The organism is Streptomyces sp. NPDC101234 (assembly GCF_044767525.1).
Classification (GTDB): Bacteria; Actinomycetota; Actinomycetes; order Streptomycetales; family Streptomycetaceae; genus Streptomyces; species Streptomyces sasae.
Genome location: NZ_JBIWOA010000061.1, coordinates 1 through 41,464 on the forward strand (window position 1 = coordinate 1; position 41,464 = coordinate 41,464).

General features: G+C 71.0%; 35 protein-coding genes. 14 read left to right on the forward strand and 21 right to left on the reverse strand.

Annotated features, from left to right (window positions below; genetic code table 11):
* On the forward strand, nt 1–322 hold a 322-nt coding region (locus ACIRR9_RS52350), incomplete at its 5' end, for a hypothetical protein (RefSeq protein ID WP_403768021.1).
* Nucleotides 323–444: 122 nt separating this feature from the next.
* Here the strand turns inward: ACIRR9_RS52350 and ACIRR9_RS52355 are convergent.
* Nucleotides 445–1,452, reverse strand: coding sequence for a stage II sporulation protein M (locus ACIRR9_RS52355; protein ID WP_123976525.1), 1,008 nt, complete (start codon nt 1,450–1,452; stop codon nt 445–447).
* A 142-nt stretch (nt 1,453–1,594) separates the two neighbouring features.
* On the opposite strand from ACIRR9_RS52355, the gene ACIRR9_RS52360 reads away from it, so the two are divergent.
* Nucleotides 1,595–2,644 carry an RDD family protein gene (locus ACIRR9_RS52360; protein WP_403768024.1) on the forward strand — a complete coding sequence of 350 codons (1,050 nt, stop codon included), beginning with the start codon at nt 1,595–1,597 and terminating at the stop codon, nt 2,642–2,644.
* Between the two features lie 16 nt (nt 2,645–2,660).
* Here the strand turns inward: ACIRR9_RS52360 and ACIRR9_RS52365 are convergent, their stop codons facing one another.
* From ACIRR9_RS52365 to ACIRR9_RS52405, 9 genes are all read right to left on the reverse strand, one after another.
* Nucleotides 2,661–3,278, reverse strand: coding sequence for a hypothetical protein (locus ACIRR9_RS52365; RefSeq protein WP_403768027.1), 618 nt, complete (start codon nt 3,276–3,278; stop codon nt 2,661–2,663).
* 182 nt (nt 3,279–3,460) lie between these two features.
* Nucleotides 3,461–4,918 carry an adenosylhomocysteinase gene (ahcY, locus tag ACIRR9_RS52370; RefSeq protein WP_403768030.1) on the reverse strand — a complete coding sequence of 486 codons (1,458 nt, stop codon included), beginning with the start codon at nt 4,916–4,918 and terminating at the stop codon, nt 3,461–3,463.
* A gap of 482 nt (nt 4,919–5,400) precedes the next feature.
* The gene (locus ACIRR9_RS52375) at nt 5,401–6,381 is read right to left on the reverse strand and encodes a cation diffusion facilitator family transporter (protein ID WP_403768033.1); all 981 of its coding nucleotides are present in this window, start codon (nt 6,379–6,381) and stop codon (nt 5,401–5,403) included.
* Between the two features lie 181 nt (nt 6,382–6,562).
* The gene (manA, locus tag ACIRR9_RS52380) at nt 6,563–7,714 is read right to left on the reverse strand and encodes a mannose-6-phosphate isomerase, class I (protein WP_403768036.1); all 1,152 of its coding nucleotides are present in this window, start codon (nt 7,712–7,714) and stop codon (nt 6,563–6,565) included.
* Nucleotides 7,715–7,876: 162 nt separating this feature from the next.
* Nucleotides 7,877–9,004, reverse strand: a complete 1,128-nt coding sequence (locus tag ACIRR9_RS52385) for an SIS domain-containing protein (protein WP_403768039.1) — start codon at nt 9,002–9,004, stop codon at nt 7,877–7,879.
* Between the two features lie 77 nt (nt 9,005–9,081).
* Complete coding sequence (locus ACIRR9_RS52390) at nt 9,082–9,252, reverse strand: Trm112 family protein (RefSeq protein WP_020940431.1); 171 nt, start codon at nt 9,250–9,252, stop codon at nt 9,082–9,084.
* A 115-nt stretch (nt 9,253–9,367) separates the two neighbouring features.
* On the reverse strand, nt 9,368–10,735 hold the full coding sequence (locus ACIRR9_RS52395; protein WP_403768043.1) for a phosphomannomutase/phosphoglucomutase: 1,368 nt from the start codon (nt 10,733–10,735) through the stop codon (nt 9,368–9,370).
* Nucleotides 10,736–10,944: 209 nt separating this feature from the next.
* Entirely contained in the window at nt 10,945–11,988 is a 1,044-nt protein-coding gene (locus ACIRR9_RS52400) for an L-lactate permease (RefSeq protein WP_403768095.1), read from the reverse strand.
* Between the two features lie 237 nt (nt 11,989–12,225).
* A complete protein-coding gene (locus ACIRR9_RS52405) occupies nt 12,226–12,600 on the reverse strand; it encodes a DUF3499 domain-containing protein (protein WP_185149296.1) in 375 nt (124 codons plus the stop codon).
* 329 nt (nt 12,601–12,929) lie between these two features.
* Between ACIRR9_RS52405 and ACIRR9_RS52410 the strand changes: the two genes are divergently transcribed.
* A complete protein-coding gene (locus tag ACIRR9_RS52410) occupies nt 12,930–13,382 on the forward strand; it encodes a metallopeptidase family protein (protein ID WP_123981910.1) in 453 nt (150 codons plus the stop codon).
* A gap of 26 nt (nt 13,383–13,408) precedes the next feature.
* Here the strand turns inward: ACIRR9_RS52410 and ACIRR9_RS52415 are convergent, their stop codons facing one another.
* The 3 genes from ACIRR9_RS52415 to ACIRR9_RS52425 form a co-directional block, all read right to left on the reverse strand.
* A complete protein-coding gene (locus ACIRR9_RS52415; protein WP_403768047.1) occupies nt 13,409–14,899 on the reverse strand; it encodes a DUF5719 family protein in 1,491 nt (496 codons plus the stop codon).
* A complete protein-coding gene (locus ACIRR9_RS52420) occupies nt 14,896–18,600 on the reverse strand; it encodes a glycosyltransferase (protein ID WP_403768050.1) in 3,705 nt (1,234 codons plus the stop codon). Before ACIRR9_RS52420 ends, ACIRR9_RS52415 begins: the two co-directional genes overlap by 4 nt.
* Before the next feature lie 213 nt (nt 18,601–18,813).
* Nucleotides 18,814–19,077, reverse strand: coding sequence for a WhiB family transcriptional regulator (locus tag ACIRR9_RS52425; RefSeq protein ID WP_003975777.1), 264 nt, complete (start codon nt 19,075–19,077; stop codon nt 18,814–18,816).
* A 618-nt stretch (nt 19,078–19,695) separates the two neighbouring features.
* Here ACIRR9_RS52425 and ACIRR9_RS52430 point away from each other — a divergent pair.
* The 4 genes from ACIRR9_RS52430 (at nt 19,696) to ACIRR9_RS52445 (ending at nt 23,733) form a co-directional block, all read left to right on the forward strand.
* The gene (locus ACIRR9_RS52430; protein ID WP_365340994.1) at nt 19,696–20,196 is read left to right on the forward strand and encodes a cysteine dioxygenase family protein; all 501 of its coding nucleotides are present in this window, start codon (nt 19,696–19,698) and stop codon (nt 20,194–20,196) included.
* A gap of 55 nt (nt 20,197–20,251) precedes the next feature.
* Nucleotides 20,252–21,211, forward strand: a complete 960-nt coding sequence (cofD, locus tag ACIRR9_RS52435) for a 2-phospho-L-lactate transferase (RefSeq protein ID WP_365340996.1) — start codon at nt 20,252–20,254, stop codon at nt 21,209–21,211.
* Nucleotides 21,208–22,542, forward strand: coding sequence for a coenzyme F420-0:L-glutamate ligase (locus ACIRR9_RS52440; protein WP_403768054.1), 1,335 nt, complete (start codon nt 21,208–21,210; stop codon nt 22,540–22,542). Before cofD ends, ACIRR9_RS52440 begins: the two co-directional genes overlap by 4 nt.
* 177 nt (nt 22,543–22,719) lie before the next feature.
* Nucleotides 22,720–23,733 (forward strand): DNA-3-methyladenine glycosylase family protein, encoded by a 1,014-nt coding sequence (locus tag ACIRR9_RS52445; RefSeq protein WP_403768057.1) that lies wholly within the window; start codon nt 22,720–22,722, stop codon nt 23,731–23,733.
* Between the two features lie 250 nt (nt 23,734–23,983).
* On the opposite strand, the gene ACIRR9_RS52450 is transcribed toward ACIRR9_RS52445, so the two are convergent.
* Together ACIRR9_RS52450 and ACIRR9_RS52455 are read right to left on the reverse strand one after the other, a co-directional pair.
* Complete coding sequence (locus ACIRR9_RS52450) at nt 23,984–25,066, reverse strand: sugar phosphate nucleotidyltransferase (RefSeq protein ID WP_384575037.1); 1,083 nt, start codon at nt 25,064–25,066, stop codon at nt 23,984–23,986.
* A 162-nt stretch (nt 25,067–25,228) separates the two neighbouring features.
* Nucleotides 25,229–26,815, reverse strand: coding sequence for a peptidoglycan recognition protein (locus ACIRR9_RS52455; protein ID WP_403768060.1), 1,587 nt, complete (start codon nt 26,813–26,815; stop codon nt 25,229–25,231).
* Nucleotides 26,816–26,926: 111 nt separating this feature from the next.
* Here ACIRR9_RS52455 and ACIRR9_RS52460 point away from each other — a divergent pair, with 111 nt between their 5' ends.
* The 5 genes from ACIRR9_RS52460 (at nt 26,927) to ACIRR9_RS52480 (ending at nt 34,601) form a co-directional block, all read left to right on the forward strand.
* On the forward strand, nt 26,927–27,682 hold the full coding sequence (locus ACIRR9_RS52460; protein ID WP_403768063.1) for a TIGR03089 family protein: 756 nt from the start codon (nt 26,927–26,929) through the stop codon (nt 27,680–27,682).
* A gap of 164 nt (nt 27,683–27,846) precedes the next feature.
* Nucleotides 27,847–28,968, forward strand: a complete 1,122-nt coding sequence (locus ACIRR9_RS52465; RefSeq protein WP_403768066.1) for an LCP family protein — start codon at nt 27,847–27,849, stop codon at nt 28,966–28,968.
* A gap of 242 nt (nt 28,969–29,210) precedes the next feature.
* On the forward strand, nt 29,211–30,938 hold the full coding sequence (locus ACIRR9_RS52470; protein WP_403768069.1) for an LCP family protein: 1,728 nt from the start codon (nt 29,211–29,213) through the stop codon (nt 30,936–30,938).
* 241 nt (nt 30,939–31,179) lie between these two features.
* Nucleotides 31,180–32,811 carry an LCP family protein gene (locus tag ACIRR9_RS52475; RefSeq protein ID WP_403768072.1) on the forward strand — a complete coding sequence of 544 codons (1,632 nt, stop codon included), beginning with the start codon at nt 31,180–31,182 and terminating at the stop codon, nt 32,809–32,811.
* Between the two features lie 230 nt (nt 32,812–33,041).
* Complete coding sequence (locus ACIRR9_RS52480) at nt 33,042–34,601, forward strand: LCP family protein (protein ID WP_403768099.1); 1,560 nt, start codon at nt 33,042–33,044, stop codon at nt 34,599–34,601.
* Nucleotides 34,602–34,619: 18 nt separating this feature from the next.
* Here ACIRR9_RS52480 and ACIRR9_RS52485 read toward each other — a convergent pair whose 3' ends face one another.
* Nucleotides 34,620–35,654 carry a glycosyltransferase family 2 protein gene (locus tag ACIRR9_RS52485; RefSeq protein WP_403768075.1) on the reverse strand — a complete coding sequence of 345 codons (1,035 nt, stop codon included), beginning with the start codon at nt 35,652–35,654 and terminating at the stop codon, nt 34,620–34,622.
* A gap of 249 nt (nt 35,655–35,903) precedes the next feature.
* Between ACIRR9_RS52485 and ACIRR9_RS52490 the strand changes: the two genes are divergently transcribed.
* Nucleotides 35,904–37,361: an LCP family protein gene (locus ACIRR9_RS52490; RefSeq protein ID WP_403768077.1), complete on the forward strand. Its 1,458-nt coding sequence runs from the start codon at nt 35,904–35,906 to the stop codon at nt 37,359–37,361.
* 278 nt (nt 37,362–37,639) lie between these two features.
* On the opposite strand, the gene ACIRR9_RS52495 is transcribed toward ACIRR9_RS52490, so the two are convergent.
* Nucleotides 37,640–38,188 carry an acyl-CoA thioesterase gene (locus ACIRR9_RS52495; protein WP_384575068.1) on the reverse strand — a complete coding sequence of 183 codons (549 nt, stop codon included), beginning with the start codon at nt 38,186–38,188 and terminating at the stop codon, nt 37,640–37,642.
* A 119-nt stretch (nt 38,189–38,307) separates the two neighbouring features.
* On the opposite strand from ACIRR9_RS52495, the gene ACIRR9_RS52500 reads away from it, so the two are divergent.
* Nucleotides 38,308–39,615: an LCP family protein gene (locus tag ACIRR9_RS52500; protein WP_403768080.1), complete on the forward strand. Its 1,308-nt coding sequence runs from the start codon at nt 38,308–38,310 to the stop codon at nt 39,613–39,615.
* A 67-nt stretch (nt 39,616–39,682) separates the two neighbouring features.
* On the opposite strand, the gene ACIRR9_RS52505 is transcribed toward ACIRR9_RS52500, so the two are convergent.
* The 4 genes from ACIRR9_RS52505 to ACIRR9_RS52520 form a co-directional block, all read right to left on the reverse strand.
* Nucleotides 39,683–39,955 carry a hypothetical protein gene (locus tag ACIRR9_RS52505; protein ID WP_403768083.1) on the reverse strand — a complete coding sequence of 91 codons (273 nt, stop codon included), beginning with the start codon at nt 39,953–39,955 and terminating at the stop codon, nt 39,683–39,685.
* On the reverse strand, nt 39,952–40,305 hold the full coding sequence (locus ACIRR9_RS52510; RefSeq protein WP_403768086.1) for a DUF6247 family protein: 354 nt from the start codon (nt 40,303–40,305) through the stop codon (nt 39,952–39,954). Before ACIRR9_RS52510 ends, ACIRR9_RS52505 begins: the two co-directional genes overlap by 4 nt.
* Nucleotides 40,306–40,480: 175 nt before the next feature.
* Nucleotides 40,481–40,846, reverse strand: coding sequence for a four-helix bundle copper-binding protein (locus ACIRR9_RS52515; protein ID WP_403768089.1), 366 nt, complete (start codon nt 40,844–40,846; stop codon nt 40,481–40,483).
* 141 nt (nt 40,847–40,987) lie between these two features.
* Nucleotides 40,988–41,464: acyl-CoA dehydrogenase family protein (locus ACIRR9_RS52520; protein WP_403768092.1), on the reverse strand; the 477-nt coding region annotated here is incomplete at its 5' end.

A 41,464-nucleotide genomic window follows, 5' to 3' on the forward strand; every position in this document is an offset into this window, starting at 1 on the left:
TCCGACGGACGGGGTATCAACATATCTGGCGTTGATTTTTGGCACGCTGTTGAGTTCTCAAGGAACGGTCGCTTCCTTTGTACTCACCCTCTCGGGCTTTCCTCCGGGCTTCCCTTCGGTGTTTCCGACTCTATCAGATCTTTTTTCCGATCCGATTTCCTCGGTGCTTTCCAGGTTCTCGCTTTCGCGTTTCCCTTTCCGGCGGTTCCGACTTTATCAGAAGTTCTTGGCCGGTCTGACCGGCCACTCATTTCTGAGTAAATCGGGGGGCGGCTTCGATGTACCGGAGAGAAGTCTCCGTTATGAAGCAGATCGATTCTAACGATCGGCCCTGAACTTGTCCAGTTCTAGGCAACTGTTTGAATCTACCTCCCCACCCGACCCGTGTCAACGGGTCTTCCGGGGCGAAGAGGAGACTAGCAGCTCACGAGGGGTCTCCGCACATCAGGCGGCCGTGGGGACGAACGCGCTGCGCTCGGCCTCCTCGAGGTCGCCCGTCTCACCGGCTCGCGCGGCGCGGCCGCCGAGAACGAAGACATAGGCAAGGAATGCCAGCTCAGCCACCACTCCGATGCTTATGCGGGCCCAGGTCGGCAGGCCGGACGGGGTGACGAAGCCTTCGATGGCGCCGGAGACGAACAGGACCAGAGCCAGGCCTATCGCCATACCCACAGCGGCGCGCCCTTCTTCCGCAAGGGCCGTACGGCGGCTCCGCGGGCCCGGGTCGATGAGTGTCCAGCCAAGGCGGAGCCCGGTACCCGCGGCCACGAAGACAGCGGTGAGTTCGAGAAGCCCATGCGGGAGGACCAGGCCCAGGAAGGTGTCGAGACGGCCGGCCGAGGACATCAGTCCGAAGCCGACGCCCAGGTTGAGCATGTTCTCGAACAGGATCAGGAGAACCGGCAGGCCGAGGAATACGCCCAGGACCAGGCACATCGCGGCGGCCCTGGCGTTGTTCGTCCACACCTGGGCCGCGAAGGAGGCCGCGGGATGGCTGGAGTAGTAGGTCTCGTACTCGCCGCCGGGGCGGGTCAGCTCGCGGAGCTGGCTGGGGGCCGCGATGCTCGACTGCACGTCCGGGTGTGTGCCGATCCACCAGCCGAGGAGGATCGCGAGAGCGGTGGATATCAGCGCGGTGGGCACCCACCAGTGGCGGGAACGGTAGACAGCGGCCGGGAAGCCCTGCCCCAGGAAACGGGCGACGTCGCGCCAGGAGGCCCGGCGGGTTCCCGTCACGGCGCTGCGCGCGCGTGCCACCAGTTGGCTGAGGCGTCCGACGAGTTGGGGATCGGGGGCGCTGGACTGGATCAGCGAGAGGTGTGTGGCGGTGCGCTGGTAGAGGGTGACGAGTTCGTCGGCTTCGGCTCCGTTGAGGCGCCGTTGGCGACGGAGGAGCACGTCAAGGCGGTCCCACTCGGCTCGGTGTGCGGAGACGAAGACGTCGAGGTCCATCGGGTCTGCCTGCTCCTCGGCTGGTCGTCGACTGCCTTTCGTAGCAATCTGCGCAGCTGTCAGCTTGTCGTACTGGGGCGCGATGCGCCCTCAGCTTGGCAGACTTGCGCTGTACAGGGCAGACCAGGGGAAGGCGGCGGGCGTGAGTGAGCTGGTGACGGGTGAGGCGGTGGCGCTCGAGCTGCGTCCCGCGAAGCTGCCCAGCAGGGCACTGGCGGTGCTGCTCGACCTGATCGTGGCCATCACCGTGTACATCGGTGTGTCGTTTGCCCTGGTCGCGGCCACGGCCTCGCTCGACGAGGCTGCGCAGGTCGCGCTGTCGATCGCCACGTTCCTGTTGTTGCTGGTGGGCGGGCCCATCGCGGTGGAGACGCTGAGCCATGGCCGCTCGCTGGGCAAGATGGCCTGCGGGTTGCGCGTCGTACGCGACGACGGCGGGCCCATCCGGTTCCGGCACGCGCTGGTGCGTGGTGCCCTCGGCGTGGTCGAGATCCTGATGACGTTCGGCGTCGTCGCCTGTATCGCCTCGCTGATCTCGGCGCGTGGCCGGCGGTTGGGGGACGTGTTCGCGGGGACCCTGGTGGTTCGGGAGCGGGTGCCCGTCGGGCAGGCCCGTTTCATGCCGCCGCCTCCGCCCTGGCTGTCGGGACGTTTCGCCGAGCTGGACCTGTCCGCCGTTCCGGACGGGCTGTGGCTGGCTGTCCGGCAGTACCTGACGCGGATGCAGCAGCTCGATCCGCAGGTCTCCTGGGCGATGGCCGAGCGGCTCGCGGCAGACATCGCGAGCCGGACGGGGACCCCGGCGCCGCAGGGCGTTCCGCCGACCGCCTATCTCGCGGCGGTGGTGCAGGAGCGGCAGGCACGTGAGGCCCGGCGGGCCTTCGCAGGCGGGACTTCTTCGGTACCCGGTGCGCCCAGTGCGTACCCCCCGCCGGCGCCGCCGGCTGCTCCGTACGGGTACGGCCCCTCGTACGGCCCCTCGGTCCCTGGTGCGCCCGGTGCGCCCCTTGGCTACGCCCCTCCGGTGCCCCAGGCGCCCGTGCCGCCGCCGTCGCCTGGTCAGTCCGGGCCGACCGTGCCGACCGTGACGTATCCCGCGCCGGGCGACCGGGCGGCTCCGGCTCCGGCGCCCGGCGCCTCTCCCGCACCGGCGGCCGAGCGGCCCGCCACCGGGTTCGCGCCGCCCGCCTGAGCACGATCCTTTCCGGTCAGTCGTTGAAGACGGACGGTGGCGACTGCAGGTCCTCCAGCTCGATTCCGGGCGCCGCGAGGACCACGTCGCCGGCGAGGTGCACGGTGTGCTGTTCGCCCGTGTCCAGGGCTGTGACCTGGTATTCGTCCACGGTCAGGGGGCCGTTGTCAGTGGCGTGTGTTTCTCTTCTCAGCAAGGCCCAGGACTGGTCCACGGTGCGCGGTGCGAGGACCGGGTCCGTGAACGCCACGAGGCGTACGCGGGTCGCGGCGGCGGAAGGGGGGAGGCGCAGGAGACGGGCGGTGGCGATCAGGAACGCGGGGGACATACCGGTGAAGGCGTGGGCGCGCACATTGCCTTCGGTGGCATGGGTGCCGGTGGGGTCCGTGCGGACCCAGGTGACGCCGTCCAGAGCGGCGCCGCGCACCTGCCAGCCACCTGCGTGGAGTTCCAGACGGATGGGGCGGCCGAGGTCGTCGAGGGCGAGATCGACGGAGCCGCTGTGGTCACCGGAGGGGGTGGTCACTTGGGAGACATAACGCCAGCCGGAGGGGCCGGGGGCGCACTGGAAGTGTTCTTCGCCGAGGGGGGTGCGATCGTGCGGATCGTGAAGCGAATAACGGCCGCGGGGCATGGGGGTCCTGGGGCTTGACGGGGTGAGAGTCCGGCGCCCACCGGCCGGGTGGGCGGACGGCGGACCAAAGGGGCAGGCCCCCGGCACGGGGGTGCGGGGGCCTGCCTCGATGGACCGGAGGACCTGCCTCCGGGAGAGCGCGTCAGTGCACTGGCGTGCTCCCCGGTGGCGGGGTCGCGGACTCAGTAGCGGTAGTGGTCCGACTTGTACGGGCCGTCGACCTCCACGCCGATGTACGCGGCCTGCTCGGGGCGCAGCGTCGTCAGCTTCACGCCGAGCGCGTCCAGGTGCAGGCGGGCGACCTTCTCGTCGAGGTGCTTGGGCAGCGTGTAGACGCCGACCGGGTACTCGTCGGGCTTGGCGAACAACTCGATCTGGGCCAGCGTCTGGTCCGCGAAGGAGTTGGACATCACGAACGACGGGTGACCGGTGGCGTTGCCCAGGTTCAGCAGGCGGCCCTCGGAGAGGACGATGAGGACCTTGCCGTCGGGGAAGGTCCAGGTGTGGACCTGCGGCTTGACCTCGTCCTTGACGATCCCCGGGACCTTGGCGAGGCCGGCCATGTCGATCTCGTTGTCGAAGTGGCCGATGTTGCCGACGATGGCCTGGTGCTTCATCTTGGCCATGTCCGCGGCCATGATGATGTCCTTGTTGCCGGTCGTGGTGACGAAGATGTCGGCCTTGTCGATGACCTCGTCGAGGGTCGTGACCTGGTAGCCGTCCATCGCGGCCTGGAGGGCGCAGATCGGGTCGATCTCGGTGACGATGACGCGGGCGCCCTGTCCGCGCAGGGACTCCGCGCAGCCCTTGCCCACATCGCCGTAGCCGCAGACGACGGCGGTCTTGCCGCCGATCAGGACGTCGGTGGCGCGGTTGATGCCGTCGATCAGGGAGTGCCGGCAGCCGTACTTGTTGTCGAACTTCGACTTGGTGACGGCGTCGTTGACGTTGATCGCCGGGAAGAGGAGAACGCCGTCGCGCTGCATCTCGTACAGGCGGTGGACGCCGGTCGTGGTCTCCTCGGTCACGCCGCGGATCTCCGAGGCGAGCTGGGTCCACTTCTGCGAGCCGTCCGTGATGGTGCGGTGCAGGAGTTCGAGGATGACGCGGTGCTCGTCGGACTCGGCGGTGTCGACGGACGGGACCTTGCCGTCCTTCTCGTACTCGACGCCCTTGTGGACGAGGAGGGTGGCGTCACCGCCGTCGTCGAGGATCATGTTGGGGCCGCCGGTGGGGCTGTCCGGCCAGGTCAGCGCCTGCTCGGTGCACCACCAGTACTCCTCCAGGGTCTCGCCCTTCCAGGCGAAGACCGGGACGCCCTGCGGGTTGTCCACCGTGCCGTTCGGGCCGACGGCGATGGCGGCGGCCGCGTGGTCCTGGGTGGAGAAGATGTTGCAGGAGGCCCAGCGGACCTCGGCGCCCAGGGCCACCAGGGTCTCGATCAGGACGGCGGTCTGCACGGTCATGTGCAGGGAGCCGGTGACGCGGGCGCCGGCCAGCGGCTGCGCGTCGGCGTACTCCTTGCGGATCGACATCAGGCCGGGCATCTCGTGCTCGGCGAGGGTGATCTCCTTGCGGCCGAAGGCGGCCAGGGAGAGGTCGGCGACCTTGAAGTCCTGTCGGCTGTCGACAGTCGTCATTGCGAGCTGCTCCTCGGGGTTGGGGCGAGGGTGGATACGGCTGGTCTGCGCGGCGGCGGACACAGGGGTGCCCCAAAAGAGGACACAGGCATGCCCGCGTGCGCGCAGCGCAGTCCGTCGGAGGCCCTCTCTCCCTCGGACGGCCCGCGTGGGACCGCCCGACCGCCATCAGCAGCGACGTCTGGCTCCGTCCCAAGCTACACCGCAGGGGCGGGCCGTCCCCAGTCCGCCTCCGAACAGTTCACGCCGTTCGTGGGGCGGGGGTGTGGTCGGCGGACTGGAGTGCGAAGGGGTGACGGGGGGCTCTGTGAGGGGGCGCGCAGGATGCGGCAGACCGGGTTCTACCAGGGCTTTCGCGCCTTTGAGCCGGGGTTGGGGGGCGTTGCGGGGCGGGCGGAGATCGAGGGTTGCGATCAGGCTCGCAGGGCGGCCGGGACGGCGCCTCGTGTGAGGAAGCAGGCCCGGGTTGTCGGCCGGGAGGCTCAGTGGCCGGCCGGGTGGGGGGTCGGTCCGCCCGGGGTGGCCTTCGGGTCGGGACCCTTGGCGGCCTCGGCCTCGCTGTAGATGTCGGGCTCCAGGTAGATCACACGGGCGATGGGGACCGCCTCGCGGATGCGGGCCTCCGCGGCGTTGATGGCGCTCGCGACCTCGGCGGCCGTGTCGTCGTGCTGGACGGCGATCTTGGCGGCGATCAGGAGTTCCTCGGGGCCGAGGTGGAGGGTGCGCATGTGGATGATGCCGGTGACCGTGTCGCCGTCGACGATCGCGGCCTCGATCTTCTTGACCTCTTCGAGGCCCGCGGCCTCGCCGAGCAGCAGGGACTTGGTCTCGGCGGCCAGGACGAGGGCGATCATGACGAGCAGGACACCGATACAGACCGTGCCGATGCCGTCCCAGACGCCGTCACCGGTGAGCAGGGCGAGGCCGACGCCGCCGAGGGCGAGCACGAGACCGATGAGCGCGCCGAAGTCCTCAAGGAGGACGACGGGCAGCTCGGGGGCCTTGGCGCGGCGGATGAACTGCGACCAGGACAGCTTGCCGCGCAGTTCGTTGGACTCCTTTATGGCCGTCTTGAAGGAGAAGCCCTCGGCGATTATCGCGAAGACGAGGACGCCCACCGGCCAGTACCAGTGCTCGACTTCGTGCGGGTGCCTGATCTTCTCGTAACCCTCGTAGATGGCGAACATGCCACCGACCGAGAAGAGGACGATCGAGACGAGGAAGGCGTAGATGTACCGCTCGCGGCCGTAGCCGAAGGGGTGTTGCGGGGTCGCCTCGCGCTGGGCCTTCTTGCCGCCGATGAGCAGCAGGAACTGGTTGCCGGAGTCGGCGAGCGAGTGGACGCCCTCGGCGAGCATCGACGAGGAGCCGCTGAACGCGAACGCCACGAACTTCGATACCGCGATCGCGAGGTTGGCGCCGAGTGCCGCCACGATCGCCTTGGTGCCGCCTGACGCGCTCATGTGTCGCGTTGTCCCTTCTCGCCGTCGTCCGTCTACGCCGTCCAGGCGCGCGCTCGTCCGTGTGCGGGCTCTTTGCCCGTGCTTTGCCGGTGGGTCATTCTTGCAGCCCCGCCCGGGAGCGACTCGTCAGGTATCCACAACCCCGGTACGACAGTCAGACCTATCCGGAAACACGGTTCCCTCAGACGATCACCGTCGCGCGGAAGACCGTACCCGCACCCGACACCTCCGCCTTTTCGCCGGCCGGGACGAACACCGACCGGCCGGGGCCCAGGTCGTACTCGCCCGCCCGGACCGCGCCGGCCGTGCAGAGCAGGATCTGCGGGGTCGGCAGGGTCAGGTCATGGGCGGCGGTGCCCTCGGGCAGGACGTACCGGGAGAGCCGGAACTCGTCGATCGGCGTCTCGTAGACCTCCTCGCCGTCCGGGGCGGCCTCGGGGCGCAGCACACCCGCGTCGCCCGCCTCGAAGCGGACGATGCGCAGGAGTTCGGGGACGTCGACGTGCTTGGGGGTCAGGCCGCAGCGCAGGACGTTGTCGGAGTTGGCCATGATCTCGACGCCGAGGCCGTTCAGGTAGGCGTGCGGGATGCCTGCGCCCAGGAAGAGTGCCTCGCCGGGCTGCAGGCGGACGTGGTTGAGGAGCATGGCCGCGATCACGCCCGGGTCGCCCGGGTAGTGGTGGGCGATGTCGGCGTACGGCAGGTAGTCGCCGCCGAGGCGGACGCAGGCGGCGGTGGCCTCGGCGACCGTGTGGGCCATCTCCTCGCGGTCGGCGATGAGGATCGCGGTGAGGACCTCGCGCAGGGCCGCTTCCTCGGGGTGGGCGCGCAGCAGGTCGACGTACGGCTTGAGGGCGTCCACGCCGAGGCCGTCGAGGAGTTCGGCCGCCTGCTCCGGGACGCGGAAGCCGCACAGGCCGTCGAACTCGGTGAGCGCGCAGATCAGTTCGGGCTTGTGGTTGGCGTCCTTGTAGTTGCGGTCCGGGGCGTCCACCGGGATGCCCCGCCGCTCCTCGTCCTCGTAACCCTCTCTGGCCTGCTCCAGGTTGGGGTGCACCTGGAGGGAGAGCGGGGCGCCGGCGGCGAGGATCTTGAGCAGGAAGGGCAGGTGCGGGCCGAACTTCGCCACGGCCGCCTCGCCCAGTTCGGCCTTGGGGTCCGCGTCGATGACCTCGACGAGCGTGCCGCGCGCGGTGCGCGACGGGGCGCCCGGGTGCGCGCCCATCCACATCTCCGCCTGCGGCTCGCCGCTCGGCTCCACCCCGAGGAGCTTCGGGATGGCGGTCGGGGAACCCCAGGCGTAGGGGCGGACGGTGTTGTCGAGGCGGTCCATGACTTCTCTCTGCGCTCGGCCGGTTCTGTCTGCATACGGCGGCGAACCACGTCGTGCCGCGGTGTTCGGCGGTCGTGTCCACCGTGTGTTCCCGCACCGGTTGGCCTTCGGTACGGCCTTCAGGCCGCCCTTCGTACGGCGGTCCCGGTATCGGTGTCCACCTCAGGCCCTCGAAGCGAGCGCAAGGTAAACGGCGGCGAAATCCGTGACGGCGATCAGTTCCGCGAGGGTCTCCAGTTCGTCGCCCGCCTCGGGTTCCAGCTCGCTGATCGGGGTGTCGTGGCCGAGGGCGAGGTCGCGGGCGGCGGGCGCGGCGGTGAGGCCGCCGATGGGGCGGTCCCTGAGCAGCACCACGCGCGCGTGCAGCGCGGGCGGCTCCTCCACGCGGTCGCGGAAGAAGTCATCGGGGTCGGCGCTGGCGGCGAGCGGGCCGGCGAGCAGGGCGGTGTGGGCCGCCAAGGCCTCGGGGAGTTCGGCGACCAGGGCGGGGCGGCCGGCCAGTTCGGCCAGGGCGGCGGCGAAGCGGCGGCCGGAGGGGCCCGCCGAGTCGCCCTCCGTCCAGATCACCGGGAGCGCGTCGGCGAGTTCCGCGGCGAGGGTCTTGGCGGGGTTGCTGTAGGTCACGATGGCCGGACCGCAGCGCTCGGCGATGTGGTCGAGGCGGTCGGCGACCTTCTCCAGGGCCTCCGGCGGGGCGGTGAGCAGGCCGATGCGGTCCAGGAGCACGAGCAGCGGGGTGAGCAGCGCCCACAGGACACCCGGGGAGGAGCCGGCGAGCGGCTCGCCGTGGTCGTACGGTGCCGTCGCCATCGGCATGAACAGGCCGTGGGCGCCGGCCACCGCCTCGGCGAGCGGGGTGCCGGCGGGGGCGACGGCGGCGACCGAGCAGCCGCGCCGGTAGGCCTGGTCGGCGAGGAGGGAGAGGCTGGGTTCGGTCCCGTCCGGGGTGGCGATCAGCAGCAGGTCGACGGAGCCGGCCCAGCCCGGGAGCTCCCAGCGCAGGGCGCCGGCGGCCGGGGCGACGCCGGTGGAGGCCAAACGGGTGACGGGGCTGCCGGGGCCGGCCAGCGTGCCGAGGAGGTCGGCGGCGTGGGTGGCGGCGACGCCGGGGCCGGCGATCAGGACGGCGCGCGGGCGGCCGTCCGGTTTCAGCTCCTGGACACCGGCCTCGGTGGCGTGCCGGGCGGCCGTACGGACGCGGGCGCCGGCCTCGGCCGCACCGCGCAGCAGACCTCGGCGGTCGGCCTCGGCGAGGCCCTCCGGGGTGTCGAGCAGCGATTCGTCGAGCATGGGAGCGGCCTCCGGTTGCCGGGGTCCTGGTGTTCTGCGGTTGTGGGGCTTACTGCTTACGGCTTACCGCCTACTGCTTACGCGGGGCGGCGGGCCTCGTCGACGAGGAGGACGGGGATGCCGTCGCGGACGGGGTACGCCAGGCCGCAGTCCTGGCCGGTGCAGATCAGCTCGGCGTCCTGCTCCTTGAGGGGGGCGTGGCAGGCCGGGCAGGCGAGGATCTCCAGGAGGCCGGCTTCGAGCGGCATGGGGTTTCCCTTCGGGGGGTGGGATGTTCGCGTGCGGTCAGATTACCGCCGGTGGGGTGGGTCGGGCTGGCCATGGGTGGCGGGTGGGGCGAGGTGGCCGGGGCGGACCCGTTCGTCACGCTCTGATGATCGCCAGTACCTCGTCGCGTACCTTCGTCATCGTCGCCTCGTCCCTCGCCTCCGCGTTCAGGCGCAGCAGCGGTTCCGTGTTGGACGGGCGGACGTTGAACCACCAGTCGACGCCGGTCACGGTCAGGCCGTCGAGGTCGTCCAGGGTGACGTCGCCGCGGTCTCCGTAGGCCGCGCGGATCTCCGCGAGGCTGGCCTGCTGGTCGGCGACCGTGGAGTTCACCTCGCCGGAGCCGACGTAGCGGTCGTACTGGTCCACCAGGGAGGACAGGGGGCCGCTCTGGCCGCCGAGGGCCGCGAGGACGTGCAGGGCGGCCAGCATGCCCGTGTCGGCGTTCCAGAAGTCCTTGAAGTAGAAGTGGGCCGAGTGCTCACCGCCGAAGATCGCGCCGGACCTCGCCATCTCGGCCTTGATGAACGAGTGGCCGACGCGGGTGCGGACCGGTGTGCCGCCGTTCTCCCGCACCACCTCGGGGACGGTCCAGGACGTGATCAGGTTGTGGATGACCGTGCCCTTGCCGCCGTTGCGGGCGAGTTCGCGCACGGCGACGAGAGCCGTGATCGCCGACGGGGAGACCGGGTCGCCGTTCTCGTCCACCACGAAGCAGCGGTCCGCGTCGCCGTCGAAGGCCAGGCCCAGGTCGGCGGACTCGGCGCGGACCCGCTGCTGGAGGTCCACCAGGTTGGCGGGGTCCAGGGGGTTGGCCTCGTGGTTGGGAAACGTGCCGTCCAGCTCGAAGTACATCGGGACCGGGGTCAGCGGCAGGCCCCCGAAGACCGTCGGGACCGTGTGGCCGCCCATGCCGTTGCCCGCGTCGACCACGACCTTCAGGGGGCGGATGGAGGTCAGGTCCACGAGCGAGCGCAGATGGGTCGCGTAGTCCGACAACGTCTCGCGGGTGGTGATCGTTCCCGGCGTGGCGGCCGGCTCGGGGGCGCCCTCCTGCGACCAGCGCTCCGCGAGCTCGCGGATCTCCGACAGGCCGGTGTCCTGGCCCACCGGCGCGGCTCCCGCGCGGCACATCTTGATGCCGTTGTACCGCGCCGGGTTGTGCGAGGCCGTGAACATCGCGCCGGGCAGACCGAGGGCGCCCGAGGCGTAGTACAGCTGGTCCGTCGAGCACAGGCCGATCTCGGTGACGTCGACACCCCGGGCCGCCGCACCGCGCGCGAAGGCGCGCGACAGACCCGGCGAGGACGGCCGCATGTCGTGGCCGACGACGATCGCGGTGGCCTCGGTCACCTGGACGAACGCGGCGCCGAACAGCTCGGCGAGTGCCTCGTCCCACTGGTCCGGGACCACCCCGCGCACGTCGTACGCCTTCACGATCTGCGACAGATCAGCAGCAGCCACAGGCCAACCCTCCTGGAATCCTCTCGGTCGCCCCAAGCTACCTGCCCCGGGTAAGCGCCGGACGTGGGATCCCTCAGCGGACTCACGGTGGCGACCGGGCGGGATCGACTGAGATCGACTGAGATCGATCGAGATCCACTTGGACCGGAACAGGACCGGGGGCCGCGTGGGCCTCCGGGAGGACCGGCCGCCAGGGTCCTTGTGACCGGTCACGGCAGCATCCACCCCAGCACCGGCGAGCTCTGCCCCACCACGATCAGGCACATCACCAGCAGCAGCCCGAGGCTCCACGGCAGCACCTTCCGCAGCAGGTCCCCCTCGCGGCCCGCAAGGCCGACCGCCGCGCAGGCGATCGTCAGGTTCTGCGGAGAGATCATCTTGCCGAGCACGCCGCCGGAGCTGTTGGCGGCCGCCAGGAGTTCCGGCGAGAGTCCCGACTCGTGCGCGGCGCTCACCTGAAGCGCTCCGAAGAGCGCGTTGGCCGAGGTGTCCGACCCGGAGACGGCGACACCGAACCAGCCGAGGACCGGCGACAGGAAGGCGAGCCCCGCACCGGCCGCCGCCACGAAGTGGCCGATCGTCGCGGCCTGTCCGGAGAGGTTCATGACGTAGGCGAGGGCGAGGACGGAGGTCACGGTGAGGATCGCGAAGCGCAGCTCCCGTACCGTCGCCGCCCATTCGGCGGCCGCCACGCGCGCGTGCACGCGCAAGACGGCCGCCGCGCAGATGCCGGCGAACAGCACGAGCGTGCCGCCCGTGGAGACGACCGGCCAGGTGAAGAGATTTCCACCGATCGGTTGGCCCTTGGGGTTGACGACGTCCAGGAAGGGCCAGTCGTAGACCTGGTTGGCCTTTGTCAGCCAGTCCTTGACGGCCGGGATCTGGGCGATCGAGAAGACGGTGATGATCAGGGCGTACGGGGCGTAGGCGCGCAGGACTTCGGGGCGCGGGTCGGGTTCGTCGAGGTCCGCGCTGCGGGCACCCGTGAGCACGGCGGCGCGGACCTCCGCCGCGGCGGGCACGCGCGTGTGCGGTACGGCGACCAGGGCGGCACTGGAGAGCGTCTGGTCCAGTGGCATGCGGTAGGCGAGCCTCGCGACGAGTACGGCCGTCAGAAGGCCGCACAGGCCCGCCAGATGGGCTCTCATCCGGACGCCGCCGAGCAGGATCAGCACGATGAGCAGCGGGAGAGCGGCGACCAGGGCCGACAGGCCCAGCGAGTCGGCGACGGGTTCCAGTTCCTGGACGTACACGGGCGCCGCCCCGGGTTCCGGCATGCGGAAAGCGATGTCCCGCTGACGGTCACCCGGAATGGTCGTGTCCCCGACAAGCACGGGTCAATGGGTCCGCACCGCTGAACGGAACGCGCACGAAGGACAACCACCGGAGAGGGGGCCGGTCATCTGAGAGAACGTCAGCCATCCGAGGCGACGTCAGGCACCCGAGGAGGCGTCAGCCACCCGAAGGGACGTCAGCCGCCCGGCGGAACGTCAGTTGTCCGGCGACCGGAGCACCCGCAGATGGCCGCGCCGTGCGACCTCCATCGGGTCCGCGCCGCGTCCGCCGCCGCCCGCCTGGGCCGCCCGCTCCTGGGGGCGGGCCGCCTCGCGCACCGCGTTCGCAAGGGCTTCCAGGTCGTCGCCGGTGGGCCGCGCGGGGGCGGAACCGTCGAGGAGCCGGACGACCTCCCAGCCGCGCGGGGCGGTGAGGCGCTCGGAGTGCTCGGCGCACAGGTCGTAGCAGTGGGGTTCGGCGTAGGTGGCGAGCGGGCCGAGGACCGCGGTCGAGTCGGCGTAGACGTACGTCAGCGTCGCGACGGCGGGTCGGCCGCAGGCGGTTCGCGAACAGCGACGTACAGGGCTCACGAGGTTGGACGGTACCGCACTCTTGAGCGGGCCGCGACGACTCTCCCCCAGGTCACTCCACCGTGTCGTGCTGTGAAACGCCCCACACACCCCTCCGGACGCACCTTGCTGACCTGCGTGGACCGGGTCGTCCGGGCCGCCGGGCGGTACCGCATCCGGTCATCAGTCGGTACAAACAACGTCAATTGCCTTGAGGTCGTCGGTCTTGTGGAGATACGGAAACGAGCCCAACCTTGGCCGGATTGGTCATCCTCCGACATGTCGCCCAGGGCGCCGTTGGGGCGCGGTACAGCACCGCCGGAGCCCGCGAGGACTACGCTTCACCAGTGATGGAGAACCGTGTACCGCCCCGTGCCGCCGGCCCCGGGCCTCGTCGACGCGATCGCCACGGTCGGGGCATGCGCGGGCCGATCGCACCGCCTCAGGTGCCGCTGGCCGCGAGCCGCGCGGACGTGTTCGCGGACCTGGTGCAGGACTCCGTGGAGCGCCTTGAGCGGCGCTGGCCGCAGCTCGCCGACATCGATTTCCTGGTGCTGGAGGTACCCCGGCTCCAGGACCGGCACGGCGAGACCTGGAGCGACGAGGCGGTGCCGCTGGGCGGCATCATTCCCGCGCGCGAGGGACGCCGGGCGCGCGTGGTCGTCTACCGGCGGCCGGTCGAGATCCGTACCAAGGGGCGCGACGAGCGGGGCGCCCTGGTGCACGAGGTCGTCGTGGAGCAGGTCGCCGAGCTGCTCGGACTCACCCCGGAGACGGTGGACCCCCGCTACGGCGAGGACTGAGCGGGGGCCCTTCAACGGGGTTCCTGCTACTTCTGCAGCACCGACACGTTCTGGTCGGCCACCGGTACGGCCACCGTGCCACGGTCGTCCGGGAGGGTCTGGATCGTGAAGCCCGGGACGCCCTCCTCGGTAGCCGCCAGGGTGCGGGCGCCGTAGACCGGGCCGCCGGAGACGGTCTCCACGGTCAGCGCGTAGGTGCCCTTCAGACCGGACGGGACCGGGGCGTCGACGTCCTGGGTGGTGCCGGACTTGATCGTGAACGTCTTGGACACCGCCGTACCGCCCTCGCTGCCCGCCGACGCCGTGACCTTGACCTGTGCGGTGGCGGTGGGGGCGGTCAGGGAGAGCGTGGTGCCCTTTCCGCTGTTGTCGGCGGAGGTCGCGCGCGTGCCGATCGGCGCGGTCGCCGGGATGTACGCGCTCTCCTGCTTGCCGGGCTTGCCGCGGGTGACGCGCAGGGCGGCCACCACCGGGACGGACTGGTCGGTGGGCGTGAGGATCAGCGAGCCCGCGTCGCCGCGCGTGACGTCGCCGAGGTCGGCCGCGGTGGTCATGCCCGACTTCACGTGCAGTGTCTCGTTGCCGGCCGGGGTGATGGTGCCGTTCGGGGAGGCCAGGCGCACCTTCAGGTCCGCGTCGGCGTCGCCGGTGGTGAAGGCGATCAGCCGGACGTCCGTGGCGTCCTTGGGGATGCCGGGCAGCACCAGGCTGCCGGACGGGTCGGCGGAGGCGGCCAGCCAGTCGCCGCCGGTCTTGTCGTCCAGGGCCTGCACGCTCGCGCCGACCCGGCCGCTGCGCACGTTCACGTGCACGGTCAGGTCGGTCTGCCGCTCGTCGGTGAGCGTGGAGAGCAGGACCGGCTCGCTGGCGTGCGGCTGGACCGTGATGCCCTCCCCCACCGTGGACTTGAGCTGGCCGTCCTTGCCGTACAGATCGATGTCGACGACGGCGGCGCTGTCGTCGGGGTTGGTGAGGTGCACGTAGTCGGTGCGGCTCGCGGCGGTGCTGGCGCCGGGGAACCAGAAGTCGGTGTCGGCCGGTGTGCAGTTGACGCCCTGGAGGCCGCGCCCGGTGCCGGCGGCGACCTCGGTGGTCTGCTGGACGGTCCAGCCGGACGCGTAGCTGCCCTCGGCGGTGCCGACGTAGGCGGGCCCGTCGGCGCCGGAGGTGTCACCGGTGACCGGGGTGCCGGGCGCCTTCGGGGTGAGGACCGGCTTGGACGCCTTCTTCTTGCCGCCGCCCGTCCCGTCCACCGACTGCTCGGTGGCCGCCTGGAGCGCGGCCTTGCCGTCGCTCGTGGCGCCCTTGGTGACGGGCGTGAACGACGTGTACGAGGTGTCGGCGATGTCGGAGAGGCTCGGCGCCGGGCACAGCAGCGTGGTGCGCTCCACGGGCAGCTGAGCGGCCGCCTCGGCGGTGTGTGCGGCCGACGTGGCCGGCGGGTTCAGCGCGGCGAACCCGGTGACCGCCGCGAGGGCGGCCGTACCGGCGAGCAGGGACAGGGTGGTGCGGTTCACTGCTGGCTCCCGTCGTGGTGCTCGCCGTTGGTGCCGTGGTGCTGCTGGGCGGCCGGGTCATAGGCGGGGTCGTAGCCCTGCTGGTACGTCGGGTCGTACCCGGCCTGCCCGTGCTGCCCGTGCTGCCCGTGCTGCCCGTGCTGCCCGCCGTAGGCGTACGGGTCGTACTGGCCGGTCTGGTACGGGTCGTACGTCTGCTGGTCGTAGCCGCCCGTCTGGTACTGGCCGGCGCCCGTGTCCTGGTACTGGTCGGCGTAGCCGGCGTTGTAGCCGTCGGCCGCCGGGTAGGAGGCGGGATCCCATTCGTCGTACGACTGCTGCTGCGGGACCGCGGCCTGAGGCTGCTCCTCCGGGGGTGCCGGAGCGGGCTCGGGGAAGTCGGTCCCGTCCTCCGGAGCCGTCTCCTCCTCGGCCTCCTCGGCCTCCGCGGCCTCCGCCTGGGCGCGCAGGCGGCGGGCGCGGCGGCCCTCGCCCTCGACGGCCTGGGCGGGGATCGGCTGCTCCTCGGGGAGGTCGTCGTCGACGTCGCGGCGGCGGCCGGGCAGGGCGAGGACGACCAGGACGACGGCGAGCGCACCCTGGGCCCACAGCCAGGCGGTGTGGGTGAACGGGGTGTCGTAGGTGACGTCGAGCTTTCCGCCGGAGGAGGGGAGTTCGAAGCCCTGGGCCCAGCCGTCCACGGTGGTGCGGGTGAGCTGCTTGCCGTCCAGGGTGGCCGTCCAGCCGGGCGCGGCCGAGTCGGCCAGTCGCAGGATCCGGCCGTCGGCGCCGGACTGGATCGTACTGTGGATCTCGACGGGGCCGGCGACGACGGAGGCCGGCGTGCCGGAGCCGTTCGCGGAGACGATCATCGCGCGGGAGACCTGCTGGTCGACGCGCCACAGGGCGCTGCCGTCCTGCTGGCTGAGCCGGCTCAGGCCGGGCGTGGCGTCGAGCACGCGGGTGATGTCGCGCGGGGCGCCCTTGTGGACCAGGACGTAGCGCACCGCGAATCCGCCGAGCTGGTCGGCCTGGTCGGCGCCGGAGCCGGCGACCAGGTTGGCGACGATCTTGTCGAGCGTGGCGTTCTCGCCGTCGGCGGCGGCCACCTCGGCGTCTCCCATGCGGGCGCCGGAGCCGCGCACCAGCATGTAGTCCACGTGCGCGGTGCTGTCGCTGTCGAGGACCAGGGTGCGGACCTGGTCGCTGGTGGTGCTGTCCTCGGCGACGAAGGCGGGCACCTGGCTGGGGGCGCGGCGCTCGACCGGGCCGTCGGCGCCCGCGATCATCCAGCCGGCGGCGAGGAGCAGCGGGCCCGCGGCGGAGGCGAAGGCGATCAGGGCGGCGACCGGCTGGCGCCAGCCGAAGCTCTGCTCGGCGACACGCGCGCGTGCCCCGTCGGCGCCGAGCGCGGCGGCGGACAGGATCGCGATGCCGTAGACGAGGGTCGCGGGGCCCGCCCAGGTGGAGCTGTTGGAGAGGACCGCGAAGACCAGACCGACCAGGGCGACCACCCAGGCGGTACGGATCGCCGACTGGCGCTCGGAGCGCAGCAGGGCGGCGAGCGCGGCCAGCACGATGCCGATGAGCATGAGCCCGTCGAGGGTGCCGGGGCCGCCGGGGCTGGCGCCGAGCAGGTCGAGGGCGGAGGCGGCCGAGGCGCCGTACTCCAGCCCGGCCTCCTTGAAGAAGCCGAACGGCAGCAGGGTCAGCGACCAGGGCGCGAGGACCAGCAGCGGGGTGCCGAGCTGGGCCAGCAGGCGCAGGGCGGAGGCGACCAGGTCGGTGCGGCGGACGGCCAGGACGGCGATGCCGAGGATCAGGGCGATGGGCCAGACGATCGGCGTGAACGCGGTGGTGATGGTCAGCAGCAGCGCGTACGCCCAGGTGGCCCGCCAGCTGCCGCGCGCTCCCGAGGAGTTGGCGAGGCCGCTGGCCGCGACGCCCGCGCGGGCGATGAGCGGCAGCAGGATCGCGAGGACGGCGGTGCCGATGCGGCCGCCGGCGAGGGCGCCGGTGGCGGCGGGCAGGAAGGCGTAGGCGATGGCGACCCAGGCGCGCAGCAGGCGCGAGGTGACCAGCGGGCGGGAGGCGAAGTAGGCGGTGACCCCGGCCAGCGGCACCGAGGCGACGAGCAGCACGGTGACGGCGAGCCCGGTCGAGCCGAACAGCAGGGAGGCCAGCGAGGCGACGATCGCCAGGTACGGCGGGGCGGCGGGGGTGCCGCCGGCGCCGACCGCGTGCCAGGCGTCGAGGTAGCTCGACCACAGGGCGCCCGCGCTGCCCGGGGCGGGCAACAGGGCGCCGCCCGCGAGCGCGCCGGAGCCGAGCAGGGCGCGGCAGGCGGCCAGGGAGACGAGGAGCAGCACCAGGAAGAGCACCGGGCCCGGTTTGCGAGCGATGCGCTTGAGGCGGGCGAACTGCTCGATCTCCAGGAAGTCGGCGTCGTCGCCGCCGGGCCCGGACTCGACCGCGCCGCCGTGCCGGCCGGCCGCGGAGATCTCGTCGTCGCCGCCGAAGAACTCGCCGGCGGCCTGCTCGACGGTGGCCCGGACGGTGGCGCCGGGCGGCGGGAACAGCGGGCGCAGCTCGCCCTTGTCCAGCTGGGAGCGGCCACGCCTGCTCCGCCCGGCGATGATCCGCTCGGGTCGCAGCAGGGTGCCGAGCAGACCGCGGATCTCGTCGAGGGCCTGTCCGGGGACCTTGCCGACGAGATAGGCGACCGTACGCAGCAGGGTGCCGAGCACCAGGCGCAGCAGTACCCAGGGCAGCATGGCCGTGCGGGTGTTGACGAGCAGGGTGTAGACGGCGCCGGCCTTGTCGACCTTGTGCGGGGAGGCGGTGGTGCGGCCGGCGCAGTCGACGGCGCGGCGCTCGCGCGAGGCCGCCTCGGCGTGCCGTACGACGGCCTCGGGGGCGACCAGGACGCGGTGGCCGGCGTTGTGCGCGCGCCAGCACAGGTCGACGTCGTCACGCATCAGGGGCAGCCGGCGGTCGAAGCCGCCGAGCTCCTCGAAGACGTCGCGGCGGATCAGCATGCCGGCGGTGGAGACGGACAGCACGGGCCGCACGTGGTCGTGCTGCCCCTGGTCCTGCTCGCGGCGGTCCAGGCCGGTCCAGCGGCGGCCGGAGTGGGCGATGGTGACGCCGACCTCGAGGAGCTGCCTGCGGTCGTACCAGCCGCGCAGCTTGGGGCCGACGACCGCGACGTCGTCGCGGCCCAGCTCCATCTCGTTGTCGACGACCCGCAGCAGCTGGGCGAGGGCGTCGGGTTCCGGCGCGCAGTCGTCGTGCAGCAGCCAGAGCCACTGGACGGGTTCGCCGTGAGGCAGTTCGGGCATGTCGTACGCGTCGTCGCGCCACTGGCGGGTGACCGGGTCCCAGCCGCTGGGCCGCTTCAGGTACGGCAGGTCGTCCGGGGTGAGGACGGGCGCGGCGCGGCCCGCCTCCTCGACCGCCTGCCCGAAGCCGGTGCGGCGGGCGAGGTGCAGGACGTTACCGTCGCCGAGGGACTCGGTGAGCAGCTGGGCGGAGTCGTCCGCGCTGCCGGTGTCGGCCGCCACCGCGTACTGGACGGGGCGATCCTGGCCGAGCAGCCCGGCGAGGGCGTCGGGCAGCCAGCGGGCGCCGTCGTGGGAGACGAGGACCGCGGTCACCACATGACGCGGGAACTCTGGTGTGGCAGCCGTGTCTTGGGCTGCCGTGTGGCTGTGCACGGACATCGAGGTACGGGCCCCGGTTCGATGGACTGCGGTGGACTCCTGCGCCCGCTGGTTGCGGCGAGGCGTCTCGGACGAGCGCCCACACTATCGGCTGGGCATGTCGACGGCCCGCCGCCTGTGGATAACCCACTGGCGACGGGCCGTTCGCGCAGATCAGATGTGTGCGTCGGGTGGACGCCCGCTTCGGGCGGCGGTCTCTCGGACGGCGGCCGCTCAGACGGCGGCCTTCTTGAGGCGGCGGCGCTCCCGCTCGGAGAGCCCGCCCCAGATGCCGAAGCGCTCGTCGTTGGCGAGGGCGTACTCGAGGCATTCGGAGCGCACCTCGCAGGCGAGGCAGACCTTCTTGGCCTCTCTGGTGGAGCCGCCCTTCTCGGGGAAGAAGGACTCGGGGTCGGTCTGGGCGCACAGCGCGCGCTCCTGCCAGCCGAGCTCCTCGTCCGCGTCGTCGACCAGCAGTTGCTGCACCAGCTCGGTCATGTGCGCCCCTCGTCTGTCTTTCGCGTCCCCGTGCCGCGGCCGCTACCGATTCCGGCCGAACGACACGAGTGAAATTACAAGTGTGCGGCTCCGGGCGAGTCAAGCCGAGATCTGCTATTGGGCCCGTTATTCACTCTGCGGAACCAAGGCCGTGCGGAAAGTGTTCAAATCGGCATAAACCTTGACATGCAGACGAGGCCCTGGAGGGCCCCCGACCCCATACAGAGGTTGTACGAAGAAGGACGCCCAGATGTTCGATCGCGTTCCGAAGTGACTCACGCGCCCGGTTGTGCGCCATGTGTCCCGGGTGCTCACTGAACAAACCTTTCGGCAGAGAGATGAACCGGATGAGGTGAAACCGGTCCCACATACCGGGCGTCGAGTTGACAGCGGAGGTGTGAACCGATGTCCTAGTGGGCATGCTCGCGAACTTGGCGCTCACCTCGACCCGCACCGCCGGGTCCCACGGTGCTGCCCGCGCTCGCTGTAGCTGTTGCTGTTCCAGCTGTTGAGCCATAGCCGCATCCCGGCCGCTCCGGCTGCAGACCGAGTCCACCGGACTCGGTTTTCGCATTCCGTTCCCCTCTGACCTTCTTCACTGAGGAACCACCGCACCCCATGAACAGCGACAACGACCTCCAGATCGCCGGCGACATCCTCGAAGTCCCGCACCTGCTGCAGCCGCCGCGCGAGCACCCGGTGACCGTGGCCGAGTTCGTCGGCCTCGCCCGCGCGATCGCCGCTGACCGCTCCCAGTGGGAGCACCTGGTCGAGTACGACGCGACCAGTCGCTGGTACCACCGGCTGCGCACCGGCCCCGGCTACGAGGTGTGGCTGCTGTCGTGGGTGCCCGGACAGGGCAGCGGACTGCACGACCACGGCCGCTCCTCCGGCGTGCTGACCGTCCTGGAGGGCGCCCTGACCGAGCGCACCGAGCGGGGCACGCGCGCACTGGGCTCCGGCGCGCAGCGGGTGTTCGCGCCGGGGTATGTGCACGAGGTGGTGAACGACGCACTGGAGCCGGCGGTGAGCCTCCACGTGTACTACCCGGGCCTGACCGAGATGCCGATGCACACGGCCACCGCCGCCGTGTGCGAGGCCCGTCCCGTGACCGCGTGACCCGTAACACCATGACGCGTGCAGCGTTGTCCGACCCGCCTGCAAGACTTGGCGCATGCGCATTGTGGTTCTGGCAGGCGGTATCGGCGGTGCCCGGTTCCTGCGCGGTCTGAAGCAGGCCGTGCCGGACGCCGACGTGACCGTCATCGGCAACACCGGGGACGACATCCACCTCTTCGGGCTGAAGGTCTGCCCGGACCTCGACACGGTGATGTACACGCTCGGTGGCGGCATCGACGAGGAGCAGGGCTGGGGGCGGGCCGACGAGACCTTCCACCTCAAGGAGGAGCTCGCCGCCTACGGGGTGGGCCCGGACTGGTTCGGGCTCGGCGACCGGGACTTCGCGACGCACATCGTGCGCACGCAGATGCTGGGCGCCGGCTATCCGCTGAGCGCGGTGACCGAGGCGCTGTGCGACCGCTGGAAGCCGGGTGTGCGGCTGATCCCGATGACCGACGACCGGGTCGAGACCCATGTGGCCGTCGAGGTCGACGGCGAGCGCAAGGCCGTGCACTTCCAGGAGTACTGGGTACGGCTGCGGGCGTCCGTGCCCGCCGAGGCGGTCGTCCCGGTCGGCGCCGAGCAGTCCAAGCCGGCGCCGGGCGTCCTGGAGGCCATCGCCGAAGCGGACGTCATCCTCTTCCCGCCGTCCAACCCGGTGGTCTCCGTCGGCACGATCCTCGCGGTGCCCGGCATCCGGGAGGCGATCGCGGGCGCCGGGGTGCCGGTGGTGGGCCTCTCCCCCATCGTCGGGGACGCGCCGGTGCGCGGGATGGCCGACAAGGTGCTCGCGGCGGTGGGCGTGGAGTCGACGGCGGCGGCGGTCGCCGAGCACTACGGCTCGGGGCTGCTGGACGGCTGGCTCGTCGACACCGTGGACGCGGGCAGCGTGGAGCGGATCGAGACGGCCGGCATCCGCTGCCGGGCCGTACCGCTGATGATGACCGACCTGGACGCGGCCGCGCAGATGGCGCGGGAGGCGCTGGCACTGGCCGAGGAGGTGCGCGGGGCATGACCGGGACGACCGACACGACCGGCGACGCGGTGCCGGGGTACCGGGTGTGGGCGCCGGCCGGGATCCCCGAGGTCCAGCAGGGCGACGACCTGGCGAAGCTGATCGCCGCGGCCGAGCCGGGGCTGGCCGACGGGGACGTGGTGATCGTCACGTCCAAGATCGTGTCCAAGGCCGAGGGGCAGCTCGTCGAGGCGGCCGACCGGGAGGCGGCGATCGACGCGGAGACCGTTCGGGTGGTGGCCCGGCGCGGGACCCTGCGGATCGTGGAGAACCGGCAGGGGCTGGTCATGGCGGCGGCGGGCGTGGACGCCTCCAACACCCCGTCCGGGACCGTGCTGTTGCTGCCGGAGGATCCCGACGCCTCGGCGCAGGCCGTCCGCGCGGGTCTGCGGGACGCGCTGGGTGTCAACGTCGGCGTGGTCGTCACTGACACGTTCGGGCGACCCTGGCGCGCGGGACTCACGGACGTGACCATCGGCGCCGCCGGGGTGCGGGTGCTGGACGACCTGCGAGGGGGCGTGGACGCGCACGGCAATCCGCTGGTCGCGACGGTCGTCGCCACGGCCGACGAACTGGCCGCCGCGGGCGACCTGGTGAAGGGCAAGGCCACGGGGATGCCGGTGGCCGTGGTGCGTGGGCTCGCGCACGTCGTGGCCGAGGCGGGGGACGAGGTCGAAGGCGCGCGGGCGCTGGTCCGGGACGCGGGCAGCGACATGTTCCGGCTCGGCACGTCCGAGGCGGTCCGGGAAGCGGTGACGCTACGGCGGACGGTCCGCGCGTTCACCGGCGATCCGGTCGACCCCGGGGCGGTACGGCGGGCGGTCGCCGCGGCCGTGACCGCGCCGGCGCCGCATCACACGACGCCGTGGCGGTTCGTGCTGCTGGAGTCCGAGGAGGCGCGCGTCCGGTTGCTGGACGCGATGCGGGATGCGTGGATCGCCGACCTGAGGAAGGACGGCAAGTCGGAGGAGTCCATCGCGAAGCGGGTGCGGCGCGGCGATGTGCTGCGGAACGCGCCGTATCTGGTCGTGCCCTGTCTGGTGATGGACGGGTCGCACACGTACGGGGACGCACGGCGGGACGCCGCCGAGCGGGAGATGTTCGTGGTCGCGGCGGGGGCCGGGGTGCAGAACCTGCTGGTGGCGTTGGCCGGGGAGCAGCTGGGGTCGGCGTGGGTCTCGTCGACGATGTTCTGCCGGGACGTGGTGCGGGATGCGCTCGCGCTTCCCGCCGAGTGGGAGCCGATGGGGGCGGTTGCGGTGGGGAAGGCCGCGGAGGCTCCGCGGGAGAGGGCGGTGCGGGAGGTCGGGGACTTTATCGAGGTGCGGTGAGTTGCTTGCGCCTATTGGGGCGGGGGGTGTTGTGAGTGGGCGAGTGCGGGTTGAGTGTGGCTGATCGCGCAGTTCCTCCCCCAGCCTTCGGCCGGGGGTACCCCCAGCGCCTCTGACGGGGCGCTTGCACCTAGGCTCATAGCTCACAGCAGGCATCTCACGCATCCGGGATCTTTCGTGGCTGGACGGTTCGCTCCGAGGCCCACTCGTACGACTGTGCGGGGTGGGCAGGTTGTCGTGCCTGCCGCTGGTGTTCCGAAGCAGGCGGTCGCGGCGGGGCGCGTTCGGGTGTGGAAGCCCGAAGGGGCTCTTGACCTGGGGCTTGTGCTCGGGCCGCTGCGGCGTGGGCCCGGGGATCCCACCTTTCGGGCCACCCGGGACGGGTCCGTGTGGCGGGCCAGCCTCACGCCCGCCGGGGCCGGGACGCTGCGGGTCGCCGCGTACGGCGGTGAGGTGCGCGGGGAGGCCTGGGGACCGGGGGCCGAATGGCTGTTGGAGCAGTTGCCGGAGATGCTCGGCTCGGCCGATGATCCCGCCCTCTTCGTGCCCCGGCACCGGGTCGTGGCCACTGCGCGGCATCGGCGGCCGGGGTTGTGGCTGACGCGGACCGGGCTGGTGCTGGAGTCGTTGATCCCGTCGGTCCTGGAGCAGAAGGTCACGACCGACGAGGCGTACCGGGCCTGGCGGTTGCTGGTACGGAAGTTCGGGGAGCGGGCGCCCGGGCCCGCCGGGGTGAGCGAGCGGCCGATGTGGGTGATGCCGGCGCCCCGCACCTGGGCGCTGATCCCGTCGTGGGAGTGGCACAAGGCCGGGGTCGACAACAAGCGTGCCTCGACGATTCTGCGGGCGGTGCGGGTCGCCGCGCGGCTCGAACAGGCCGTCGGGATGGCGGCGGCGGACGCCCAGGCGCGGCTGGAGGTGGTGCCGGGGGTGGGGCCGTGGACGTCCGCGGAGACCGTGCAGCGCAGTCATGGGGCGGCGGACGCGGTGACGGTCGGGGACCTGCATCTGCCGGGGATCGTGGGCTGGGCGCTGGCCGGGGACCGGCATGCCGACGACGAGGCGATGCTGCGGTTGCTGGAGCCGTACGCGGGGCAGCGGCACCGGGCGACCCGGTTGATCCTGCTGAGCGGGCAGACACCGGCCAGGCGGGCGCCGAAGATGCCGCGCACGGATATCGGCCGGTTGTAAGCGACCCGGGGAGGGGGCTGGGCGGGGGTAGGGACGCTTACCGGCGCCGGCAGGGTGCCGCCCGCGCCCACCCGTACCGCCCTGGGGGTCCCCCCTCTGGGGGAGGCACGATTACCCGCGGCTGGATGAAGGACACGGCTGTGCAGCACCCCGTCAGGGGCGCTGGGGGTACCCCCCGGCCGAAGGCTGGGGGAGGAACTGCGCGATCAGCCCCCGCGCGCCCGCCGTCGAACAGCGGCCCGCACCACCCCTACTGGTCCGACGAGAACCGCACCGCCCCCGCCGGGATCATCGCGTCGCACCACACCCTCGCGCCCTCCCGCAGTTCGTTGTCGGCGCCGACCACCGCGCCGTCGCCGATCACCGTGCCCGTGAGGACCGACCGTTCGCCGACCCGGGCGCTCTTGCCGATCAGGGAGTCGGTGATGACCGCGCCGGGCTCGATCACGGCACCGGGGAGGATCGTCGAGCCGAACACCCGCACCCCCTCCGCGACGAACGCGCCCTCGCCCACCACCGTGCCGCCCGTCAGCTTCGCGTCCGCCGCCACCCGGGCCGTGGGGAGGATCAGACGGTCGCCGCAGCGGCCGGGGACGGCGGGAGACGGGGCGCGGCCCAGGACGAGGTCCGCCGAGCCGCGGACGAAGGCCGCGGGCGTGCCCAGGTCCAGCCAGTAGGTCGAGTCGACCATGCCCTGGAGGTGGGCGCCGGCCGCCAGGAGCTCCGGGAAGGTCTCACGCTCCACCGACACCGGACGGCCCGCCGGGATCGTGTCGATGACCGAGCGGCGGAAGACGTACGCCCCCGCGTTGATCTGGTCGGTGACGATCTCCTCCGGCGTCTGCGGCTTCTCCAGGAAGGCCAGCACCCGGCCGGTCTCGTCGGTGGGGACCAGACCGTAGGCACGCGGGTCCGCCACCTTCGTCAGATGGAGGGAGACATCGGCGGACGTCGACTCGTGCGTGGCCACGAGGGCGCGGATGTCCAGGCCCGTCAGGATGTCGCCGTTGAAGATCAGGACCGGGTCGTCGGGGCCCGAGTGCAGCCGGGAGGCCACGTTGCGGATCGCGCCGCCGGTACCGAGGGGCTCCTCCTCGGTGACGTACTCGATGTGCAGGCCGAGTGCCGCGCCGTCGCCGAAGTACGGCTCGAAGATCTCCGCCAGGTAGCTCGTCGCGAGCACGATGTGCTCCACGCCCGCCGCTCTGGCTCTGGCCAGCTGGTGCGTCAGGAAGGGCACGCCCGCCGCCGGGACCATCGGCTTGGGCGTGTGGACCGTGAGCGGACGCAGCCGGGTGCCTTTGCCGCCGACCAGGAGGATCGCTTCTGTCACCTGTCGTCTCTGCTTCCTGCCGGGACCGGCCGAACTCTCTGTCGGCCGGCCAGTGTATGCAGACCGTGCGACGGCGCCCTCGACGGCCACGCGGAGACGCGCGGCATCGACGTGCGGTTTTCCCCCGACTGTCTCCGATGGCGTTGACCGCGAGCCCCGTACTCAGCGTCCTTGGAGGCGCGCTGAACTGGTCCGGGCCGAGCCGAGTTTGGCGTAGAGCTTCGCGCCGGGACACTCGGTGGCGTACCCGTCCCTGTGGCCGGAGATCACGTTCAGTCGTACGTTCTTCCCCTTTGGGTAGAGATTGCCACCCCCGGACTTCAGATATGTCTTTCCCTTGGGATTGGCCCCGAAGAGGCCCAGCTTCCATGCGGTGAGCTTGGCGACGGCGGTCACGGCCGCGGAGGACGGCTGGTGCGAGCCGTATGTGCCGATCACCGCGATGCCCATGCTGTTGTTGTTGAAGCCCAGGGTGTGGGCGCCCCTGACGGCCTTCGTCACTCCCCCGGCGCGGCCCTCGTAGATGGTTCCGCACTTGTCGACGAGGAAGTTGTAGCCGATGTCCCGCCAGCCCATGCTCACCACGTGGTAGCGGTAGATACTGCGGATGACGGACGGGGCCTCGGAGCAGCGGTAACCGTTGCCGGAGGCGGTGTGGTGGACGAAGGCCGCCTTGATCTTGCCCGTGTAGACGAACCCCTTCTCGCGCAGCGACTCGTCGGCTCCCCAGCCCCGGCGGGTGACGATTTTCGGGCGCGGCCCGATGTACGGCTTCACTCGCGAGACGTCGACACCGGTCAGCTCCTCCAGTTCGAGCTCGGTGTCCTCCCGGTTCAGCGCGGGAATCTCGGTGGCGTCGGCGGGCGCGGGGTCGGCGTTGACGTCCGCCGACGCGTCATCCGCGGTGCCGGAGCCCTCGACCGACGGGCTCTCGACCGACGGGCTCTCGGACGACGAGCCCTCGTCCGACGAGCCCTCGTCCGACGAGCCCTCGTCCGACGGACCATCGGACGACGGGCCATCCGACGACGGGCCGTCGGGCGGCAGGCCGACAGACGACAGACCGAGGGGCGGCGGGCCGTCGAGCGGGCTCCCCCCGGACGGGGTCTCGCCGGACGAGGTCTGGCCGGACGAGGTCTGCCCGCCGGGGTCGACGAGTTCGAGGCGCAGACCTGCGGGCAGCGGGTCGGGGCCGCCGGCGGAAGGTCTGCCGCCTGGGCCGGCATCGGCTGCGTCCCCGTCCCCGTCTCCCCCCGCCTTCCCCTCTCCGGCGCGTACGCGTACGTCCACTCCGTTCGAGTCGCCCACCCAGAGGGGTGCGGTGGCGCCGTGGACACGGCCCGAGGCGGCTTCCGCGCTGCCCGGGTCTGCGCCGTGGTCGGCGTTGCGGGTCTCGACGTCCTGCCAGCCCGACCAGCGGCCGGTGGCGGCGGCCCGGGTGCGGACCTGGACCCGGCCGCCGAGTTCGGTTCCGGGGTTGTCCCAGATGACGCCGACGAGCGAGAAGTGCCGTACGTCGGTGCTGTACACGCCCTGTTCGAGGGCCCGCCCCGGGACGCGCTCGCGGGTGCGGGGGGCGAGGGGCAGCGACTGGGTAGTGCCCTGGAGGGTGGTCGTCGTGGTCCGCTCCGCCGGTGCGGCGGCTGCGGACGGCACGTTCAGCACGGCCGGCGGGAGGGTGAGGGCCGCCGCGCAGGTGACGCCGATCGAGGAAGTCAGGAGTCCACGCATGCCCCTGATCTTGAACATAGTCAGATAAATATGTCCATACGGGATCTGACGGCCCGTAGGGAGCGGTTGCGCCGAACCGGTGGCCCCGCCGGCCGGTGGGGGCGGCGGACCCGGCGTACGCTTGCGCGGGTGAACGCCACCGATCGCACCCCTGCCGACCTGCTGCGTTCCGCGCTCGCCGCGGATCCCGGACGCCCCCTGGTGACCTTCTACGACGACGCCACGGGCGAACGCGTCGAATTGTCCGTGGCCACCTTCGCCAATTGGGTGGCCAAGACGGCGAATCTGCTGCAAGGCGACCTCGGCACGGAGCCGGGTGACCGGGTGGCTCTGCTGCTGCCCGCGCACTGGCAGACGGCGGTGTGGTTGCTGGCGTGCTCGTCGGTGGGCGTGGTGGCGGACATCGCCGGGGACCCGGCTGCGGCCGACGTGGTGGTGAGCGGTCCGGACTCGTTGGAGGCGGCCAGGGCCTGCCGGGGAGAGCGGGTCGCGCTCGCGCTGCGGCCGCTGGGCGGGCGTTTTCCGCAGCCGCCGGACGGGTTCGTGGACTACGCGGTGGAGGTGCCGAGCCAGGGGGACCGGTTCGCGCCGTTCTCGCCCGTGGATCCGGACGAGCCCGCGCTGATCGTCGCGGGCGCGGAGATGAGTGGCGCCGAGGTCGTGGAGCGGGCGCTCGGGGACGCTGCGGGGCTGGATCTGACCGGGCCCGGGTCCCGGCTGCTTTCGGGGTTGGGGTACGACACGTGGGGCGGGCTGAGCGCGGGGCTGTACGCGCCGCTCGCGGCCGGGGGGTCCGTGGTCCTGTGCCGGCATCTGGACGAACTGGGCGAGGAAGGGATCGCCAAGCGGATCGAGAGTGAGCGGGTCACCGCTTCGGCGCGGTGAGGTGGTTCGTCGGTGGTTCGTCGGCTGCGGGCCGGTGGGGGCCGTTCGCGCCCACGCGGCGGTAGCCGCAGATCGCCACAGCCCCGCGCCCCTGAGTAACTCCCCTCACCCAAGTGGAGTAGCTGCCGCCGCCTTCACTCCCTCCCCCGAGGCACTGTTGAACAGTGACCGACGTCGTAGGGGCATCCGCCACCGGGCCCGGACTTGCCCGGCGGCGTCGGCGACGTTGGATACGGGGGACGGCTCTCGGTGCCGGGGTGCTGTTCGCCGGTGTCCTCGGTGGCGGCTGGGCGCTCTACACCAAGCTCAGCGACAACATCACCGCTGACGACGCGGCCGCCGCCGAACTCGCCCGGTACGAGCGGGAGCGCCCCACCGCGTTGGTGCGGGGCGCGCAGAACATTCTGGTCATCGGGTCGGACACCCGTGCCGGGGACGGGAACCGCCGCTACGGCAAGGACTCGGGCACCGAGCGGTCCGACACCACGATCCTGCTGCATCTCGCCGCCGACCGGCGCAGCGCCACCGCCGTGTCCCTGCCCCGGGATCTGATGGTGCACATGCCCGGCTGCCTGCAAAGCGACGGGCACCGTGGCGAGCCCTCGTTCACGCTGTTCAACTCGGCCTTCGAGGTGGGGGGTTCGGCGTGCACCGTCCGTACCGTGGAGAAGCTCACGGACATTCGCGTCGATCATTACGTCGTCGTCGACTTCAGCGGGTTCAAGGACATGATCGACGCGATCGACGGGGTGCAGGTGTGCCTGAAGAAGCCGATCGACGACAAGGCGGCCAAGCTGCGGCTGCCCGCCGGGCGCGTCACCCTCGACGGGGAGCAGGCGCTGGGGTACGTACGGGCGCGCAAGTCGCTGGGGGACGGCAGCGACACCGGGCGGATGGACCGTCAGCAGCAGTTCCTGGGGGCGCTCGTCGGCAAGGTCCAGAGCAGCGACGTACTGCTGAACCCGGCGAAGCTCTATCCGCTGCTGGACGCGGCGACCTCGGCGCTCACCACCGATCCCGAACTGGCCAGTCTGCGCGGTTTGTACCAGCTGGTGCGCGGGGTGCGGGCCATCCCCACGGAACATGTGCAGTTCCTCACCGTTCCGAGAGAGCCGTATGTGTACGACTCCAATCGCGACCAGCTCGTGGCGGGCAGAGCGGACGCGCTTTTCTCTCTGTTGCGGGCCGACCGGCCGGTGGCGGTGACCAAGAAGAACGCCTCTCCCGGGGACTCGGCATCGACCGCGTTTCACGGGAACACCGCCGCTGAGGACAGTTGCGCGTAAAGCACTCGCCAAGGCGGCGAACTTCCGTGCCGTTCGATGTCAGTTAAATGAGATGGATTGCCCGGTTGTAGGGAGGATGAATTTGTCACTGGCGTCACTCGACGCCGAACCGGGCGGATAGTGTGAGCGCTCCGGTGTACCCGGCCGCGAGGTCCGTCCTGGGGTCGTGCACCGCGAAACGTGACCGAGCGCCTTGGTGGGGGGAAGGCGCCGCGTGGCCCCGACGGAGGATTCGGACAACCGTGGACGCGCAAGGCCGTGGGCGGGCGGACAACATCGATCCCGCAGACCAGTGGGTACTCAATCCGAACACCGGTGAATACGAACTGCGACTGACACATTCCGCACCGCAGTCGTCACCACAGTCGTCGGCGGTGCCCGGACCGCGCAGACCGACGTCGTCGCACACCACCCCGGGCGGGACGCGAGAGACGGCCAGCCCGGAGGTGCCGGGGCAGCGGCGACGGCGCAGCGAGCCCGAGCCGCCGGCCGGGCGGCGCTCACGACGGCCGGTGAAGAAGAAGTCGAAGGCCAAGAAGGCGCTGCTGTGGACCGGCGGTTCGATGGCCTTCGTGCTGATCGCCGTCTCGGCCGCCGGCTATCTGTACATCAAGCACCTCAACGACAACATCACGTCCGTCTCCGACGACGGCGCGAGCACCGGTGGCTTCAGCAAGGACAAGGCGATCAACCTGCTGATCATCGGCACCGACAAGCGCACCGGCAAGGGCAACGAAGGGTACGGCGACGCGGGCAGCGTCGGGCACGCCGACACCAACATCCTGCTGCACATCTCCAAGGACCGCTCCAACGCGACCGCGTTGAGCATCCCGCGCGACCTGATCGTGGACGTCCCGGACTGCCCGACCACGCAGTCCGACGGCACCACGAAGGTCATCCCGGGCACGACCGACGTCCGCTTCAACACCAGCCTCGGCCAGGACGGCCGTACGGCCAGCTGCACCGTGCGCACGGTGACGGAGCTGACCGGGATCACGCCCGACAACTTCATGGTGGCCGACTTCAACGCGGTCAAGACGCTGACCGACGCGGTCGGCGGGGTCGAGGTCTGTCTCGCCAAGGACATCAACGACAAGCAGTCACATCTGAAGCTGTCCAAGGGCACCCACAACATCTCCGGCGAGACCGCGCTGGCCTTCGTGCGCACCCGGCACTCGGTCGGCTTCGGCGGTGACCTGAGCCGGATCCAGCTCCAGCAACAGTTCCTGAGCGCGCTGATGCGCAAGCTCAGCTCCAACTCGACGCTCTCCAGCCCGACGAAGCTGCTGAACCTGGCCGAGGTCGGCACCAAGGCGCTCACCGTCGACTCCCAGCTGGACAGCATCAACAAGCTGAAGGACCTGGGTCTGGAGCTCGGCAAGCTCAACCCGAAGAACCTGACCTTCACCACCATCCCGGTACTGGACAACCCGGCCGAGAAGGTCCCGGTCACCGTCGTGGTCAACGAGTCGAAGGCCCCCGCCGTCTTCCAGGCCATCAAGGACGACGTCTCCTTCACCGACGTCAAGAAGAAGCAGGCGCAGGCCAGCAAGGACGCCGCGGCCGCCCGGCTCGAAGGCAGCAAGTCCAAGGCCTCCGAGGTGCGGGTGCGGATCCTCAACGGCGGTGCCCCGCCCGGCAGCGCCCAGGAGACCCTGAGCTGGCTGCAGAACGACGAGGGCGTCCTCAAGTCGGAGAACGCCGGCAACGCGCCCGCCGAACTCGCGAAGACCACGCTGGAGTACGCCCCCGACCAGGCCGCCCAGGCACGTGAACTGGCAAGCCTCCTGGGCCTGTCCGGCTCGGCGATGAAGCCGGGCAAGAGCGTGACCAACTCCCAGGGACTGCCCGCGATGACACTGACGCTGGGCAAGGACTTCCAGGGAGCGGGAGTCTCCCTCACCACTCCGACAAAGGCGCCGGACGTGGACAGCAAGACCACGGCGGACAAGGTGACCTGCGCCAAATAGCGGCGAACGGACGCCCGGTGGCACGGAGTTGTCATCGGGTGACACCAAGTCTTACCAAATAAGCAGGTAACCCTCTGGGTCTGTCATGCGTCTAACCGGGCGCGGGGCAGACCCGTGTGGTCCGTGTGGCGTCCGACGGGGGGCGTGGCGGCGGGCCTGTGCGCGCAGGGCGCAGGGTGGGGAGGGCAGGGAGTTGACGCAGAGCGATGTGCGGAGGGAGGTGCCTGCGGTCGAGGACACGATGTCCCTCGCACCGAAGGCGCCGAAGATACCCGAGGCGCCCGTCACGCCGGGCGCCACTGGCGGCGGGCGTCGCAAGGGCGGCTCCGGCGACGGCTCGAACGGCGACCGGCCCCGGCGCGGACGACGGGCACTGCGCTGGTCGGCGACCGCACTGGCGGTGGTGGTCCTCGGCACCGCCGGTGCCGGCTACCTCTACTACCAGCACCTGAACGGCAACATCCACAAGGGCCAGCGCAGCAGCGGCGACGCCAAGGCGCGGAAGAGCGCGGCCAACGCGGCCGGCCAGACGCCGTTGAACATCCTGCTGATCGGCTCCGACAGCCGTAACTCCGACGAGAACGTGAAGCTCGGCGGCGCCAAGTACGACCGGGGCAGCCCGCCCCTCGGCGATGTGCAGATGCTGATCCACCTGTCCGCGGACCGCAAGAGCGCCGCGATGGTGAGCATCCCTCGCGACACCCGGGTCGACATACCCAAGTGCACGGACCCGGCCACCGGCAAGGTGTACCCGGCGACCAACACCATCATCAACGAGTCGCTGGCCCGCGGCGGCGCCGGCTGCACGCTGGCCACCTGGGAGAACCTGACCGGGGTCTACATCGACCACTGGATCACGATCGACTTCGCGGGCGTGGTGAGCATGGCGGACGCCATCGGCGGCGTCGACGTCTGTGTGAACCAGAACGTGTGGGACCGGCCGACGGCCGCGGTGTCCGGCGGCTCCGGGCTGAAGATGACGGCCGGCACGCACAAGGTCGAGGGCAAGCAGGCCCTGCAGTGGCTGCGCACCCGGCACGCCTGGGGCAGCGACCCGCTGCGGGCCAAGGCCCAGCACATGTACCTCAACTCGATGATCCGCACGTTGAAGGGGCAGAACGTCTTCACCGACACCGGCAGGCTGATGGACCTGGCGGAGGCGGCCACCAAGTCGCTGACGGTCTCCGAGGAGATCGGCAGCCCGAAGAAGCTCTACGACCTGGCCATGCAGCTCAAGTCGGTGCCGACGGACCGCATCACCTCGCTCACGATGCCGAACGTCGAGGACCCGCAGAACAAGGACCACCTGGTGCCGGACGGCACCAACGCCGACAAGATGTGGCAGATGCTCCGCGACGACGTGGCGTTCGACAAGAACGGCAAGGACGACCAGGGTTCGGGCTCGAAGAAGAAGAGCACCGCGACCGCCACGCCGGCCAAGGAGCCCTCCGTCTCCGCCGGCCGGCTCGGGGTGCTGGTGCGGAACGCCACCGGCACCTCCACCGAGGCCGCGGTCCAGGGCCGGGCCCGGACCATCTCCCAGGAGCTGACCGCCAAGGGCTACGCCCAGGCCGAGGCGGACACCTCGTCGGCCGCGGTCTCCGCGGACAAGACGGTGGTGGAGTACCCGAGCGCGGACCTGCAGGGCGACGCCCAGGCGGTCGCCAAGGCGCTGGGGATCCCCACGGACCAGGTGAAGCAGACCACCGATGTGTCGGGCGTCACGCTCGTCGTCGGGGCCGACTGGCGCGAGGGCACCTCGTACCCGAAGCAGTCCGCCCCGAAGGCCGGTGACCTGCCGGACAACACCGACGCGATCAACGGCTCGGACACCAAGCAGTGCATGGACGTGTACGGACCCTATCGCTGGTGACAGCCCGTGCCGCCTGCCCATACAGGGTCATTACAGGCGGCACGGTCTCTTCACACACAGGTCCGCACAGGTAAGCACAGCCAACTCCTAAACGGCTGCATGACACTGCCGCCGTGCTCAGGTGCCCGGGAGTTCCGGGCGTGGTGGCAGGTGCGAGCGGGAGGCGGGCAGCGGTGGTGCGCAGCGGTGTGCGAGGGGAGGTGTCCGACGTGTCGGTGATCGACGACACCATGCCCCTCACGGCCCGGGCGGCCGGTGCCGGCGGGCACGGCGGCAGACGGCACGAAGGCGGCACGGACGGCGACCGGAAGCGCCGCAGACGCCGGGTCATACGCTGGTCGGCCTCGATCCTCGCCCTGGCGATGGCCGGCACCGCCACCGCCGGATACCTCTACTACGAGCACCTGAACAGCAACCTCAAGAAGGCGGACCTGAACATCGGGGACTCGAAGGACCGCGCCACGAAGACCAAGGCGAACGCGGCCGGACAGACCCCGCTGAACATCCTGCTGATCGGCTCCGACGCCCGGGACACCGCCGAGAACCAGAAGCTGGGCGGCGCCAGGGACATCGGCACCGCCGCCCGCGCCGACGTCCAGATGCTGCTGCACGTCTCCGCCGACCGCACCAACATGTCGGTGGTGTCCATGCCCCGCGACACCCTGGTCTCCATCCCCAAGTGCACCGACCCCGACACCGGCAAGGTCTACCCGGCCACCACCGACACGATGACCAACGCCTCCCTGGAACGCGGCGGACCCGGCTGCACGGTGGCCACCTGGGAGAAACTCACCGACATCCACATCGACCACTTCATGATGGTCGACTTCTCGGGCGTGGTGTCCATGGCGGACGCGATCGGCGGGGTGCCGGTGTGCGTGGACGCGAACATCTACTCGCACACCTCCTCCGGGCACGGCTCGGGCCTGAAGCTGAAGAAGGGCACCACCTCGGTCAAGGGCAAGCAGGCCCTGCAGTGGCTGCGCACCCGCTACGGCTTCGAGGACGGCAGCGACATCGCCCGCACCAAGGCCCAGCACATGTACATGAACTCGATGGTCCGCCAGCTGCGGTCCAACGCCACCCTCAGCAACCCCGACAAGCTCCTGGGGCTCGCCGAGACGGCCACCAAGGCGCTCACGGTCGACACCGGCCTCGGCTCGGTCACCAAGCTCTACGACCTGAGCAAGGAGCTGAAGAAGGTCCCGACCGCCCGCATCACCATGACGACGATGCCGTGGGTGTACTCCTCGGACGGCAACCGCGTCCTGCCCAAGCCCACCGACGCGGCCAAGCTGTGGCGGCTGGTCCGCGAGGACATCGCGCTGGACGGCAAGGACAAGAAGAAGACGGCCACGGCGAAGGTCACCGACAAGGCGGCGGCCGACGACAAGATCGCCGTGCAGGTGCAGAACGGCACGAAGAGCGGCACCGAGGCCGCCGTCACCGGCCGGGCCGCCGCGGTCACCGAGCTGCTGACTGGCAAGGGCTTCGCCAAGGCGGCCGCCGACACCTCGGCACTGCTGAGCGAGGACCTGACGGTGGTGCGGTATCCGAGCGCGGACCTGGCGGGCGACGCCCAGCGGGTGGCCAAGGTGCTGGGCATCCCGAGCAGCCAGGTGAAGAAGTCCACGGCCGTCTCCGGGGTCACGCTGGTGGTCGGTGCCGACTGGCGCTCGGGCACCGAGTACACCGCGGACGACGATGACACCACCCCGGCCTCGGCGAGCGCCCTCAACGCCTCGGACACCAAGGCGTGCATGCACGTGGACCCGAACTACACCTGGTGAACCCCCGAGGGGCGGTGCTCAGCGGGAAGAGGGGCTGAGCACCGCGGGGCGGCGGGACGCGATGACCCGCTTCGCCAGCGACCTGGGGCTGGTCAGGAAGCCGTACCCCCACGTCATGTGCATGGTGGCGAGGGCTACCGGGATCTGCAGCCGCGCCTTGAGCGGCAGCCCCTTGCCGGCCGGGACGGACCCGGCGACGATCGCGGCGAGATACCCGCCGGGGATCACGAAGCCGAACGGGGTCACCAGGGCCCCGGCCACGATCCCGGCGGCGATCGCGCACAGGGCGACCGGCGGGGCGAGGTAGCGCAGGTTGATGGAGCCCTCGTGGTAGCGGGCGACGACGTGCCGCCAGCGGCCGTAGTCCTTGTACTGCTTGGCGAGCGCCTTCACCGACGGCCTCGGGCGGTACGACACCCTCAGCTCCGGCGAGAACCAGATCAGCCCGCCGGCCTCACGGATCCGGAAGTTGAGCTCCCAGTCCTGGGCGCGGATGAACTCCTCGTTGTAGCCGCCCTGCTGCTCCAGCGCCTCGCGCCGGAAGACGCCCAGGTAGACCGTGTCGGCCGGGCCGGCCTCGCCACCGGTGTGGAAGGCGGCGTTCCCGACGCCGATCTTCGAGGTCATGGCCGCGGCGACCGCCTGCTCCCAGGCGTTCTCGCCCTCGGCGTGCATGATGCCGCCGACGTTCATCGCGCCGGTCTCCTCCAGGAGCCGTACGGCGGTGGTGATGTAGTCCGGGGAGAGCATGCCGTGGCCGTCGACGCGGACCACGATCGGGTGCCGGGAGGCCTTGATCGCGGCGTTCAGCGCGGCCGGGGTGCGCCCGGTCGGGTTCGGGACGGTGTGCACACGCGGGTCTTCGGCCACGAGCTCGGCCGCGATCTCGTCCGTGCGGTCCTTGGACGGACCGAGGGCGATCACGACCTCCAGCTCGCCGGCGTACTCCTGCGCGAGGATCGCTTCGACGGCCCCGCGCAGGTGCCGCTCCTCGTCGAGGACGGGCATGATCACAGAAACTGCGGGGTGCCGCACGTCGGGCTTGGCGTTCATAGGGGGCTCACGTTACCGCGAACGGGGGACACCGTTGCGCGCCGCCGGGGCCAAGACGCGGGATGAAGGTCGTATCGGCCTACCGTCCTTACGGATCCCACGTACGGCCTCGTCCGGAGGTGTCCCTTGCCCGCCAGCCCGCCCCGGTCCGTTGTCCGGCCCGCCCGGCCGCAGCGCCGACCACAGCCCACCCGTCAGGCCCCGCGGCCGCCGGTACGACCCACGAGGCCCCGGCGGCCGCGCTGGGCCATGCGGGCGGTCACCACACTCTCGGTGGTGGTGCTGGCGTCGGCCGGGATCGGGCACTCCGTCATGGCCAGCCTGGACGCGGACATCGCACGGGTCGACCCGTTCAAGGACATGAAGAACCGGCCCCGGGCGGGGCACGGCATGAACGTCCTGCTGGTCGGCACCGACGGCCGCGACAAGATCACCGAGCAGGAGCGGCGCAGGTACCGGCTGGGCGGGGCGCCCTGCCACTGCACCGACACGATCATGATCGTGCACATCTCGGCCGACCGGGAGCGGGCGACCGTGGTGAGTCTGCCGCGCGACTCGTACGTCGAGGTCCCGGCGCGTGTCGACGAGACGACGGGGCTGCAGCGCGCCGCCCATCCCATCAAGCTGAACGCGGCCTACGCGGAGGGCGGCCCGCAGCTGACCGTCCGCACGGTCGAGGACATGACCCATCTGAAGATCGACCACTATCTGGAGGTCGACTTCATCTCCTTCATGGAGACCGTCGACGCGCTCGGCGGGGTCCGGATCTGCACGGCCCAGCCCCTGAAGGACTCCTACACCGGCCTGAACCTCTCCCCCGGCACCCATCAGCTGAACGGCGGGCAGGCCCTGCAGTACGTCCGGTCCCGGCATGTCGACGTGGCGAGCGACCTGAGCCGGATGAAGCGGCAGCAGCGGTTCCTGGCCGCGCTGATCGAGCGGGCGGCGTCGTCCGGGGTGCTGCTCAACCCGATCAGGTTCCGGGACGTGACACGGGCGGTGCTGGGCTCCGTGCGGGCCGACACGGGCTTCGGCACGGACGAGCTGCTGGACCTCGGCCGGGCGATGCGGAACTTCTCCCCGTCCTCGTCCGAGTTCACGACGGTCCCCATCGGGCAGATGGGGTACGTCGTGAAGGGCATCGGCTCGACGCTGAAATGGGACGAGGCCAGGGCGGCCCAGCTGTTCCAGTCCATGCGCGACGACAAACCGCTGGCGACGCCGGCACCGTCGGCGTCGTCGGGACCGTCAGCTTCGCCGGGACCGTCAGCTTCGCCGGGACCGTCGGCACGGCCGGCATCGCCCGCACCCGCCAGGCCGCGCGGTCCGGTGCCGGTGACCGTGGAGGTCGCGCCGGAGCAGATCCACGTACAGGTGGAGAACGGCACGGCGACGGCGGGGCTCGCCCGGCGGCTGGACGCGGCACTGGCGGCGACCGGCTTCGCGACGAACCGGCAGCCGGTGACCGCGGCACGTCACGACGTGAAGCGGACGGTGATCTCCTTCGACCCGCGCTGGGACCGGTCGGCCCGGTCGCTCGCGGCGGCTCTGCCGGGCAGTGAGCTGCAGGCGGTGAAGGGGCTGGGGCCGGTGCTGCGGGTGACGGCCGGGGCGGACTTCAAGGGGCAGGCCCGGAAGGTGCGGGCCGACGATCCGGCGCCGCAGGGGGCGCCTGCTGTCATCCGGGGGGACGAGAAGGTCTGTTAGGCGGGAGCCGGTGGGTGATGCGCGGCCGGCGGCGCCGGGCATCACCCACCGGGAAGCGGCACACGCTGCGCGGCCGGCCTGCTGAACTGGCTCGCGCTGGCGCCCATCGGCACCGAGCCGGCCGCCCTGTCCGCCGAGCGGATCGAACGGCAGCTGGTCCCCGTGATGGCCGGTGCGTTCCGCGGGGACGCCCCGGCCGGCCCCTGACCGGGCAGGGCACCGCTCAGCCGCCGCTCGGTCACCGCTCAGCCGCCGCTCGGTCACCGCTCAGTCGCTGCTCAGTCCTCGAAACCCTCCGCCACCCGGCGCTCCCGCAGCTCCCTGATGTCCCGCCGCCGCGCCAGCCGATGCGTCCGCCTGATCTGGGCCTCCTGGCAGCGGCGGCGGTCCCGCTCGGTCTCCGGTATCACCGGCGGCACCCGGCGCGGCTTCCCGTCCGCGTCGACCGCGGCGAAGACGAGGTAGGCCGAGCCCACCTGGGTCGCGGGGGTCGACTCGTTCCAGCGCTCGGCCAGGACCCGCACGCCCACCTCCATGGACGTCCGGCCGGTCCAGTTGACCTGGGCCTTGACATGGACCAGGTCACCGACGCGGACCGGCTCCAGGAACGCCATCTCGTCCATGGACGCGGTGACGGCGGGACCGCCCGAATGACGGCCGGCGACCGCGCCCGCGGCATCGTCGACGAGCTTCATGATCACACCGCCGTGCACCGTGCCGAGGAGGTTGGTGTCGCTGTGGGTCATGATGTGGCTCAGCGTGGTCCGGGACGCGGACGTCGGCTTGCCGGGTATGTCGAGTTCCGCCTCGGGGGCCTGGTCTGTCATGGCCCCCACCTTATGCCGAAGCGACATTCGCGGAATTTGTGTCGGGTTCGCAACAGCGGTGACCTGATTTTCCGACGACCCTTGTAACTGGCATGGCCGCTACCTGCACACTGGGGCCCATGAGCGAATGGCCCCAGGGACGGTCGAACGACAACCGCGGCAACCAGTACGGACGCGGGAGCGCTGACGCGCAGCCTGAGGGCGCGCGCGTGATGCGCCAGGTGCGGCGCGGAGAACCGTCGGCACCGCCGTACGGCGGCCCGCAGCAGGGCGGCGGATACGGCGGGGTGCCGCAGCAGCCGTCGTACGGCAATGGCAACGGCAACGGATACGACGACGGTGCCGGGTACGACAGCTACAACAACGGCTACAACACCGGCCAGGTCTACGGCGGCGGCCCTGGGGGCGGGGGACCCGGCGGCGAGTACGAGCGTGGACCGCGGCGGGCTCCGAACTGGCGCAAGCGGATCAAGTGGACGGCGATCGTCGTCCTCGGCGTGGTGATCGTCACATCCGTCTCGACCTACTTCTGGGCCGACTCCAAGCTGCACCGGGACGTCGACCTGTCGAAGGTGATCGACCGTCCCGCGGCCGGCTCGGGCACCAACTACCTGATCGTCGGCTCCGACAGCCGCCAGGGCCTGTCCGCCGCGCAGAAGAAGGAGCTGCACACGGGTTCGGCCGAGGGCAAGCGCACGGACTCGATGATGATCCTGCACGTCGGCGACAACGGCGACACGCTGATCTCGCTGCCCCGGGACTCGAACGTGGAGATCCCGTCGTACCAGGGGTCGACGTCAGGCAAGGTCTACAAGGGCACCGGCCGGTACACGAAGCTGAACGCGGCCTACGCCGAGGACGGTCCGACCCTCCTCGTCCGCACGATCGAGTACAACACCGGCCTGCACATCGACCACTACGTGGAGATCGGCTTCGCCGGGTTCGCGGGCATCGTGGACGCGGTCGGCGGAGTCACGATCAACATCGACAAGGGCTTCAAGGACAAGTACTCGGGCGCGGACTTCAAGGCGGGCACGCAGACCCTGAACGGCGAGGAGGCCCTGGCCTTCGTCCGTACCCGGCACGCCTTCGCCACGTCCGACCTGCAGCGCACCAAGAACCAGCAGAAGTTCCTGGCGGCGCTGGCCCACCAGGTGGCCACCCCGTCGACGATCCTGAACCCCTTCAAGCTCTACCCCACCCTCGGCGCGGGCCTGGACTCCCTCACCGTCGACAAGGGCATGAGCCTGTGGGACCTGGGCTCGATGTTCTTCGCGATGAAGGACGTCAACGGCGGCAACGGCACCTCCATGAACATGCCGATCTCGGGCTCCACCGGCGGCAACCTCGTCTGGGACAAGGCGAAGGTCAAGACCCTGGTGGACGAGCTGAAGAACGACCAGAAGGTCACCGTCACCGGCAACTAGGCCGTACCGGCCGCCAGCAGTGCCACATGGGGAAGGGCCAGGCGCCCTTCCCCGTCGGCGTAGTCGGCTACAGCGCGTCGAACGGCGGCACGATACGGACAACGATGATCAATGGCTCGCGTGGCGCCACCAGAAAGTAGAACCAGCCGCCTACAGCGTCCATACGGCGCAGGCCGCCAGGCCGGGGGCCGTTGCCGAGATCGCTGACATCAATGCCTGTACGGGCGAGGACGATGAGCTGGTCGGCCAGACGCTCCACTTCCCTCACTACGTGAGCCGGGATGCCGCCTGCCACATGGTCTTGATCAGGGTCGTACTCCCAACGCCAGTCCGCGCTCACCGGGCCGGGAGACCGACGGCCACGTGTGCCTCGTCCAGAATCCGCCCGATCCGAGAGGCGGCCCGGCGTGCCTGGGCGGCGTCGCCCGACTCGGCGGCGTCTTCCCAGCGGCGGAGCTCAGCGGCCATCTCGGGCTGGCGCTGGATGTGCACGTAGACGGCCCACTGGGCCACGAACCGCTGGAGAGGGGCGAGATCGGAGCCCTGCCGGGACTGGTCGGCCGCCTGGTCCAGCTCCTGGGTGAAAGCAAGCAGTGCGGCAGGCGCGATCTGTCTGACGGCCTGCCGCAGCGCGGCAACCGTGGCGGGGGGCTGGGGGATGAGTGGTTGCCCGGCGGTGGAGGTGGTCATGGCTGCTCCCATGGGCGCGATTCTGATCCCGAGTGTCAGCGTATCGGGCAGGATCACTCTTTCACCGCTCGAACGAGTGAGGGATCGGCGTCCCTTCCGTCCCTTGAAGCAGCAGTGCCCACAAGCGCGGTCGGGGACCCCGGCTGGAGGCCCCTGACCGCGCTCGCGACAAGCGTCACATGGCCACGCCCGCCATCGAGCGGCACATCTCGGAGCAGCGGCGACACATCTCCGCACAGCGCTTCATCTGTGGGTCGTCCGGCATGGTCATACACGCCTCGGCGCACATGTCACACGCCTTGGCGCACATCGCGCACATCTCGGCGGACAACGGCGAGCGCCGCATCATCATGTCGGCGCACATCCGGGTCATCTCGGAGCAGTCCATCAGCGCGCGCATGATCCGCATCTGCGCCTGGCCGCCCTCCATGGACATGCAGGAGCTCATGGTCTCCTCGCACATCGTGTGGGTGGCCATGCACATGTTGACGCAGTCCTGCATCTGCTTGGACATGGCGGTCATGGGTCCGGTCTGGGTCATGGCTCCTCCAGGGGAAAGGGGCGGGGTCCGGGGCGGTCCCCGTGTGTTTCCCGTCCTAAGCCCGACCGCCCGGTAGTGCCATTCGGGCCGGACACGGAAAAGGCGCCCCGAGGGGCGCCTTCCCGCCGGATGCCGGTACGGCTACGGCAGATTGCGAGCCATCACGATCCGCTGAACCTGGTTCGTGCCTTCATAAATCTGGGTGATCTTGGCGTCGCGCATCATGCGCTCGACCGGGTAGTCGCGGGTGTAGCCGTAGCCGCCGAGCAGCTGGACGGCGTCCGTGGTGACCTCCATGGCGACGTCGGAGGCGAAGCACTTGGCCGCCGCTCCCTGGAAGGTGAGGTCGGCGTCGCCGCGCTCGGAGGCGGCCGCGGCCTGGTAGGTGAGGGCGCGGGCGGCGGCGATCTTCATGGCCATGTCGGCGAGCATGAACTGGATGCCCTGGAAGTCGGCGATCGGCTTGCCGAACTGCTTGCGCTCCTGGACATAGCCCTTGGCGTAGTCGAGGGCGCCCTGGGCAACACCGAGGGCCTGGGCGGCGATGGTGATGCGGGTGTGGTCGAGGGTCTTCATCGCGGTGGCGAAGCCGGTGCCCTCGGCGCCGATCATGCGGTC

What these genes read in the sequence shown, in the direction of transcription:
- ACIRR9_RS52375 (WP_403768033.1), bottom strand. Translation starts at nt 6,381, where the DNA reads ATGAGCGCGTCAGGCGGCACCAAGGCGATCGTGGCGGCACTCGGCGCC.
- ACIRR9_RS52365 (WP_403768027.1), bottom strand. Translation starts at nt 3,278, where the DNA reads ATGCCCCGCGGCCGTTATTCGCTTCACGATCCGCACGATCGCACCCCC.
- ACIRR9_RS52500 (WP_403768080.1), top strand. Translation starts at nt 38,308, where the DNA reads ATGAGCGAATGGCCCCAGGGACGGTCGAACGACAACCGCGGCAACCAG.
- ACIRR9_RS52480 (WP_403768099.1), top strand. Translation starts at nt 33,042, where the DNA reads ATGCCCCTCACGGCCCGGGCGGCCGGTGCCGGCGGGCACGGCGGCAGA.
- manA (WP_403768036.1), bottom strand. Translation starts at nt 7,714, where the DNA reads ATGGACCGCCTCGACAACACCGTCCGCCCCTACGCCTGGGGTTCCCCG.
- ACIRR9_RS52485 (WP_403768075.1), bottom strand. Translation starts at nt 35,654, where the DNA reads ATGAACGCCAAGCCCGACGTGCGGCACCCCGCAGTTTCTGTGATCATG.
- ACIRR9_RS52440 (WP_403768054.1), top strand. Translation starts at nt 21,208, where the DNA reads ATGACCGGGACGACCGACACGACCGGCGACGCGGTGCCGGGGTACCGG.
- ACIRR9_RS52430 (WP_365340994.1), top strand. Translation starts at nt 19,696, where the DNA reads ATGAACAGCGACAACGACCTCCAGATCGCCGGCGACATCCTCGAAGTC.
- ACIRR9_RS52490 (WP_403768077.1), top strand. Translation starts at nt 35,904, where the DNA reads ATGCGGGCGGTCACCACACTCTCGGTGGTGGTGCTGGCGTCGGCCGGG.
- ACIRR9_RS52515 (WP_403768089.1), bottom strand. Translation starts at nt 40,846, where the DNA reads ATGACCCAGACCGGACCCATGACCGCCATGTCCAAGCAGATGCAGGAC.
- ACIRR9_RS52455 (WP_403768060.1), bottom strand. Translation starts at nt 26,815, where the DNA reads ATGTTCAAGATCAGGGGCATGCGTGGACTCCTGACTTCCTCGATCGGC.
- ACIRR9_RS52385 (WP_403768039.1), bottom strand. Translation starts at nt 9,004, where the DNA reads ATGCTCGACGAATCGCTGCTCGACACCCCGGAGGGCCTCGCCGAGGCC.
- ahcY (WP_403768030.1), bottom strand. Translation starts at nt 4,918, where the DNA reads ATGACGACTGTCGACAGCCGACAGGACTTCAAGGTCGCCGACCTCTCC.
- ACIRR9_RS52355 (WP_123976525.1), bottom strand. Translation starts at nt 1,452, where the DNA reads ATGGACCTCGACGTCTTCGTCTCCGCACACCGAGCCGAGTGGGACCGC.
- ACIRR9_RS52495 (WP_384575068.1), bottom strand. Translation starts at nt 38,188, where the DNA reads ATGACAGACCAGGCCCCCGAGGCGGAACTCGACATACCCGGCAAGCCG.
- ACIRR9_RS52390 (WP_020940431.1), bottom strand. Translation starts at nt 9,252, where the DNA reads ATGCCGCTCGAAGCCGGCCTCCTGGAGATCCTCGCCTGCCCGGCCTGC.
- ACIRR9_RS52410 (WP_123981910.1), top strand. Translation starts at nt 12,930, where the DNA reads ATGGAGAACCGTGTACCGCCCCGTGCCGCCGGCCCCGGGCCTCGTCGA.
- ACIRR9_RS52420 (WP_403768050.1), bottom strand. Translation starts at nt 18,600, where the DNA reads ATGTCCGTGCACAGCCACACGGCAGCCCAAGACACGGCTGCCACACCA.
- ACIRR9_RS52425 (WP_003975777.1), bottom strand. Translation starts at nt 19,077, where the DNA reads ATGACCGAGCTGGTGCAGCAACTGCTGGTCGACGACGCGGACGAGGAG.
- ACIRR9_RS52475 (WP_403768072.1), top strand. Translation starts at nt 31,180, where the DNA reads ATGTCCCTCGCACCGAAGGCGCCGAAGATACCCGAGGCGCCCGTCACG.
- ACIRR9_RS52510 (WP_403768086.1), bottom strand. Translation starts at nt 40,305, where the DNA reads ATGACCACCTCCACCGCCGGGCAACCACTCATCCCCCAGCCCCCCGCC.
- cofD (WP_365340996.1), top strand. Translation starts at nt 20,252, where the DNA reads ATGCGCATTGTGGTTCTGGCAGGCGGTATCGGCGGTGCCCGGTTCCTG.